The organism is Vibrio hannami, from assembly GCF_029589055.1.
GTDB lineage: Bacteria > Pseudomonadota > Gammaproteobacteria > Enterobacterales > Vibrionaceae > Vibrio > Vibrio hannami.
This window is the reverse complement of record NZ_JARQZP010000007.1, coordinates 345,481-403,151: the sequence shown is the minus strand read 5'-3', so window position 1 is coordinate 403,151 and position 57,671 is coordinate 345,481. Positions and strand designations below refer to the sequence as shown.

Annotated in this window: 52 protein-coding genes, 1 tRNA gene and 2 pseudogenes (2 of these 55 only partly in view); 18 read left to right on the top strand and 37 right to left on the bottom strand. The window is 44.2% G+C overall.

Features of this window, described 5'->3' with window-relative positions; translation table 11 throughout:
* The 10 genes in view from P7F88_RS16285 to P7F88_RS16240 are tightly spaced (at most 25 nt apart) and all read right to left on the bottom strand, a layout consistent with a single transcriptional unit that may run on beyond the window.
* On the bottom strand, positions 1-354 hold the 5' portion of the coding sequence (locus P7F88_RS16285) for an acyl-CoA thioesterase (RefSeq protein WP_277826391.1). The gene continues 93 nt to the left of window position 1, outside the view; the window shows 354 of its 447 coding nt (coding positions 1-354); the start codon lies at positions 352-354; its stop codon lies beyond the left edge, outside the window.
* 15 nt (positions 355-369) lie between these two features.
* Complete coding sequence (locus tag P7F88_RS16280) at positions 370-1,914, bottom strand: HAL/PAL/TAL family ammonia-lyase (RefSeq protein ID WP_277826390.1); 1,545 nt, start codon at positions 1,912-1,914, stop codon at positions 370-372.
* Positions 1,892-3,607, bottom strand: coding sequence for a glycosyltransferase family 2 protein (locus P7F88_RS16275; protein ID WP_277826388.1), 1,716 nt, complete (start codon positions 3,605-3,607; stop codon positions 1,892-1,894). The genes P7F88_RS16280 and P7F88_RS16275 overlap by 23 nt, the downstream gene beginning before the upstream one ends.
* The gene (locus tag P7F88_RS16270) at positions 3,604-3,957 is read right to left on the bottom strand and encodes an ApeI family dehydratase (protein WP_277826387.1); all 354 of its coding nucleotides are present in this window, start codon (positions 3,955-3,957) and stop codon (positions 3,604-3,606) included. The genes P7F88_RS16275 and P7F88_RS16270 overlap by 4 nt, the downstream gene beginning before the upstream one ends.
* Before the next feature lie 17 nt (positions 3,958-3,974).
* Positions 3,975-5,363 (bottom strand): AMP-binding protein, encoded by a 1,389-nt coding sequence (locus tag P7F88_RS16265; protein ID WP_277826386.1) that lies wholly within the window; start codon positions 5,361-5,363, stop codon positions 3,975-3,977.
* Complete coding sequence (locus tag P7F88_RS16260; protein WP_277826385.1) at positions 5,360-5,929, bottom strand: COG4648 family protein; 570 nt, start codon at positions 5,927-5,929, stop codon at positions 5,360-5,362. Before P7F88_RS16260 ends, P7F88_RS16265 begins: the two co-directional genes overlap by 4 nt.
* On the bottom strand, positions 5,929-6,186 hold the full coding sequence (locus P7F88_RS16255; RefSeq protein WP_277826384.1) for an acyl carrier protein: 258 nt from the start codon (positions 6,184-6,186) through the stop codon (positions 5,929-5,931). Before P7F88_RS16255 ends, P7F88_RS16260 begins: the two co-directional genes overlap by 1 nt.
* Positions 6,187-6,202: 16 nt before the next feature.
* Positions 6,203-6,460: a phosphopantetheine-binding protein gene (locus P7F88_RS16250; protein WP_277826383.1), complete on the bottom strand. Its 258-nt coding sequence runs from the start codon at positions 6,458-6,460 to the stop codon at positions 6,203-6,205.
* Position 6,461: 1 nt separating this feature from the next.
* A complete protein-coding gene (locus P7F88_RS16245) occupies positions 6,462-7,247 on the bottom strand; it encodes a lysophospholipid acyltransferase family protein (protein ID WP_277826382.1) in 786 nt (261 codons plus the stop codon).
* Positions 7,248-7,272: 25 nt separating this feature from the next.
* The gene (locus tag P7F88_RS16240) at positions 7,273-8,031 is read right to left on the bottom strand and encodes a beta-ketoacyl synthase chain length factor (RefSeq protein ID WP_277826381.1); all 759 of its coding nucleotides are present in this window, start codon (positions 8,029-8,031) and stop codon (positions 7,273-7,275) included.
* 80 nt (positions 8,032-8,111) lie between these two features.
* Between P7F88_RS16240 and P7F88_RS16235 the strand changes: the two genes are divergently transcribed.
* The 3 genes from P7F88_RS16235 to P7F88_RS16225 all read left to right on the top strand — a co-directional run bounded on the left by P7F88_RS16235 (position 8,112) and on the right by P7F88_RS16225 (position 10,560).
* The gene (locus P7F88_RS16235) at positions 8,112-8,501 is read left to right on the top strand and encodes a hypothetical protein (protein WP_277826380.1); all 390 of its coding nucleotides are present in this window, start codon (positions 8,112-8,114) and stop codon (positions 8,499-8,501) included.
* Positions 8,502-8,550: 49 nt separating this feature from the next.
* The gene (locus P7F88_RS16230) at positions 8,551-9,618 is read left to right on the top strand and encodes a class I SAM-dependent methyltransferase (protein ID WP_277826379.1); all 1,068 of its coding nucleotides are present in this window, start codon (positions 8,551-8,553) and stop codon (positions 9,616-9,618) included.
* A 144-nt stretch (positions 9,619-9,762) separates the two neighbouring features.
* On the top strand, positions 9,763-10,560 hold the full coding sequence (locus P7F88_RS16225) for an alpha/beta hydrolase (protein ID WP_277826378.1): 798 nt from the start codon (positions 9,763-9,765) through the stop codon (positions 10,558-10,560).
* A 100-nt stretch (positions 10,561-10,660) separates the two neighbouring features.
* Here P7F88_RS16225 and P7F88_RS16220 read toward each other — a convergent pair whose 3' ends face one another.
* The 5 genes from P7F88_RS16220 to P7F88_RS16200 all read right to left on the bottom strand — a co-directional run bounded on the left by P7F88_RS16220 (position 10,661) and on the right by P7F88_RS16200 (position 16,156).
* Positions 10,661-12,022, bottom strand: a complete 1,362-nt coding sequence (locus tag P7F88_RS16220) for a TRAP transporter large permease (protein ID WP_277826377.1) — start codon at positions 12,020-12,022, stop codon at positions 10,661-10,663.
* Positions 12,023-12,025: 3 nt separating this feature from the next.
* Positions 12,026-12,652, bottom strand: coding sequence for a TRAP transporter small permease (locus tag P7F88_RS16215; RefSeq protein WP_277826376.1), 627 nt, complete (start codon positions 12,650-12,652; stop codon positions 12,026-12,028).
* Between the two features lie 89 nt (positions 12,653-12,741).
* Complete coding sequence (locus P7F88_RS16210; protein WP_277826375.1) at positions 12,742-13,737, bottom strand: TRAP transporter substrate-binding protein; 996 nt, start codon at positions 13,735-13,737, stop codon at positions 12,742-12,744.
* A gap of 228 nt (positions 13,738-13,965) precedes the next feature.
* Positions 13,966-14,400, bottom strand: coding sequence for a hypothetical protein (locus tag P7F88_RS16205; RefSeq protein WP_277826374.1), 435 nt, complete (start codon positions 14,398-14,400; stop codon positions 13,966-13,968).
* A gap of 142 nt (positions 14,401-14,542) precedes the next feature.
* Entirely contained in the window at positions 14,543-16,156 is a 1,614-nt protein-coding gene (locus P7F88_RS16200; protein WP_277826373.1) for a methyl-accepting chemotaxis protein, read from the bottom strand.
* 235 nt (positions 16,157-16,391) lie between these two features.
* Here P7F88_RS16200 and P7F88_RS16195 point away from each other — a divergent pair, with 235 nt between their 5' ends.
* The gene (locus tag P7F88_RS16195; RefSeq protein ID WP_277829203.1) at positions 16,392-17,792 is read left to right on the top strand and encodes a protein adenylyltransferase SelO; all 1,401 of its coding nucleotides are present in this window, start codon (positions 16,392-16,394) and stop codon (positions 17,790-17,792) included.
* A gap of 19 nt (positions 17,793-17,811) precedes the next feature.
* Here P7F88_RS16195 and P7F88_RS16190 read toward each other — a convergent pair whose 3' ends face one another.
* Positions 17,812-20,370, bottom strand: coding sequence for a DUF294 nucleotidyltransferase-like domain-containing protein (locus tag P7F88_RS16190; protein ID WP_277826372.1), 2,559 nt, complete (start codon positions 20,368-20,370; stop codon positions 17,812-17,814).
* A 390-nt stretch (positions 20,371-20,760) separates the two neighbouring features.
* Between P7F88_RS16190 and P7F88_RS16185 the strand changes: the two genes are divergently transcribed.
* Entirely contained in the window at positions 20,761-22,218 is a 1,458-nt protein-coding gene (locus P7F88_RS16185) for a DUF3360 family protein (RefSeq protein ID WP_422128089.1), read from the top strand.
* A gap of 66 nt (positions 22,219-22,284) precedes the next feature.
* Here the strand turns inward: P7F88_RS16185 and P7F88_RS16180 are convergent, their stop codons facing one another.
* The 4 genes from P7F88_RS16180 to P7F88_RS16165 all read right to left on the bottom strand — a co-directional run bounded on the left by P7F88_RS16180 (position 22,285) and on the right by P7F88_RS16165 (position 25,252).
* Positions 22,285-23,766: a DASS family sodium-coupled anion symporter gene (locus P7F88_RS16180; protein WP_277826371.1), complete on the bottom strand. Its 1,482-nt coding sequence runs from the start codon at positions 23,764-23,766 to the stop codon at positions 22,285-22,287.
* Between the two features lie 316 nt (positions 23,767-24,082).
* Positions 24,083-24,430 carry a RidA family protein gene (locus P7F88_RS16175; protein ID WP_277826370.1) on the bottom strand — a complete coding sequence of 116 codons (348 nt, stop codon included), beginning with the start codon at positions 24,428-24,430 and terminating at the stop codon, positions 24,083-24,085.
* A gap of 156 nt (positions 24,431-24,586) precedes the next feature.
* Positions 24,587-24,663: transfer RNA gene (locus P7F88_RS16170), tRNA-Arg, on the bottom strand.
* Between the two features lie 142 nt (positions 24,664-24,805).
* Positions 24,806-25,252: a hypothetical protein gene (locus tag P7F88_RS16165; protein WP_277826369.1), complete on the bottom strand. Its 447-nt coding sequence runs from the start codon at positions 25,250-25,252 to the stop codon at positions 24,806-24,808.
* Between the two features lie 242 nt (positions 25,253-25,494).
* Here P7F88_RS16165 and folD point away from each other — a divergent pair, with 242 nt between their 5' ends.
* Both folD and P7F88_RS16155 read left to right on the top strand, forming a co-directional pair.
* Entirely contained in the window at positions 25,495-26,355 is an 861-nt protein-coding gene (folD, locus tag P7F88_RS16160) for a bifunctional methylenetetrahydrofolate dehydrogenase/methenyltetrahydrofolate cyclohydrolase FolD (protein WP_277826368.1), read from the top strand.
* A 167-nt stretch (positions 26,356-26,522) separates the two neighbouring features.
* A complete protein-coding gene (locus P7F88_RS16155; RefSeq protein WP_277826367.1) occupies positions 26,523-26,963 on the top strand; it encodes a LysM peptidoglycan-binding domain-containing protein in 441 nt (146 codons plus the stop codon).
* A 74-nt stretch (positions 26,964-27,037) separates the two neighbouring features.
* On the opposite strand, the gene P7F88_RS16150 is transcribed toward P7F88_RS16155, so the two are convergent.
* Both P7F88_RS16150 and P7F88_RS16145 read right to left on the bottom strand, forming a co-directional pair.
* Positions 27,038-28,012, bottom strand: a complete 975-nt coding sequence (locus tag P7F88_RS16150; protein ID WP_277826365.1) for a lytic murein transglycosylase — start codon at positions 28,010-28,012, stop codon at positions 27,038-27,040.
* A 65-nt stretch (positions 28,013-28,077) separates the two neighbouring features.
* Positions 28,078-28,356 carry a YcgL domain-containing protein gene (locus P7F88_RS16145; protein WP_277826363.1) on the bottom strand — a complete coding sequence of 93 codons (279 nt, stop codon included), beginning with the start codon at positions 28,354-28,356 and terminating at the stop codon, positions 28,078-28,080.
* A gap of 188 nt (positions 28,357-28,544) precedes the next feature.
* On the opposite strand from P7F88_RS16145, the gene minC reads away from it, so the two are divergent.
* The 6 genes and pseudogenes from minC (at position 28,545) to P7F88_RS16115 (ending at position 33,362) form a co-directional block, all read left to right on the top strand.
* Positions 28,545-29,207, top strand: a complete 663-nt coding sequence (minC, locus tag P7F88_RS16140) for a septum site-determining protein MinC (protein WP_277826361.1) — start codon at positions 28,545-28,547, stop codon at positions 29,205-29,207.
* A 12-nt stretch (positions 29,208-29,219) separates the two neighbouring features.
* Positions 29,220-30,032, top strand: a complete 813-nt coding sequence (gene minD / locus P7F88_RS16135) for a septum site-determining protein MinD (RefSeq protein ID WP_277826359.1) — start codon at positions 29,220-29,222, stop codon at positions 30,030-30,032.
* A 1-nt stretch (position 30,033) separates the two neighbouring features.
* Positions 30,034-30,295, top strand: a pseudogene (gene minE, locus P7F88_RS16130) (cell division topological specificity factor MinE).
* A 219-nt stretch (positions 30,296-30,514) separates the two neighbouring features.
* Positions 30,515-31,387, top strand: coding sequence for a uroporphyrinogen-III C-methyltransferase (gene cobA / locus P7F88_RS16125; protein WP_422128558.1), 873 nt, complete (start codon positions 30,515-30,517; stop codon positions 31,385-31,387).
* Between the two features lie 50 nt (positions 31,388-31,437).
* Positions 31,438-32,559: a methyl-accepting chemotaxis protein gene (locus tag P7F88_RS16120; protein WP_277826355.1), complete on the top strand. Its 1,122-nt coding sequence runs from the start codon at positions 31,438-31,440 to the stop codon at positions 32,557-32,559.
* A gap of 2 nt (positions 32,560-32,561) precedes the next feature.
* Positions 32,562-33,362, top strand: coding sequence for a nitrate- and nitrite sensing domain-containing protein (locus P7F88_RS16115; protein ID WP_277826353.1), 801 nt, complete (start codon positions 32,562-32,564; stop codon positions 33,360-33,362).
* 20 nt (positions 33,363-33,382) lie between these two features.
* On the opposite strand, the gene P7F88_RS16110 is transcribed toward P7F88_RS16115, so the two are convergent.
* The 8 genes from P7F88_RS16110 to P7F88_RS16075 all read right to left on the bottom strand — a co-directional run bounded on the left by P7F88_RS16110 (position 33,383) and on the right by P7F88_RS16075 (position 44,110).
* Positions 33,383-34,456: a CmpA/NrtA family ABC transporter substrate-binding protein gene (locus tag P7F88_RS16110; RefSeq protein ID WP_277826351.1), complete on the bottom strand. Its 1,074-nt coding sequence runs from the start codon at positions 34,454-34,456 to the stop codon at positions 33,383-33,385.
* Positions 34,453-35,046 carry an ANTAR domain-containing response regulator gene (locus P7F88_RS16105; RefSeq protein WP_277826349.1) on the bottom strand — a complete coding sequence of 198 codons (594 nt, stop codon included), beginning with the start codon at positions 35,044-35,046 and terminating at the stop codon, positions 34,453-34,455. Before P7F88_RS16105 ends, P7F88_RS16110 begins: the two co-directional genes overlap by 4 nt.
* Positions 35,047-35,143: 97 nt before the next feature.
* Entirely contained in the window at positions 35,144-37,846 is a 2,703-nt protein-coding gene (locus P7F88_RS16100; protein WP_277826347.1) for a nitrate reductase, read from the bottom strand.
* Between the two features lie 15 nt (positions 37,847-37,861).
* On the bottom strand, positions 37,862-38,206 hold the full coding sequence (gene nirD / locus P7F88_RS16095) for a nitrite reductase small subunit NirD (protein ID WP_277826345.1): 345 nt from the start codon (positions 38,204-38,206) through the stop codon (positions 37,862-37,864).
* Between the two features lie 12 nt (positions 38,207-38,218).
* Positions 38,219-40,756 (bottom strand): nitrite reductase large subunit NirB, encoded by a 2,538-nt coding sequence (gene nirB, locus P7F88_RS16090; RefSeq protein WP_277826343.1) that lies wholly within the window; start codon positions 40,754-40,756, stop codon positions 38,219-38,221.
* A 149-nt stretch (positions 40,757-40,905) separates the two neighbouring features.
* Positions 40,906-41,745 (bottom strand): ABC transporter ATP-binding protein, encoded by an 840-nt coding sequence (locus P7F88_RS16085; RefSeq protein WP_277826341.1) that lies wholly within the window; start codon positions 41,743-41,745, stop codon positions 40,906-40,908.
* Between the two features lie 16 nt (positions 41,746-41,761).
* Positions 41,762-42,697, bottom strand: coding sequence for an ABC transporter permease (locus P7F88_RS16080; RefSeq protein WP_277829201.1), 936 nt, complete (start codon positions 42,695-42,697; stop codon positions 41,762-41,764).
* A 111-nt stretch (positions 42,698-42,808) separates the two neighbouring features.
* A complete protein-coding gene (locus P7F88_RS16075; RefSeq protein ID WP_277829200.1) occupies positions 42,809-44,110 on the bottom strand; it encodes a CmpA/NrtA family ABC transporter substrate-binding protein in 1,302 nt (433 codons plus the stop codon).
* Positions 44,111-44,585: 475 nt separating this feature from the next.
* Between P7F88_RS16075 and P7F88_RS16070 the strand changes: the two genes are divergently transcribed.
* Positions 44,586-46,187 (top strand): cation:proton antiporter family protein, encoded by a 1,602-nt coding sequence (locus P7F88_RS16070; protein WP_277826339.1) that lies wholly within the window; start codon positions 44,586-44,588, stop codon positions 46,185-46,187.
* A gap of 103 nt (positions 46,188-46,290) precedes the next feature.
* Here the strand turns inward: P7F88_RS16070 and rnd are convergent, their stop codons facing one another.
* The 7 genes and pseudogenes from rnd to P7F88_RS16035 form a co-directional block, all read right to left on the bottom strand.
* Positions 46,291-47,406 (bottom strand): ribonuclease D, encoded by a 1,116-nt coding sequence (rnd, locus tag P7F88_RS16065; RefSeq protein WP_277826337.1) that lies wholly within the window; start codon positions 47,404-47,406, stop codon positions 46,291-46,293.
* A gap of 95 nt (positions 47,407-47,501) precedes the next feature.
* Complete coding sequence (gene fadD, locus P7F88_RS16060) at positions 47,502-49,205, bottom strand: long-chain-fatty-acid--CoA ligase FadD (protein ID WP_277826335.1); 1,704 nt, start codon at positions 49,203-49,205, stop codon at positions 47,502-47,504.
* Between the two features lie 89 nt (positions 49,206-49,294).
* On the bottom strand, positions 49,295-50,170 hold the full coding sequence (locus P7F88_RS16055) for an alpha/beta fold hydrolase (protein WP_277826333.1): 876 nt from the start codon (positions 50,168-50,170) through the stop codon (positions 49,295-49,297).
* A 17-nt stretch (positions 50,171-50,187) separates the two neighbouring features.
* Positions 50,188-50,742 carry a Slp family lipoprotein gene (locus P7F88_RS16050; protein WP_277826331.1) on the bottom strand — a complete coding sequence of 185 codons (555 nt, stop codon included), beginning with the start codon at positions 50,740-50,742 and terminating at the stop codon, positions 50,188-50,190.
* 18 nt (positions 50,743-50,760) lie between these two features.
* Positions 50,761-51,057 carry a chromosome partitioning protein ParA gene (locus tag P7F88_RS16045; RefSeq protein WP_277826329.1) on the bottom strand — a complete coding sequence of 99 codons (297 nt, stop codon included), beginning with the start codon at positions 51,055-51,057 and terminating at the stop codon, positions 50,761-50,763.
* A 35-nt stretch (positions 51,058-51,092) separates the two neighbouring features.
* Positions 51,093-51,793 (bottom strand): annotated as a pseudogene (gene tsaB, locus P7F88_RS16040) (tRNA (adenosine(37)-N6)-threonylcarbamoyltransferase complex dimerization subunit type 1 TsaB).
* An 83-nt stretch (positions 51,794-51,876) separates the two neighbouring features.
* Positions 51,877-53,793: a DNA repair helicase YoaA gene (locus P7F88_RS16035; RefSeq protein ID WP_277826327.1), complete on the bottom strand. Its 1,917-nt coding sequence runs from the start codon at positions 53,791-53,793 to the stop codon at positions 51,877-51,879.
* A gap of 268 nt (positions 53,794-54,061) precedes the next feature.
* On the opposite strand from P7F88_RS16035, the gene P7F88_RS16030 reads away from it, so the two are divergent.
* From P7F88_RS16030 to P7F88_RS16015, 4 genes are all read left to right on the top strand, one after another.
* The gene (locus P7F88_RS16030) at positions 54,062-55,729 is read left to right on the top strand and encodes an ABC transporter substrate-binding protein (RefSeq protein WP_277826325.1); all 1,668 of its coding nucleotides are present in this window, start codon (positions 54,062-54,064) and stop codon (positions 55,727-55,729) included.
* A gap of 29 nt (positions 55,730-55,758) precedes the next feature.
* Positions 55,759-56,460, top strand: coding sequence for a murein tripeptide amidase MpaA (gene mpaA / locus P7F88_RS16025; RefSeq protein ID WP_277829199.1), 702 nt, complete (start codon positions 55,759-55,761; stop codon positions 56,458-56,460).
* A 10-nt stretch (positions 56,461-56,470) separates the two neighbouring features.
* Positions 56,471-57,340 (top strand): serine hydrolase, encoded by an 870-nt coding sequence (locus tag P7F88_RS16020; RefSeq protein WP_277826323.1) that lies wholly within the window; start codon positions 56,471-56,473, stop codon positions 57,338-57,340.
* Between the two features lie 64 nt (positions 57,341-57,404).
* Positions 57,405-57,671 carry the 5' portion of a cytosolic protein gene (locus P7F88_RS16015; RefSeq protein ID WP_277826321.1) on the top strand. 105 nt of this gene lie beyond the right edge of the window, so 267 of the gene's 372 nt are visible here — the first part of the coding sequence; it begins with the start codon at positions 57,405-57,407; its stop codon lies beyond the right edge, outside the window.

Here is a 57,671-nt window from a genome sequence, read left to right as displayed (position 1 = left end):
AACGGCAACCTGAGTAGTATGAGCTTTAGTCATTCTCGCTCCATTACCGTTATCGAATATCTGAAAATCAACCCGAAGCCTGTTTTCCCACTCCACCAGTTTTGCAGTCACGCGAATCTCATGATGAAACGGTATCGGCTTTATGTACTTCACTCTGGTATCAATAACCGGCCACGCATAGCCGGAGCTATTCATTTCACGATAGCCGTAATTGATTTTATCCAGCAGAATACGTCGTGCTTCTTCAAAGAAACGAAAATAGTTGCCGTGGTAAACCACTCCCATAGGGTCAGCGTCCTGAAAAGAGGGCTTAAGCACCACTTCCGTTTCTAGTTCAAATCGATGACTACTCATTATTTGTTCCCGACCTTAGTAGAGTTTCCAGTACTGTTTCTGGATCAGTTCAACGATATGGCGAAGGTCACCTTCCAGCGGTCTGTCTTCTTCAACAAACTGGAACTCTTTCTGCAGTTCTTGCTGCATTCGCTTAAGATCACCACTCATATGCTCTTCGTTCAATTGTTCTTGTCTCTTACGTAGCTCTATTGCCTGACAAGCCGCAAGTAAAGATGCTGCTGCAACCTGTTCTGTCAGCTCCAAGACTCGTATGCAATCTCTTGAAGCGATAGTCCCCATGCTTACCTTATCCTGATTATGGCACTCAGTAGAGCGTGAAAAGACACTCGCTGGCATGGTGTTTTTCAAAGCCTCTGCCGTCCATGCAGAAATACCAATCTGAACCGCTTTAAAACCGTGATTGATTGGTTTGCGCTCCCCTTGAGCCCCGGTGAGGTTAAACGGCAATCCATTGTTGAACTTATAGTCCATCAATTGTGCCATCTGGCGATCCAGTAGATCCGCGATATTCGCCACAGCCGTTTTGAGCGTGTCCATTGCCATTGCGATATGACCACCATAGAAGTGTCCGCCATGAAGTACTCGCTCATTATCTCCATCGATAATCGGGTTGTCATTTGCGCTGTTCAGTTCGTTCTCTATAAGCTGTCGCAGCCATGGCAGGCTATCCTGAAGCACACCAATGACATGAGGGGCGCAGCGAAGAGAATATCTGTCCTGAAGCCTGTCACTGTTTCGAGGTGGTCGTTCTGCTTCAAGATCGCTTCTTAGCCAGGAAGCAATCTGTTGCTGACCCGGATGAGGCTTCACTGCAAACAGAGCCTCATCAAAATGGAAGTCATTACCTTGCATCCCTACAGAAACCATTGCGGTAATTTTTGTCGCTACCTGAGCAAGATACTCTGCACGCTTATAGGCCAGGCAAGCTAAAGCCGTCATTACCGAGGTGCCGTTCATCAACGCCAACCCTTCTTTAGGCTTCAGTTTTATCGGTGAGATACCTAGCTCTTTGAAAACACTTTCTGTCGGGTGAATTTCCCCTTTGTACAGAACATCACGCTCACCAATAAGCGCGGCAGCCAGATAAGATAGAGGTGTCAAATCACCACTCGCACCCACTGAGCCTTCCTGAGGAATTCTTGGAGAGATATCGTTATTTATTAGTGTAACGAGCTGATTAAGCAGTTCATGGGAAACGCCTGATACTCCCTGTGACAACGAACACAATCTGGTAGCCAGTACAGCCCTTGCCTGCTCATGTGTCAGAATATCACCCAGCCCACAGCCGTGAAAGCGGGTAAGATGAAGAGGAAGTTCATCGACTAACTCCGGTGGGATCGCAACAGTACATGAATCACCATATCCGGTAGTGACACCATATATTACGCCCTCTTCTTTCAATAACTTCTCAAGAAAGGCGACACCACGGTCAATTTTAGTGGTAAATGCCTCTGAGTCATTCAGGTGTGCCTGAGCGCCCTGAGAAATGGCGACGACATCTTCTATGCTTAGTCGTTCTGCGCCAAACTGAATACTATTCTTTGTTGTGCTTGTCATTGTTATTGTTACTTAATTTCCAAAAATTAAAAAAGTTATACCACTGCAACGGAGCTTCTAATACATAGTGCTGTAAACGCATCGCGTATTGCTGAACATAGCCTTGAAGAGCGGATTCGCGATTCCCTCTGGGTAACTCTAGTTTGTCCGCAAACTTTTCAAAATAGACGTTGAAGTGCGGCTGTGGTCTGGATTCATCCCTTAAACCAAAGATCAAGAATACGGGTGCTTTTAATGCTGATGCCAGCAAGAAAGGGCCCTGAGGAAACGGCGCTGGTTCTCCCAGAAAATCCGCCCAGACAACCCTCTGTTCCTGCGTGGTTGAGGTTCTGTCCCCAACAATCACTATCCATTCGCCCAGCTCGAGTTTTTGCTGTAGCAGAATCGCGGTATCCGGTCCGATAGTCTGTACCTGAATTAAGTTAATATCAGAGTCAGGGTTTACTGCTTTCATTACCGTATTAAAGTGCTCTGCATGCTCGGTAAATACCAGCGCGTTAATTTTAAGATTCGTGTGCTTTCGACTTAACGCTCTGCATAACTCCAGATTTCCGTGATGCGAACCAAGCAGGATGATGCCTTGCATTTGGGTAATAACATCATCAAAAATATGTTCACCGGACAAGGTAAGGTGCTGATACTGTATATCCCCTTTCCATGCAGCCAGTTTATCAAGCATGGATTTGCCAAAAGAGACAAAGTGGTTATACGCCGACAGCTCTCCCGGCAAGGTCAAACCCTGATTTTCACCATAGCGCTTCACTTTAGATAGATAGTCCTGAGAATGCGTTCGAGACTCTTTGCCTGTCATGTAGTAGTAAGACATCACTAGCTTCAACACCAGGTTGAACACCGTTCTTCCCAACACAGAATATAGAAACAGTAGTGTCTTAATGCCTAATACACTGCCCTTCTCTGCCATGGTAGACCAGTGTTTCTGTTCGGTTTTTTGAGTCTTATGTGTCGATAACTTTCGCCATAGTAGCTTCGGTATTCTAGGAAGCATGCCAAAGAAGAGTTTGGTATGCATTTTACTGATCGTGAGGTTATCTTTTAGCACATCAAAATGGGAAAGGCCGTCTTCAGGATAAATCACCCTGATATCGACAAAATCAATGTCGACCCCTTCCCAGTACATGCGCACCATAATTTCAGTATCGAAATCCATCCTTGTTCCGATATTGCACTTATCCAGTGTCTCTATGGTTTTTTCAATCGGATATGAGCGGGACCCGCACATGCTGTCTTTGATGCTTAATGACAGAGTTTCAATCCATACCCATACATGTGTTATGTAGCGCCCATACAGTCGGGAGCTGGGTACAGAGTCATCGTAAAGTGGTTTCCCTGAAATGAGTTTATCTGGTTCTGATTGTGATTTTTCAACCAGTTTCGGAAGAGATTCTAAATCATGCTGTCCGTCAGCATCTATTTGAATACCGTGGGTAAACCCTTGAGAACCGGCATATCGAATGCCTTCGATAACCGCGCCACCTTTGCCCTGGTTCTCCGGTAGAGAGAGAAGCGTCATATCCTCAGAGTCTAACTGACGCAGAATTCTTTTGGTTTCATCATCACTACCATCATCCACCAGAATAATAGGCATTCCAAAAGGCTTGAGTAGCTCAAGTACTTTAGGAACCATCGGGCCATGGTTATAGCAAGGAATGATAATGCAGGGGTTAAAACTCATTGGCTGTCACCAAGTTTTATCTTGCCAGATGCATGCACCAGCTCCTGGTTAAAATACTTAAATTGCAGCTTTGAGTGTTCTTTATCCCAGTTAAGCTCCAGGCTAACCAGGCTATCGGGTAAAATGGGTTGCTGAAATTTAATCACTTCCATCCCGGCAAATTCTTGATGAACACCTAATACTTGCTTCGCAAAATACATCACCCAGTCAATTTGAGTCACACCGGGAAGCAAAGCAAATGAAGGAAAGTGTCCAGTAAAATCTAAAATATCGCGATCAACCTTTAGCTCTAATATTGCTTTGGTATTTTCACAGTGTTGAGAAATAACTGTTGGTTTTCGCTTTGCCATCGTCATTGTATCCATTGTTATTGATGGTTAAACAGTGCGCTTAATTCTGTATTAAGGCGCTTGCCCTGGCTATTTACCGGAATAGATTCTACAAATCGGAAACGCTTTGGTATAGCGACAGGCTCAAGCCATGCTCTGAGGTGGTTACGCAACTCAATACCAAATTTGCCCTTGCCCAAAGTAGCCAAACGTTCCTGCCCAGCAGGAGTTAAAACGATAACCGCCGCTATTATAACGCGCTCTTCGGTAGTGATGGTTACAGCCGCAACCTCTTCAACGTCATCAAGGGAGTGAAGTCGTCTTTCAATTTCGTCAATTGAGACTCTTTTCTCTTCTATCTTAATAACTCTGTCGACTCTTCCATGCAATATAAATTGATGATTATCCAAAAGGGTGCACTTATCGGTCGTCTGATACCATTCATTCTGATCAATATGCGGAGCCAAAAGCGCGATACAACCATTGTTGTCAAGACGAGCAGATACCTCTGGGAACAGCTTCCAACAAGCAGACTCGGACTTCTGTTGTCGATAGCCTATCCCACCAGTTTCTGTGCTGCCAAAGACCTCGAAAGGTAAACTTCCCAGCAGCATTTCACATTGAGAGGCTGCTAATTGACTTAAGGGCCCCCCCGAAGAAAACACCGCTCTATATCCTTGTTCTGGCTTCTGCCCCATCAGGGAAGATAGTCTCTTCAATAGCGCAGGGCTGCTAATTAATACTGCATCGTCAGCAGAGCAATTAACGACCTGTTCTGGATACTCAAGGTTATTCCTGTCAAACGAACGTTTTGTCACCAGCGGGTAGAGCAGACGAAAAAGTAAGCCGTAAATATGTTGATGGGAAACCGTACTATATACACGGGTATCAGTAATAGTGTCTCCCCATACCTGATGCTGCTGACGCAGCTCTTCTTCAAAGTGGTATAACGTTTTTCTTATTGCCTTTGGAGTGCCGCTAGAGCCCGATGTGAATAGCGTAATATTTGTTTGTTGCGCATTCAGCTCTTGCAATACCTCTTCTTCACCAGAAAGATATGACGCATCTTCAAGATCTAAACTTACCTTGAAATCATTAGAAGCTATAGCCGAGTCATGAATAATCGCATCGAACTGCGAAGATAGTTCCAGTAGGGCTGCGGGCTGATAATTGCCTGGGAGGATAATTTCTTTATTACTATGCGACAAAGCAAAAAACGCCACCGCGAACAGGTAGCTATCTTTTGCACACAGAGCCCATTTTGCTTCAGGAGCGCGCTCAAGCACACAAGCCAAAGAAGCTACTTGCTTTCGGAACACACTCCAAGACACATCACCTCGTTCAGAAAAGGCAACTGTATACTCTTCTGCGCTATTATCCGTTAATAGGTTGGAGAATGGATGAAATTCCGCTGATATTTGATTCATACTTTACTGCTGTTATTATTTTGCATCCGAATTCTAACCAGATATTCGATGCCAAAGAGTGTTCCCATCGCAATATAGCTTATTAAGCCATTATAAAGTGTCCATACCTCAATACTAAGAAAGCATGTCGTAAGCGCAATCAGACCATTTATGACAAAAAAGAAGCACCAAACTTTGGTAACATTTCGGGTATATATAACCCCACTTTCTGGCAGTTTAGGATCCTGTATCCTGGCAAGTCTCTCTATGATGCTTTGCTTCTGCTTTAAGCTAGAGAAAAACATTAAGAACATGCAGATGTTGACGACAACCGGATAGAAAGTCAGCCAACCCGCCTGATTAAAAACAAAACTGAGCGCCAGTAAAAAAATACCAACACTGCCTGTAATCAAGGCTAAATGCTTTAGTTCAGAGAGCTTAGATTTTTTTCCGGCAAAGATGCGAACGACAAACAGGGCTATCAGGAAAAGGGCTACTGACTGGAGACCAAACTTTTCTATTCCAAAATAAACTGCGAAAGGGTAAGCCAATAAAAGGATTGCTGACAAAGCAGCCAGCAATCTCATTAGTTAGCCTTCAATAGATCGTATACCGAATCGACGACATCCTGAACAGTACGGACGGCTTTGAACTCGTCAGGTTTGATTTTTTTACCTGTAACATTCTGAAGGTGAACGACCAAATCAACAGCATCAATGCTGTCTAGATCAAGATCCTGATATAGGTGTGCGGAAGGCACTATGTCATCAGCATCTATTTCAAACAGTTCTACCAATGCGTCCTGAACCTGCTTCAACACACTTTCTTTTGTAATATCCGACATAATACTAAACCAATAATTAACGTGTTTGAGACGAGATAAAAGTAGCCAGGCTTGATACCGATGCAAAGTGCTCTCTGGTTTTACTGTCATCAGAGTCTATAACCACATCGTATTTTTTCTTTATAGCCAAACCTAGTTCCAATGCATCGATAGAGTCCAGACCCAGGCCATCACCAAAAAGTGGTGCATCTGTTTCAATATCATCAGCACTCATATCTTCCAGGTTTAAAGCTTCGATGATCAGATTTTTTATTTCGTTATGTAATACTTCCACACTAACCTACTTTTTCCATACTGTGTTTTTCGTTAACTTCATGACATAAAATGTCTTCGAGGTGAGTATTTAACTTCCTCGCTGCAGCAGTAAGGTTGTTGCTGCCTTGAATAAATGGTTCAACCTCAATTCTACCTTTTACTTCAACGTGAAAGAAGGGTTTCTTCGAGGGGACCTGATACCATTTTGATTCTTTGGTCAAAAATGCGGGTTGAACCGTAATATTAATCACACGTATATCGGTGTTTGTTCGCACTGCTATCTGGGCTGCGCCCCTTTGGAGCTTAGATTTTACCCCTGGAGTGGTTCTTGTTCCTTCAGGGAAAATAAGCAACACATTTCCATCTCCAAGCCTGCTGGAACACGTCGCGATAAGATCATCAGGGTCTTTGTTCGGGATATACCCAGCAGATTGAACAATTTTCTTTATAAACGGGTTATCCCACAATGCCGCCTTAACCAGACAGTCACACTGTTTCAACTGAGAAGCGATCAATACGTAATCAATTAAACTGGGGTGATTGGCAACTATCAGACAACCCTTGTCTTCCTTAAGAATCTCAGCTCCGGTTATTTTGTAATCGATGGCACGAGTTGCCTTCATTATTTTGCAAAATAAATTAAAGCAGAACCGAATTAACCGCTGAACCTTGAGTTCACTATGCTTTTTATTAGGGGTTACCAACCGGATTACGGGGATAAAAATAAAACTGAGTACTAATCCGCCTAAACCAAACAGGAAAAAGCAAAACCCTGTACTAAATATTCGCCAATATTTAAATAACATCTGACTACATCCTACAGCCTGGATATCAAACTAAGCCTTTCCATTCCCATTGATAGCTACCAGACTCAATTTGCCACTCTTTCTTACCCTGCAAAATGCGCTTCAGTACACTGACTGACTGCGGTAATGTTTCAGGCATTTCTGTAGCTGCGCGATTAGCCGTTAAACCAAAACTTTTTGAAGTATCAGAATCAGAGCCAGCAGCTGATAACAAGAAGCCCAGAGCATACCCACTAAACTGTTTGGTCTCATATTCATTGTATATTTCTGGGAGTGGTTCATCAAAATCAATAACTAACACTCGCTTGTCAGGATATTCTGAAATATAGGCATAAGCTTCGATAAGTGCCTGATGGAATGTATCTTCCCCTGCGGCAATCGAAGTAACGGGAATTGCTTGTTTTGTCGCAATGGTCGTTAAGCCTGCTGCCGTATTATGCACCGATTGAGAAAAAGCCATTGGCGAGGCTTCATCACCGGACAGAATCGCTTTCAATAATTCAACGGTTCTTGGTAACTCACCGTGTCGACTTGAAAAAATCAAATAGTCCACGTCGTAGTCTGAAAGCAAGTGTATCGCAACCTGAGTGGCCAGTTTACTTAATGAGCTCATTCTCCTGCGCATCATAGGCGGAATTAAATTAACCGGAATAGTACTTTCGCTGTTAATTTCATTTGAATCAGCCCATCGACACCACGCATCTTTCTTAGTCAACCCTTCAGATAATGCGAACCATTGCTCGATAGCAAAATTGAATTTGAAGTTTAGATTCTTTTTAGACATAACCTGTTGATTTTTTTCTAGCCGCCTGAATACTACTCACGATTTATTAACCAACGTCAATAACAATGAGGCTTATTTATATGAAGTTTATAAAAATTATCACTTTATTCTTAGCTTTCGTACTTGCAGGCTGTAATAAAGTGCAACCTATCATGAACATTGAAGATACTCCAGTAGCATATGAGTTAACTCAGCAAGAAGTTAAGCAAGCAATAGTAAGAGCTGCAGAATCTCGTAAGTGGATTGTTAAAGATGTAAGCAGCAATGAACTAAAAGCTGAAGTCTTTGTTCGTACTCACCATGCCGTTATCAAAATCCCTTACAACTCTACCCACTACTCTTTGATTTATGCGGATTCTTCAAACCTTCTTCATGAAGGCGACAATATCCACCGTAACTACAACAAATGGATCACGCTTCTGAATGAAAGCATCAGAAGAGAACTTGGTATTATCAGCAACTCGAAGTAACTCATTTTTATACATATACATTTATCACCAGACGTAGTTAGGTTTACCAGTGACACAATATAAACAAGATCCATTTAATGCCTTTGAGGCAAAAACTGAAGCGCAGAAGCTCTCATTTGCTCCAGTTGTTTTCCATACAGCACGCACACTGAGAGACTTGAACATACTCGAGGCTCTTGATAAAGCTGGGAGTAACGGGCTGAGCGCAGAAGAAATATCAGAGCAAACCGATGTCTCAGTATACGGCGTGAAAGTGTTACTTGATATGGCACTTAGCGCTCATATTGTTCTCTGGAAAAAACCTAATTACGTCTTAGCAAACCTTGGTCATTTCTTGCTCCATGATGGAATGACCAACGCCAATTTAGATTTCACTGCCGATGTCTGCTACGCGGCTATGATGCACCTGACAGAAGCAATTAAAGAAGGCACTCCGGCGGGACTAAAAGAGCTGGGAGACTGGGAAACCATTTATCAGGGACTATCCCAATTACCTGAAAAGGCAAAACAAAGCTGGTTTGCTTTTGACCACTTCTACTCAGACCGTTCATTCCCTGTATTACTTGAAACTGTGTTCAAAGAAAAGCCTGGTTCGCTGGTCGATATTGGCGGAAACACAGGGAAATGGGCAATTCAATGCTGTAACTATGACAAGGATGTAAAAGTCACCATTGTTGACCTGCCTCAGCAGCTAGAGATGGCAAAAAAGAATGCTGAAGAGAATGGATTCTCAGACCGAATTTCAGGTTACCCGGCGAATATGCTGGATAAATCTCAAACCCTTCCTGAGGGTGCTGATGTTTGGTGGATGAGCCAGTTTCTGGATTGTTTTTCTCCAATGGAGATTCTAAATATACTCAAGAAAGTCCGTCAGACCATGAAACAAGATGCGACAGTGTATATTCTGGAGCTATTCTGGGATGCACAGAAATATGAAGCGGCATCTTATAGCCTGAACGCAACATCTCTGTATTTCACCTGCCTAGCAAATGGTAATAGCCGTTTTTACCGTAGTGAAGACTTCCTGGAGATCGTTCGTGAGGCAGGGTTTGCAGTAGAAAAGCATACTGACAATATTGGCCTAGGACATACCCTGCTAACGCTAAAAGCAAATTAACTCCCTCCCAAAAGCATACACCTCCAATACCAACCAATTACGCTGGTTGGTATTGACCTTATATCTCTCCACCAATTAAAAACTGCTAAGCTTAATACATGAAGCACCGGATGCGAGTTGCTCATGAGACACTTCTGTATCTTGATGATTACTTTAGTTATTAGTATGGGGTGTGCAAACAGCGTTTTTTACTCATCTCCAGACAAAAAAACTTATGGAGAAGGATTACAATGGCTACAGTCTGACTCAGGAAACCAATTAGCATTTAGGTGGTATAAACCTGAAAATGCCAGCAAGGGCATTATTGTGCATTTTCACGGTAATAGCTCTGATCTCGACTCTGCGAGTGAAAAAGTGAGTTGGTTGAAAAACTATGGTTATGATGTCTTTGTTTTCGATTACTCTGGCTTTGGCTACTCAGCGGGAAAGGCCAAAGACTATATTCTTCATCAGGATGCGCTATCTGTTCTAGGTTACGTCGATAATGTTAGGAAACAGCAGCAAAAGCCTGTTTATGTTATTTCAACTTCAACTGGTGCAAATGTATTCTTGAGGGCCTGGATAGAACATCCATTACCTGTAGATGGAGTACTGCTTGACTCTGCGTATAGCAGCTATATCGATATCGCGTCCTACACTCTAAAGCAATCCTCTACCGGCTTCCTGTATGCCTGGCTTTCACCACTGTTTATTCGAGACAAGTACTCGATATCATCAATAGATACACCCTTGCCGTCTTCCCATTTTCTGATCGCTCACTGCATAGAGGACAGAGTGGTATCGGTAAATTACAGTCGCGATATTTTTAACGCAGTTTCAGGAAACAAACAGTTACTGTTATTGAGTGGTTGTCGCCATGCCCAAGCCTTCACCAACAAACACCCTGAATATCAAGATAAGTTAATTCATTGGCTAAAAAACATCGAGTTTAGAAAGTATTAGGTAGCGATAAAAAAGTCTCCTGAACATCAAATCATGATCAGGAGACAAGATTGCACTTGGCAAGTTAAGGGGCAACTTATCTCTAGGGGAGGTGAGAAAGTTACTTCGTTATTATCTCAGGTCCCATGAGGGTTGTTGGCATCCAGGTAGATACCCAAGGAACATAAGTTACGATTAACAGGAACAGGAACATAACCGCTACCCAAGGAAGTGCCGCTTTCACTACATTTATCATCGACATCTTCGCAACACCTGCCGTTACAAACAGGTTGAGCCCCACTGGCGGCGTGATCATTCCTATCTCCATGTTCACGACCATGATGATACCCAGGTGAATCGGATCAATACCCAGAGCAATCGCAATTGGGAATACTAATGGTGCAACGATAATCAGCAGACCTGAAGGCTCCATAAACTGACCACCGATAAGCAGCAGAACGTTCACAACAATCAGGAAGGTGATAGGCCCAAGCCCTGCGGATAGCATCGACTCTGTAATCATCTGCGGAATGCGCTCTTCAGTAAGCACATGCTTAAGAATCAGCGCGTTCGCAATGATAAACAGCAGCATAATCGTCAGCTTGCCCGCTTCAAATAGCGTTGCATGAGTGTCTTTATGCACAAAGGTTTGCACCGCTTTTACTATCCACGGTTTGGTATTATTTTTGTCCGCAAATGGCCCCATATCTTTATAGACAAAGTTTGCGATAAAGAAAGAGTACACTGCTGCAACTGCGGCGGCTTCGGTAGGGGTGAAAATACCGCCATAGATACCACCCAGAATTATCACCACAAGCAATAATCCCCAGCTCGCATCTTTTGCGGCTGCAATAGCTTCCGGCCAACCCACAAATGGCTGTTTTGGCAGATTCTTAATACGTGCTGCGATGTATATAGCAATCATCAACATCAGGCCAGCTAGCAAACCTGGTATTACACCACCAAGGAACATACGGCCAACCGAAACGTCTGTAGCTGCTGCATATACCACCATTACGATAGAAGGTGGAATCAAAATACCCAGAGTACCCGCATTACAGATAACACCGGCAGCGAACTCTTTGGAGTAGCCGTTTTTCACCATGCCTGCAATAACAATACTACCGATTGCCACAACCGTAGCCGGTGATGAACCAGAAAGTGCTGCGAACATCATACAGGCAACAACCGATGCCATCGCCAGACCACCACGGAACCAGCCGACCATTGCTATTGCAAAGCGGATAATACGCTTAGCTACACCGCCGGTAGACATAAAGCTGGACGCAAGAATAAAGAATGGAATCGCCAACAGCGTATAGTGACCAGCAAACGCATTAAATAGCGTTTGTGCTACCGAAGCTAATGAAGCATCAGAGTGCAGTAGCAAGAAAAAGATACTCGACAAACCAAGGGACACCGCAATTGGCACCCCAATCAGCATAAAGCCAATCACCATCAGAAAGAGAAATAAAATCGCCATCTGTTAGTCCTCCTTCTGCATTTCTTGTTTAAAGGCTTCTAGATCTTCTTCAGCCTCATGGCTGGCAATCAAGCGATCCAGTTTTCCGGTAACTATTTGATACGCCGCCTGGGCAAATCTAAATGTCAGCATAGCCATACCAATTGGCAGAGCTGCATACGGAATAAAACGAGGTAGCTTCTCGTATCGCTCGCCTTCATTTAGCCAATCAGATAGGAACTGCAGCATCTCCGGCATAGGAATATCATCGGTTTCATACCACGCTCTTTCCGTAACGAACGGATACCAGTAGTTCCAGGAACCGATAAGCAGCAGTATGGAAAATATAAGACAAAGGGTAACTGCTATGATGGCGTAGATTTTCTGAAGTCCTGCAGGAGCCATGTTGATCACAACATCCACACCAATATGAAAGTGACGTTTAACGCCATAAGAAGCCCCGACCAATATCATCCAGGCAAACATAAATACAGTAAGCTCCAGGGCCCAAAGAATGTTGTCGTTTAGTACATAACGAAAAACAACATTGGTAAAAGTAAGAAGTGTCATTAATCCTAAGAAGCCAGCAATTAAGGTTTCTTCGATCAAATCAGTCACTCTACCGACTTTTGAAAAAAATGACTGTTCCATATAAAGACTCGTAAAGTAGGAATTAAGGTAACGATTATTATGTTTTTCTTACTCCCCTCCGGATATGAAGGGGAGTGTTTCTGAAAGGGTTACTTGTTCGATGCAAGAGCTGCATCAATTAGATCTGAACCGATATCTTTCTCAAACTTTTTCCACACAGGCTGAAGAGCTGCAACCCATGCCTGGCGCTGTTCTGGCGTAAGAGAACGTACAACACCACCAGCCTCTATAATGTTTTGCTTGTTACCCTCGTTTACTTTTGCAGACTCGGAGTTACGTGTTTCAGTAACTTCCATTACGATCTTCGCCAGCTGATCACGCACATCTGGTGCCAGTCCATCCCAGAACTTGTTCGACGTAACCACAAGGTAATCAAGAATGCCGTGATTGGTTTCAGTTACCCCATCCTGGACTTCGAAGAACTTCTTACCATAGATATTTGACCAGGTATTTTCCTGACCATCGATAACCTTAGTTTGCAGGCCACCATATACCTCTTTAAAAGACATTTTCTGAGGGTTTGCACCTAGTTGTTCAAACTGTGCAACCAGTACGTCTGATGCTTGTACACGGAACTTCAGACCTTCTGCATCTGTAGGTAATAGCAGAGGCTTGTTCGCTGACATCTGCTTCATACCGTTATGCCAAAATGCCAAACCTTTCAGACCACGACGTTTCATCGCGTTCTTCAGTTTTTCACCAGACTCAGAGTTTTGGAAACGGTCAACTGCTTCAACATCTTCAAACAGGAATGGAAGGTCAAAAATGCGGTATTTCTTAGTGATTTTTTCGAACTTAGACAGAGACGGAGCCCCCATCTGCACATCACCATTTAAAAGGGCTTCCAGTACCTTGTCATCATCATAAAGCGTTGAGTTTGGGAACACCTGCATGCAGGCTTTACCATTCATCTCTTCGTTAACACGTTTCTCTAGCAGGGATGCCGCAATACCTTTTGGGTGTTTATCGGCATTGGTTACATGGCTGAACTTGATGACAACTTCACCAGGATCACAGTTCGCAGCGGCATTAAAACTCGTTAGAGCAAGAGCGGATACAGATAGTAGAGCAAGTGGCTTGAACATTTTTATTCTCCTTTAGATATTCACAGCCCCATCTATGGGTGCTGTATGAACTCTATAGAGCAATAGATATGCCAAAACGCCACAATACATTAACAAACCAGCAACCTAAAGGGCTGTAGGCTGTTTTACTTAATAATAGCTGAAAGGATGTACATCATAATGGGTGGGAAATGACACATTGAATCAAGTTAAATGCGTCATTTGTTACACATAGGTAACATTTTATTTCTATCTAGATGATAGCTCTTCAGAATAATCAATAGTAACCAGAGCTTCTGGATCAAACAGATCTTCTATCTCTTCTTTTGAAGGCATATAAACACCTACAACCAGGTTCATCGCAACGCAATAGTAATGAGCTATCTCTCTCCAATTGCTATGGTTTTTGAGTTGATGCTTGAATCCTTCATACAGGAAATCACGATATTTCGTTAATTTTGTACGAGAACCATTATCTTCGAGCAACATACGTTCTACTAAAACAAGAGAAGCTATTATATCTCGCGGTTTGGAAGGCAATTTTTTTGAAAGCTCATCAATAATAGAAAAAAACTCCGGGTATGAGCTCACTGTATCCATCGCTGCACGCTTGTCCATACCAAGCATTTCCAACGTGACACTTACACCTGCCATACAACGCTTCTTTCTATAAAAAGCCAACATATAATTTCCCCGAAATAATAATGAGTTCAAATATTAAACCGGTTAGACAGATGTAAGTGTTAGGTTATTGTCAGTTTAACAACAGTAGTCACATTTAATTATTAAACTAAAACTCATTCACCCCTTTCCTAACGCTTCGCCTTTACTTCCCGTTCGAGTTCCCTAAATCAAAATCACTCAACTGTGCCTGTAGGTGTAAGGCATTCTCATTCATCTTTGTGACCTTCACCTGAAGCATTTCCGCTTCATTTTCTGTTTCTGTCGCATGGTCACTGATGTTCTCGATGTTGCGACTCATTTCATGGGCAACCAGAGCCTGTTCTTCCGCAGCCGTTGCTATTTGCATACTCATATCATTGATATGGTTCATGCTTTCTGCAACCTGAGCAAATATTTCCCGCGAAGAAGCGACCTTCTCAAGAGCCTGTTGAGCTTCTTCGTTATTTGACTCAATCGTTGAGGCAGAGTGCTGAATACCACTGGATAAGTTATCCAGCATAGTTCTAATTTCCTGTGTCGCTTCCTGAGTTCTTGATGCGAGGCCTCTTACTTCATCTGCAACGACAGCAAACCCTCTGCCTGCTTCACCTGCACGCGCTGCTTCTATCGCGGCATTTAGTGCTAAGAGGTTGGTTTGATCAGCGATACCACTAATCACATCGGTAATTTGGCTGATCTGCTCACTATCTGCTGATAACTGGTTAATTTGCTCTGTGGTTTTGGTTAACTCTTCAGAAAACACTTGCATTGATTGCAGTGCATCGGTCACAACGGCATCTCCGTCGGTGACTGTGGATTGCGCACTATTTGTTGTGTCTGAAGATTGTTGCGCATTGCCAGACACTTCCTCTACCGTTGCACTCATCTCTGTCATCGCAGTTGCGACCTGAGTTGTCGTTGATGCCTGGCTTTTCATATGACCTAACATCTCATGACTGCTTGCAGAAAGATGGTCAACAGAAACAATTAAATCCTGGGTAGATTCAATTACTTGCCCAAGAATCGTTTTGCTTCGAGCCTGCAAGAGCTTCACGGCCATTATGGTACGACCCACTTCGTCCTCACGGTCTGAGTTAATGGGCTGGGTGTAGTCTCCTCCGGCCATGTCCCGCATAAAGAAGCGTACTTCATCAATTGGAGCCAACACGTGTGACAGGAACTTCCAGCATGTAAACACCACACTTAGCATTGCAATGACAATCATGCTAACGCTGAACAAGTTTGATTGATTGAGGTTGGAAATCAGTACCAGTAATAGTGAAAGCAGTGAAACAGCGGTAGTGGTTAAAAACGTCGCTTTTAACGATATTCGTTTGTGTAAGGGAGGCTTAGGCAGTTTCAGGGATTCATTCTGACGAAGCTTTGCATACAACTTCTCTGCGTCTGCAACCTGTTGTCTGGTTGGCTCAGAACGTACGGATTGATAGCCTACAACCTGTCCGCCTTTTAATACCGGAGTTACGAATGCACTTACCCAGTAGTGATCCCCATTTTTACAACGGTTCTTTACTATCCCTTTCCAGCCGATACCAGAACGTACTGTGCTCCACAAATCCTCAAACGCGGCTTTAGGCATGTCCGGATGGCGAACAATATTGTGATCAGCGCCTATCAGCTCTTCTTCCGTGAAACCACTGATTTCAAGAAATGCACCATTAACATATTTAATTTTGCCATCTAGATCTGTCACTGAGACTAAATCTTCAGGTGTTCTGAATTTTTGTTCTTTTTGCGTAACTGGCTGATTATTTCTCATGGTGATACTCGGACTCCTACAACAGAAAATCGACCGCAACCCGATCTATTTTAATAACAAATATAATGCATTTACGTTAATGATTGCTTACATTTAACTCAAAACTTTTAACCTTACCCTGTATAAAAAAGTATATCGGCTTGTATACTGTTTTCTTAAATAATTGTTACAAATTGTGAAATAACCTTATATTTTTAATGGAAATTTCACTTATAAGGATGTTGATTTGAAGCTAGTGCACTCATACAGAAAGCTAGGTACCGAATTTTTCCAACAAGTAGACCCAGAGCCTGTTCCTGGCCCAGAGCTATTTTTGTGGAATGATCCACTGGCACAAAGCCTGTCATTGCCTGCCGACTTACAAAATAACGCCTCTGAATACTTTTCTGGAAATCAACGTTTATATAACTCAATACCTATCGCTCAGGCTTATGCTGGTCATCAATTTGGTCATTACAATCCACAACTTGGTGATGGTAGAGCACACCTGCTCGGCGAGCTAGAAATAAGCAGCGGTGGTTTAGTTGATATTCAGTTAAAAGGCTCTGGAAGGACTCGCTTTTCCCGCAGAGGAGATGGTAAGTGTGCGCTGGGCCCAGCCATACGTGAGTATGTGATGAGCGAAGCTCTAAACGCGTTGAAAGTCCCGACTGCCAGAACCTTAGCGGTAGTAAAGACAGGAGAGTCACTGTTGCGAACAGGGCCTGAACCCGGTGCCGTTGTAACCCGTGTAGCCAGCAGCCATATCCGAGTAGGAACGTTTCAGTATCATGCTCAATCGGGCAATATCGATAATCTACGCCGCTTAACTAACTACACCATCGAGCGCCACTTTCCAGAAATTGACACCAACGCCCCCGATTACGTCATAACGTTCATCAGAGCCGTTATCGCAAAACAAGTCACCTTAATTACCGAATGGATGCGTATCGGATTTATCCACGGTGTGATGAATACAGATAATACGGCTATTTCAGGAGAAACAATTGACTACGGGCCCTGTGCAATGGTGGGATCCTATGATCCTAGAACGGTATATAGCTCAATAGACACTCAGGGAAGGTATTGTTTTGGTAATCAACCAGCCATTATGCAGTGGAATATGACTCGTTTTGCCGAAAGCTTGTTGCCACTTATCGCTTCCGATACTTCTTCTTCGGTCAAGGTAGTTGAGCCACTTATTGATGAGATAACAGAACTTTACTATAGCCAGTTCTACCAAATGATGGCCAACAAACTCGGGCTCCGAGAAGTAGATAAAGAAGTCACAGATCAGCTTTTAACTATCATGGAAACAAATAAGCTGGATTACACACAAACCTTTATTGATTTAATGCATTCAGTGAATGAACCCGGCACTATCAACCCGGAACTTGCTGGCTGGCATACCCACTGGTTAACGCGACTAGATAAAATCTCGCTTGAAAGAATGAAGCAAGCTAACCCCTTAGTCATCCCTCGTAACCATCACGTAGAACGGGTTATAGAAGAATGTATTACACTTGATAAACCTGATAGTGCCAACGAACTTCTGTCTGTACTGCGGCATCCATACACAATGTCTGAAAACACCAGGAAATATCAGGATCTACCTGAAGATGGCGACCGTTATTACCAAACATTCTGTGGAACCTAACACCTAGGATCTAGAGCGATCAAAGAAAATCGCGCTGCACTTTCTCGTGGAACAGTGAAATACGGCTCAGAACATTCTTTAGGTTCTTTTGCTCCAGAGGCGTCAGATCATTAATTGGCAGAACATCGTTCACTTTTCGTAAATCTGTGTATTCAACGATCTGGTTCATAAAGCGCAAGTGCCAGATATGGTCAAATATATACACCATCTCCCTGAATGTCTTAGCGTCTATCTCTTCTCTTCTTGCCAGGCACTTCAAACGAGACAAGGTATTAACTTCGCGTATGTCGTGCTTCAAAGCATAGATTCGGCAGAAGATCTCCATTGGTCGCAAGCAATCCTTCAGGTTAATTGATGCCCTGCCCTCATAGTTTTCGGTCTGAATCTCATCAGCTGTATTCAATGGAATTTGGTAGGACAGGCAGTTTTCCGCATAAATAGGTAGAAACTCAGACTGCTTCTGCAATAGTTTCTGAATATGCGACTGTATTCCATATACAAGCGCGGCTTCACCATAGGTTGACCGTATATCAAAGAATACATTTAGCTCTAAAATGGAATCAGGAGACGCTTCATCTATCCAACGATCAAAGTTCTCTTCCCACTCTTTTTGGCTTAAGCACCACTGGTGATTTGAAGCCATAATCAAGCCTTCACAATACTTGTAACCAGCTTGATTTAGCATAGCACAGACTTTTTCAGCCAAATGTAAAAAGTATCGTCGTGTCGATTTTAAATCTGCATCATCAGGTGTTTTAAATACAATGGCGTTGTCCTGATCCGAAAACAATGTCATATCATGACGTGCGTTACTGCCAAATGAGATAAACGAGAATGGCACCGGCGGCTCACCTATATCCTCGATAGTTAGTTCGATAAACCGACAAATTGCTGCATCGTAAGTGCTGCCTATCAAACGGCGTAGGTAATCCGGACGCGTTCCTGTTTCGATCATCTCTCTAATGAGATCAGGAAGCTGATTCAATGATTCAACCACCTGCCCCTGGCTGTCTCCTTGCTCTATTTCTACCACAAGGCTTCCACTGAGTGCCTGGTATCTATTGATTTGATTAATCGGGCCGAAGCTACCACCATATATCTTCCGTACAATCGGACGGAATGAGATAACATGCCCAAGCTTTTCCGAAAGGAAAATTCGGGATGTGCTCAGGATAATGTCTATCTTCTTGCCACCTTTGGTTTGTAGCTGAGCTTCAAACTCTCCAGGCTCACTTTCATGGTTAAATAGCTGCAATAGGTGGTGTAAAACCTCTGTATTTTGAGGGCTATCAGAGAACAGGCTTTTCCATATAGAATGAGACTTCAGTTCGGTATCGGTATAGCCAAGCAATTGATGCAGCCTGCTATTAGAGAAGATAATCTTTCCATCGGCCTCAAGGATATAACCTTCATTCGATGACTCAACCAGAGCACGATAACGATCTTTCGCTTCATGTAACGCCAGTTCGGCACGTTTTTTGCGATTTTCGATAACTTTAGACTGCGAGATAACGTATCCCATCAAGGCTACCAGCCCCAAAGTGATGGCAAAAAACACTCGATAGAGAATACTTTCTAGGCGATCAATACCCTCCTGAACATCCTGAAAATAGACGCCGGTACCTATAATCCACTGCCATTCCTCAACCCCTTCGACGTAAGTCATTTTGGGTGCGGTGATATTCGGATCATCTTTCCACTGCCATTGATATTCTAGGTATCCATGCTGTGATGATTTGACTAATTTAGTGATCTCAGCAAACACCGGAAACCCGGTAGTATTTTCACTGTCGGTATAGTTAGTAAGATCTTGCCCGGTTAAATCGCTACGATAAGGGTGCATTATCATTCTCGGGTACATATCTGTAATAAAGAAATAATCTTTATTTTCCGCACCATATCGCATCGCTTTAATATCCGTCGCGGCCTGCTCCTGAGCATCTTCAAGGCTAAGAACGCCACGTTGTTCGAGAGCGACATAGCTATCAACAATACTGACAGCGGTAGAGGTAAGCTCTTTAAGCATCTGACGTTTCTGTCCCAGCATTGAATCTTCAACTAGAGGAAGAATTACGTATATGATAGCCGTAATAAACAAGAAAATAGCCACCGTAGTCGGAAGAACAATTCGAAGACTAAAGCTATTAAATGTTGGTTGTTTTTCTTGTTGTGAAGAATGAAGACCATTGAAATAGTCTGCTAACTCATTAGCATCAAGAACATCGATATGTTCTTCACCATGAACGGCATCATGATATTTCGCAGTAAACGTGCCATTCTCAAAATCGGCACGCGATGGCAGGTAGCCATCGTAATCATCCCTTATATGGGTTTCGAAAACATCTTTGATTTGCTGACTGGTGTATTTATCACCGAACTCTCTAATGGCTTCCGACAACCCTTCTCTACAATGGCGGAAACGTCGGTGATCATAGGGGTCATAGCCAATATTTTTTGCCATCGTTGAAACGTGTCCAACCCCGTTATAGTCGAAAAAACCATCTATCCACCTGTGTATGTCTTCGGCCCGAATTCCAAAAAGTTGCTCTGTACGATCAGCATGGTCAGATATTTTCATTAAGGAATTCCACCCTCGAATAAACGCCGTAAACACAATAAAAACTATATTGATAAACCAGTCAAAAATGTGCGGTTGGTAACAAGTTTGTACAAAAGAACCGCCCTAAACTAAACTATTTTTGATAAATTAACCTAAATCAATAATTTTCACTAATGCCTTTTCTAAAATTAGTGATATTAAGTGAATAGATTCTAATCAGGAAGGTCATAAACCTTCCTGTTTTCACCAACGAGCATAGCCAACCTTCATTTTCCCTCTTTATTGAATAATAGAGATGTTTGGTAGCGTCTGGGATGTCGTCTCGTACTGGTCGAAGGCCGGTATATCAAACGCAAGTGGAACCTGAATGGATTTGGTGAAACTCGAAATCCTAAAGGAATGACAATAATGTCAAAAAATAAGAAGTTTTACAGAGATATGCGTCGAAAGGCGCAAGAGTTTGAGACTCGAGAAGAGTTTCTAAACCATGATCTAAAGATCATGCGCTTTAATCGCTGGGGTATTCATTTACCTTCGCGTGACTACAGTGTCGAGCTAGAAGACTTAATACCAGCACTAGCGGCGACAATCGGTAAGGTGGTTATGGTGGCGGCGATGGTTGCAGTATTCGCTGCACAGTTTGGCCTGTCGCCAGAGTTTGTGGCAGAAAACGTGCGCTATGAACTACTGATCGCTGGTGCCCTATTTGTAATCCTGTTCTCAGCTATCTTAAATCCTAACTCTAACCTGGCCGGTACCCACGGTCCGATGATCCCCTTGATACCCCTTATTGCTGCGGCCGGCGGACACCCGCTCGCGCTCGGTATTATGGTATGTCTGTTTGGTTTGGCTCTGGCCTACACCAAAGGCGGCTCGAAGCTAATGACGCTAACTGGCGTAGGTGTGCGGGGCGGCCTGCTTATCTACCTGGGTGCGGTGGGTCTGATTGGTCAGATCAACAAGACCGAAGCATGGGCTGCAAGCACCGACCAGGGCTACATATCGTTTGCGGTAATCGGTGTAACCCTAGCGGTATATGCTTACCTGGCTAAGATTAACAAACGCTGGTTGGCTATCCCGCTATGTTCTCTGATTGCAGGTATCATTGCCTATTTGCTAGGTGCTGAGTTCCAGTTCACCACTGAGCCGGGCCTACCACACTTCAGCCCATTCTACTGGTGGGGGGAGGACACAGGCTGGCAGATGGGTTGGCCCAACCTACAGCACTTTATTGCGGTAACACCATTTGCTCTGCTGGCAGTGGCTATGTGGTCACCAGACTACCTTGGTCACCGTGTATTCCAGGAGCTGAACTACCCGAAAGAAGCAAAGGGCGTGCTGATGGACGTGGATGACACTATGATGGTTGCTTCTATCCGCCAGGGTGTGGGTTCATTCTTAGGTGGTGGTAACCTGGCTTCATCATGGGGTACGTACATGATCCCGGCAGCTATCGCGAAACGCCCAATTCCAGGTGGTGCACTACTGACTGGTATCATGTGTATCGCAGCAGCGGTTATTGGTTACCCAATGGACCTTGCAATGTGGGAACCTGTGCTTCGTGTTGCACTTATCGTTGGTGTATTCCTACCACTACTTGAAGCAGGGATGCAGATGATTCACAAGCACAAAGATTCTCTAAGTGCTGGTATCTGTATCTTCGCATGTGCATTTGTAAACCCTGTATTTGGCTGGGCAACAACAATGCTACTAGACAACATGGGCCTAATCGGTGACCACGAGCGCGCTAAAGAGCTATCCGCAAAAGATAAGTATCTGATTCCGGGTGCAGCTTTCGTTATCTGTGTTGGTTCACTAGCACTAGTAGGCCAGCTACCAGGTATTCCTGCGATTCTTGGTAATTAATATCTAAACCGAGATACCACTTTCATATATGGGCACTGATAAATATCAGTGCCCTTTTTGTTAAGGTTACATTAATCCTAAAACACTCCACCAGAGTATTCCAACAGTCATAAACAATACTGCTCCTACGACTGAAATTACTAGCCCATATTTCATCCATTCGCTGTCAGTATGATAGCCATACCCAATTAATAAAGGATTACGGGCATGACTGTAGGTACTCAGGTTACAGCCCAGATTAGTGATACCAGCAACAGCAAGTACCGCAACTAATGGCGATACTCCGAGTGTCATCAAAGCACCAATAATCACAGGACCCAACGCCACAACCTTTGCCGTTCCTGATGCAAAGAAGTAAGCAGTAAACAGGTAAAACGACATCATCGCCACAAGAAACATGGTTGATGATGCCCCTTCCAATCCACCTGAAAGAGCTGCAGATACTATGTCTGCCACCCACCCAGTAAAGCCCAGTGTTTTGAGTTTGCTTGCCATCCCCATAAGTACAGCAAACCAAATTAACGTATCCCATGCGCCTTTCTCTGATTTAATATCATTCCAGCTTAGAACACCCATAACTAATAGCGCAGACAAACCAACAAAAGCGGAAGTCGTTGAGTGTAATCCGAATGTTTTGCCTCCAACCCACATGACTATTAAGCCAACAAACACCCCCACCAACTTCCACTCTGCTAAGGAGATTGCACCCATTTTTCCAAGCTCTTTTCTGGCAAACTCAGGCGCCTCCGGCGTTTTCTTTGTTTCAGGGGATATCACTTTATATAAAACAAATGGGACAACCAACAGGATCACCAGCGCAGGAAGGAGTAAGTAAAACGCCCAATCAGCAAAAGTAAGAGTCACACCCGCCACAGCAGAAGCGATACCCACCAGAGCAAGGTTACCTGCAAATCCTGTTTGGAAACCGATGGCCGATGCATCATTCATCGCACTCACGCTGGATATAAAATACTTGCCTAACCTGGTATCAGACTTATTAATGGTTTTCGCTAATGAGTCTGCGATAGGAGATACAATTGCCGAACGGGCAGTATTACTCGGAGTAGCTGGCGCAATAAGAAAATCAGCTATACCCAGACAATACGCCACCCGAAGAGACGACTGTCCGAACTTACTAAGCAGCAATAGTGCGATACGTCTTCCGAGCCCGGTTTTTGAAAATGCCCGAGCGATCATAAAAGCAACGATGATTAGCCAGATGAGAGAGTTGTCAAAGTGGCTGAGTGAACTAGTTATGGCAACTTTTGCGCTGGCTTCTCCTCCCGGCCTAAGTACAGCGTAGACTGCGAGACCAATAACAGCTACAGCTCCTGTTGGCAGAACATTGGCAACAATTGCTGCTATTGTTCCAATGAAAACGATGGCTGTATGGTAAGCAGTGAGTTCCAATCCTTGTGGAGGTTCTAATTGCCACAAAACCGCAGCGACGATAACAATGAAGCTAGCCGGTATCGTTTTGGCCGCGATAAAGTTATTTTTATCTTTTTCTAACTTGTCTGGTTTTTTGTCTGTAATATTTTGACTCATATTCATCACCATCTAGTGTTAATTTTTTCGGTTAAACAGTTAAAAACCGGATCGCCAGGAATAGTCAGGAGATCACAATCCGCAAAAATCACAGCAAGAGCGTCAAATAAGCCAAAAAACAGACAAAACTTTATCGAAACCAGATAACTAAATTTATTTTTATAACGGCCTTCTTTGTTACTACCTCACAATAAAATAGCCAACCTTTACAATCCATATAATCAAAAACTTAAGTCAACTGATTTCGAGGCACTCCAAAAAACAAGCCCCGGAATCCTGAGATTCCGGGGCTTAAAAAAATGAAAATAAGAGCTGATTACTGAGCAGCAACAACCGACATTTCAACAAGAATAACGTCACGAGCCATGCGCGCTTCTACACAAGCACGAGCTGGTTTTTCGCCATTAGCAACCCATGCATCCCATACCTTGTTCATAGCAGCAAAGTCTTTCATATCACGAATATAGATAGTTACTGACAGAATCTTGTCTCGGTTACTACCAGCCTTTTCAAGCAAAGCATCGATTTTATCCAGACAACGCTGAGTTTGCTCTGTGATATCCCATTCAGCGTCACCAGCCGTTTGTCCACAAAGATAAATTGTACCGTTATGCTTTACGATACGGCTCATACGTTCAGTTGATTCAATTCTTTCGATTGTCATCGTCTTTCCTTTAAAAGTATTTCAAAAGCACCGAGTGGTAAAACGACTTTAGGCTCTAGGCCTATGATCTCCACCAGCCTTAAGTGAGAGTAGATGTAAGTAGACAGGCACATGAAAAAGCCGCAGTAAGAACTAACTTACTGCGGCTCGAAATAATGGCACGCCCTGAAGGATTCGAACCTTCGACCACATCCTTAGAAGGGACGTGCTCTATCCAGCTGAGCTAAGGGCGCACAATAAGAGTTTTAACTTCTTATTAGGTACTGCCTGGCAATTGCCTAACAGTGCTGCGTAATCTACATGTTTAGCCCTATATGTGTCAACGGCTTTATAACGAGATTGTTGTTGTTTGCTTGCATATTAGTCAGTTACACGCTAAAGCGCTGAATATTGCCGAACTTCGAGATCAAACGACAGGTCATTATACCTGTCAGCAACAGGTTCTATAACTTCAAAACATATACTTAATAAATGAAAGTCAGCCTTGGACATAGAATTAGCATTAAACTCTTGCTGAACGAAGGCTAGAGTGTCAGATAACATCGACATAAACGCCCTTTCTTCTGCGGAGTCATCTTCTGCTTCTTCCACCTGACACATCATGCAATAGACTGCTATTACCTGTTCATGTGGCCGTTTTCCCAAACCATCACTCAACAAAAAGTTATTTTTTTCCCAGACTGAATCGACAATCTGAGTCGCATGTATATCTGCAGACATCGTGTCTTCAAGCAAACCGCGCTCAATACAGGACTTAACCTGATGTTCGATAATTTTGGCTGCTCTTGCTTTGTAATAGTTGTCTTTTATTTTTTTAAGCATCTCATTACTCACTAATCCAGCTGACGGTTATGTTTTTTATTATCAAATTACAACACGATACTTTTTAGTACTTTCGTATGACACGATAGAACTGTGCAACAGTACCATATATGTGTCTTCATACATATGCTCATGTTTGCGACGAATAATATCAAAAGCCACGCAAACGTTTGCCTAATGGATATTTGCCTTCTTTTTGCGACAATGCGCGCAGACCTATATGTACAATCGCAAGGGAACCTATGACAGCTCAAAATATTGATGGAAAACTGATTTCACAAACCGTTCGTTCAGAAGTCGCAGCACGTGTAAAAGCCAGAACGGAAGCCGGATTGAGAGCGCCGGGGTTAGCCGTGGTACTTGTGGGTGAAGATCCTGCATCACAAGTTTATGTTGGAAGTAAACGTAAAGCATGTGACGAAGTGGGTTTTGTTTCCAAGTCTTTTGACTTGCCAGCAACCGCGACTGAAGAAGAGCTTTTAACGCTTGTTGAACAATTAAATAACGATGATGAAGTCGATGGTATTCTGGTGCAACTACCTCTTCCTGCCGGTATTGATAGCACAAAAGTACTAGAACGAATTCATCCAGAAAAAGATGTCGACGGCTTCCACCCATACAACGTAGGCCGCCTTGCTCAGCGTATTCCTAAGCTGCGTTCTTGTACTCCTAAAGGTATCATCACGCTGCTGGAGCGCTATAATATAGAGCTTCGCGGTAAACATGCCGTTATTGTTGGAGCTTCAAATATCGTTGGTCGCCCAATGACGCTTGAGCTTCTTCTTTCCGGTTGCACCACTACTACCTGCCACAGATTCACTAAAGACCTTGAATCGTTTGTTCGTCAGGCTGATGTTGTGGTAGTTGCTGTAGGCAAACCGAACTTCATTCCAGGCTCATGGATTAAGAAAGGCGCTATCGTTGTAGATGTCGGCATTAACCGCCTAGAAGATGGAAAGCTGGTTGGTGATGTGGATTATCAGGGAGCAAAAGAGAACGCAAGCTTTATTACTCCTGTGCCAGGAGGCGTTGGTCCTATGACAGTAGCCAGCCTGATTGAAAACACCATGATTGCGTGTGAACAATATCAAACCGCAAAATAGCACTTTATATTCATATGGCTTCTTTATTTTAAGAAGCCATATAACTCATTGTTAGTTCTTGACTTTTTATTTTCCAACTCCATAAAACGCTAACAATTCTCAGATATTTTGCACACATAGCGTTGATAGTCTTACCGCTCTTCTTAAATAGAACAAGGTAGAAAATTGTGAAATCAATTAATAAAAGTCTATTAGTGCTAATGTTGGGTGCATCATCTCTTGTTGTTGGTTGTTCTAACACTGACGAAATTGCTCAAAAAGAACAGCAGCTAACTAACCAGGAACAACAGCTTAACGCTAAGCAAGAGCAACTTGGTGACAAAGCAGTAGAACTGCGCACTAAAGAGCAGCTTCTAAACGAAAAGCAGCAGAACCTTGCTAACAAAGAGCAAGAGCTTAACGAAAAAGCACAAGCTTTAGCCGAAGAAGAAGCAGCTAGAGAAGCAGCAGCGAAGAAGATCACTTACGCGGTAAAAGAAGGCGACACGCTAACTGAAATCGCGAACGCTAACAACACTACTATTGAAGCGTTGGTTTCTCTAAACCCTCAGCTAAATGACAAAGGTATTGACCTTCTTTACGTTGGTGACGTACTAAAACTAAACTAATTTTTTTAGTTAGTTACATATTAAGAAGCCAGAATCGAGAGATTCTGGCTTTTGTCGTTTAACTGAGTTTGTGTTTAGCCAAACTTGATACGGTCTGCGAGGTGGCTTACTGCAATACCGAAGTAGTAAGAGCGGTTCCACTTCATTAATACCTGATAGTTATTGTATACAAGGTATGCTCTTCCGTCTTCGTCATCCGGCATAATCAGCCATGCCTTGATTGGCTCTTTAGGGCTAGGAAGTCTAGAACCATCATGTTTTGTCACCCCCAGTTTAGACCACTCCTCAAGGGTTTTGCCTTTTTCTTCCTGACGGCCAATCAGATCATGAGAAATATTGTGCGGAACCATAACCTGACGTCCCCAGGTATATTTATCATCCCAACCAAACTCACTTAAGTAGTTAGCAGCGGAAGCAAAAACATCCGGCTTTGAATTCCAGATATCTTTTTTGCCATCACCATTTCCATCAGCAGCATAGGCTAGGAAAGAGCTAGGCATAAATTGGCATTGACCCATTGCTCCGGCCCAGGAACCTTTCATTTTATCAACCGCTATATGGCCCTGATCAAGGATAGTCAGTGCCGCCATCGCTTCCTTGCGGAAGAATGCTTCACGGCGACCATCATAGGCCAGAGTAGAAAGCGCATCGATTACGTTGTAACCACCAGTAAGGCTGCCAAAATTGCTCTCTACACCCCAAAGCGCGACGATAAATCGCGGTTGTACGCCATACTCTTTCCCAATTCTGGATAATTCAGCGTAGTGCTTGTCGTATAGCTTTTGAGCTTGTTTCACTTTCCAGTCAGGGACCGCTCGTGGGATATACTCATCCAGGGTGAGCTTCTTCTCTGGCTGATTTCTGTCTGCTTTTACCGCTCTTGGCTTGTATTCAACCCCTTCAAATGCTTGCTGGATTATCTGCTCAGATATTCCTTGTGCCCGGGCTTCCTGCTTCAACCCATCAATGTAAGTACTAAACTCTGGTTTGGCTGCTAGTGCAGATACTGAAACACCTGCACTTAACAACAATGCGATCACTTTTTTCATCGCTAAATCCTTATGGCAACTGACCTGTCTTTTTTATTTTGAAACAACTTCCGAACTACCATTTATTATGAGTTATTTTTCTTGTTTTGCTCTTTGAATTGTTCCAATACGTTTTCTGGTGGTGGAGGTAACTGTAGGAAAAAGCCCTGTTCAGAAATAGACGCTTTCACCTTTTCAATATCTACCTGAGCAAGTTGACGATCCTCAAGTTTTATTAACATGACAAACGTGGGCTTGCCAAATGTTTCAAGTAGCTGATCCGGCACCTGAGAAAAATCATCCCGCTTAGGAATGTATAGGTAAGCACCTTCTTTTTTGCTACTTTTATAAATTGAACAAAACATATTCACCCTTGTTATTACTATCATTTAGCGCAATTCTTAATCAACAAAGAGTAAGTTTTAACCATTTCACTATGATTTACATATTAAACAGCTATTTTTACCATAAGTTCACTTGCTGACTACTCCTTTCAGCTATAACATGCTTTACACTTTTTCGCTATATCTGATTATATGAGGCGGTAAGCTCTATGGCGAACTCCCCGGATTTAAAAGGTAGCAGCTTTACGCTATCGGTTCTTCATCTATCTGACAACCCATTATCAGATACTCTGAGTTATTTAAAAGAAAAAATATCTCAAGCTCCTTCTTTTTTCTCTTCTGCACCTATCGTACTTAACATCACTAAAGTGACTCAAGAGATCGATTTTTCGATGCTTAAAGCCGGAGTAATGGATTCTGGAATGGTGCCTGTTGCGGTTATCGGGTGCAAAGACAGGAGAACCGAAAACCTGGCTAAAGAGTCCGGACTTGCGGTTATGTCAGGCTCTGCTCCTGTGAAGCAGCCTACTCAGAAAATGGTACCAGCCAAGGTAATCAGAACTCCTGTAAGATCCGGTCAACAAGTATATGCAGCCAACAGCGACCTAATCATTCTTAACCATGTTAGCGCAGGAGCAGAAGTGATTGCAGATGGCAGCATTCATATACATGGCACCTTAAGAGGCCGGGCAATAGCCGGAGCAAGCGGACAGAAAGAAGCCAGAATCATCTGTAATGATCTTCAGGCGGAACTGGTATCGATAGCCGGGAACTACTGGCTAAGCGACCAGATAGAGACCAATTACTGGCAGCAAAAGGTTATGCTCTCGATGGAGAGCGATGTACTGAAATTCGAGATACTTAATATTTAGAAAGGAACAAAAATGGCCCGCGTTATTGTTGTTACATCTGGTAAAGGCGGTGTTGGGAAAACAACTTCCAGCGCTGCTATTGCATCAGGACTTGCACTGAAAGGTAAAAAAACCGCCGTTATCGATTTCGATATTGGCTTGCGTAACCTCGACTTGATCATGGGGTGTGAACGCAGAGTTGTTTATGATTTTGTAAATGTGATTAACGGTGAAGCAACCCTTAATCAGGCGTTAATCAAAGACAAACGCACTGACAACCTGTTCATCCTTCCTGCATCACAGACCAGAGATAAAGATGCTCTGACTAAAGATGGCGTAAAGCGTGTCTTAGATGAACTGGATGAAATGGGCTTCGAGTTCATTATCTGTGATTCACCAGCGGGTATCGAACAAGGCGCTTTGATGGCACTTTATTTTGCCGATGAAGCTATCGTAACAACAAACCCTGAGGTGTCATCAGTACGCGACTCTGACCGTATTCTTGGCATTTTGGATTCCAAGTCTGTTCGTGCAGAGCAAGGGCTTGAGCCTGTTAAACAGCACCTTCTGCTTACCCGCTACAACCCTGCTCGTGTAAATCAGGGCGAAATGCTGAGCGTTGAAGATGTAGAAGAAATTCTTCACATCAAACTGTTGGGCGTGATTCCTGAAAGCCAGGCCGTGCTTAATGCATCAAACAAAGGTGTGCCAGTAGTATTTGATGAATCTTCTGACGCAGGTCAGGCATACGACGACACAGTAGAACGTCTGCTAGGTCAGCAAATGGATTTTCGATTCCTGACGGAAGAGAAGAGAGGTATTTTCCAGCGCCTATTCGGAGGATAAGATGTCATTATTAGAGTTTTTCCGCCCTCAGAAAAAAATCCGCTGGGCTTGCAAAAGAGCGTTTGCAAATCATTGTTGCTGAACGCCGTAGCCAAACAGACAGTTCCGTCTCATATCTGCCACAACTTAAGGAAGATATCTTGAAAGTATTGGCTAAGTACGTAGATGTCGACCCAGAAATGGTGAATGTATCTCTGGAGCAGGGAGACGACGATCTTTCTGTACTTGAGCTAAATGTAAAACTGCCTGAAGACGACAAGTAACGAGCACATTTTCTACCAAATATCATCTAATTTTGCCCCATTATGGGGCAAAATTCGTTATCCCCTACCCTAACATCTTGATTTACTGTAATAGTTATTCCGGTTCGAAAATTGCTTGTATCCAGATAAGTAAATTTATATCGATTCTAGGCAGCGACGCCTCTCCTTTAGCCGGGAGGGGCGTTTTTGTTTGAAGCACTTCAAGATCAGGAGTATGAGATGGAACGTTCAGAGATGAAATCGACCAGAATTCAGGATAAAAGCTACAGTATTCACGGTCAGTGTTACCGCGAATACACCCCGGCTAAGTCAAAACCTTCCGTCAACCATAAGGGAAAAGTCAGCTTAGTTGGAGCAGGTCCCGGTGATCCAGAGCTTTTAACCATTAAAGCACTAAGAACCATTGAAGCTGCAGAAGTATTGGTTTACGACCGTCTGGTAAGCAAAGAGATACTGCAATTAGCCAATCCGGATGCAGAGTTCATATACGTAGGTAAACGTTGCGGCCAACCTAGCCTGAGTCAGGAAAATATTAACCAGATTCTGGTGGACAACGCACTTCACGGTAAAAACACCGTTCGCCTTAAAGGCGGCGACCCATTTATTTTTGGGCGTGGTGGTGAAGAGGCCATGAAGCTAGTACACGAACAAATTCCTTATGAGGTCATTCCTGGAATTACCGCTGCTATCGGTTGTGCTTCTTCTTCCTTGATTCCCCTTACACACCGAAAGGTTTCTCGTAGCGTCACCTTTATTACTGGGCATGTCGTTTCAGGGGCACTACCTGCCTGGGCGGGACTGGTTGAAGCAGGTCAAACGTTAGTTTTTTATATGGGTCTAGAAAAATCTCAGGAAATTCAAACGGGCCTGTTATCAGCCGGTTTATCCGGTGACACACCTTTGGCGGTCATCGGTAAAGGATGCAGTCCGGAGCAAGAAGTTTACACAAGCCAATTATCTGAGCTGACCAAATTGGCAGAGTCATTAAAAGGTCTAAGCCCTGCATTACTCATTCTGGGTGAAGTAGTTAATCTTCGTAAAGAGCTATTGGCAACAGCGCATGAACAATACGTTCAGCACATCGAAGGATAAGCTAGATTCCAGTTCAGAATTAAAAATATAACAGCAATAACAGGGACATTATGCATAAATATCTTCGTTCATTTGGCGTAACCCGGGCAAGCCAGTATATTTTTGGAACTATAAGCCTGTCCATACTTTTTGCGTGTTTTGGATATCTGCAGGCAGGCTTTCTAACTCTACTACTATCCTCCATATTTGTGTGGCGGGTATTAGTTGCGATAAACAAAGACATAACTCTGTTATCACATATGTCAGCTTCCTATCAGTCTGCAGAGGCTCAGGAGCTTGATACTACACAAGCTGGGCCACTTTACCCATTATTCCCAGCTATAGACAATGTAATACGGCTGCTCAGAAGAGAGTTACACAAAGAAAAAGCCGTTAACCAGGAGATGAGTTATTCAGCGCAAGAACTAGCCCGTAACGCGTTGGAGGTTGCATCAAACAGCGAAAATCAGGCTACAGCAACAACTTCTTCCGCATCCGCTGCTACGGAAATTTCACTAAGTATCCGTGAGGTAACCTCTCATATTGAACACTCACTAAAAATCATGGAAGAAAGCAACGGACTGTGTCAAAAAACTAAAGAAGCCTTGATGTACGGACAAAATCAGGTCGACGAAGTCGATAAACACGTTCGACAGTCTGCTACTAATATCCTGGAGTTGGATAAAAAACTCGACTCTGTTACGTCAATATCAAACTTTATTACCGATTTAGCCGCTCAGACCAATTTACTTGCTTTAAATGCCGCTATAGAAGCAGCGAGAGCGGGTGAACAAGGGCGGGGATTTAGTGTTGTTGCTGACGAAGTCAGAATGCTTGCACAAAGAAGCCATGAGTCCGCATCAGCAATAACAAGCCAGATCTCTGAGGTAACACAACGAATGGAGAACGTAGCGGCTCAGGTAAATAATGTTGTGGAAATCACGCAAGAATGCCGAAACAGCGTTCATACCGCATATGATTCTCTAGAGCTGGTTGTTTCATCAATGGATGACGTGACCGGTCAGGTCAGTGGTATTGCTGTTGTTTCAGAGCAACAAGCCGTAGCCGCACACGAGATATCGGTAAATATGGAACAGGTAGCAGCAACCGCAGACAAAAATTCCCACATGGCTAAACAAAATGCCAATGTCTCCGAGTATTTAAAGAAACTGACTGACCATGGAGGAAACTAGAAATGGACTACATCCAATTAGCCATATTTGGAACTTGTATCATTATCGCCATCTGCCTACTGCTGGTTGTGGTACATGTCAGAACTAATCGTTTATACAAATCTCAGCTATCTGAAGGATTAACTCAGCTTCAAAAGCTTAAGAAATTGCTAACGCTTCTTCAACAACATAGAGGACTAGTTAACGGATACTTGTGTGGTGATAAAAGCTTATACAGCCAAATTCAGGTATTGCAAAAAGAGATATCCTCAGTAAGCAACACGCTATTTGCCAACGAAAAGTGGAGCAAAGGTGTTGCTGAATGGAAATCGATAGAAAAAGATTTTAAGTCATTATCTGTCAATTATGAAAAGCTCGAGCCAAGCCAAAGCTTCCAAAAGCATTGTGCAGTAATAACCCACTTACTTGATCTAATTGATGATTGTGGCGAGCACTACTCCTTATATGATCTCAAAGACACTGAGAACCGTTCAGTCCGTTATCTATGGAGGGAGCTTCTGGTTACCATCGAATATATTGGTCAAGCCAGAGCTATAGGTACAGGGGTTGCCGCTTCCGGTGAGTGTAACAGCGTAGACAGAATCAAACTAAATTACTTACAACAAGTCATTGGAGCTATACGCCAGGAAGATAGAAGCCGTTGCCCTGTATCGCCGCTGATTGATCTGATCCAAAACGAAATCGTTGTTGAGAAACCGAAATTAAGTGCAGCGACATATTTTAAAGAAGCAACACACGCTATGGAAAATGCACTGAAAATCTTTGATGACGCTCTGGTAAATATTGATAAGCAATATTCTTAATTAAGAACGAAAGCCTTAAATCAGAGCGCAAGAAAATCTTCGTAAATATCACTCCGGTAAACACTGGAAATCAGTTCATGCGAAACGTCCTGACGTGACAGGTGTTGCGCTTCAATCATGTATTGCAAAATCCTTTCACCCTGAGCATATTCAGGCGCATTGCCATCAGACTTATCGATAGCGCTAAACTGATTGTAAGAAGGGATCCTTCTGGGTTGCTCTCCCGCGCGGGTTAAACAGCTGCCTAGCAGTGAAGGGGCAATCACATCTAGGTTTGTATTCAGATAGTTTTCTTTAACCAGAATTCTGGCCGCTTCAAAACGGTTCGGCACATGTTCAAGCCAATCACAACTTTCCTGCAGCGCTGCAATAAGTGCCATCATCGTTTGCGGATTTTTCTGATACCAATCCAGCGAAACACCAAGAACTTTTTCGGGCGAATCAGACCAAATATCTGATGACGTTAAAACAGTAGTACCTACATCCTGACGTACCGCTTCTGCATTCCACGGCCCGCCGACACAGAATGCATCAATGTAGTCATTGGCAAGGGCATCCACCATTCCAGAAGGCGGCAATATCGAAATATCAACCTCAGACAACTCGATTCCCGACATATGCAACCAACTCATAAGCTGGTAGTAATGGCAGCTATTAGGATGTACCGCGGCAAAGCGCAGTTTCCGCCCCTCTGCGTTGCGACGAGAAATCAACTCTTTCAACAGGCTGGATGAAAGTGGAAGGCTCAATTTATTTAAGTTGTGACAATCAAGAATTTCATCATAGAGTTGGTGAGAAATAGTGATCGCGTTGCCATTTCGGCTAAGCACGAACGGGGCGATAACATGGTGACGAGGCCCTCTTACACCCAAGGTACTGGCAAAAGGCATGGGAGCCAGCATCTGTGCTCCATCTAGTAACCCTGCGTGTAACTTATCACGTAACGTTGCCCAGGAGTTTTGTCTGTCCAGAGTAACCTGCAGCCCGTACTTTTCAAATAGACCGAGTTCATAAGCCATGACAATTGGCGCACAATCAGTGAGCGGCATAAAGCCTATATTTAATTCTGTCGTTTCGGGTGATATTTGCTTCATAAACCTTTTTCCAACATCGCGGCGACGGATAGTATGTTTTTCGCCACATCTTCTATTTTTTGTGAGTTATCCATCGCCATTTTCCGAATGGATTGGTAAGCCTGTTTCTCTGACAGATTTTTTGTTTCCATCAGCCAGATCTTGGCTTGCTCTACAGTTTTCTGGGAAGAAAGGCGCTGTTTGGTTTCCTGCAGCTCATCTTTTAAGTGCTGGTACTCAGTGAAACGTGCAACAGCGGTATCAAGAATGGTTTTAACCCTTTTAGGGTTAGAGTCTCCAACCACATAGGCGCTCACACCACATTTCACCATGTTGCGGATTGTGTCTGAGTCCTCCTGCTCCGAGAACATAACAACAGGTTTAGGATTAGACTGAGATATGATCTGTAAGCTATCCAGTATGTCCCTGTTCGGAAACTCTATGTTCATGATGATAAGATCTGGTTCTACCCGAACTACTTCATGTAACAATGATATCCCTGTATGTGTGACATGCTCTATTGAGTATTCAGAGCTATCCAGTGCCTGACGCAATGCCTGCACTTTTTCCTCATCATTCTCAATGAGCATTACTTTAATCCTGGTGCTCATACTACCCATCACCTATCCATGGTGGTTTAACAAATATCACTATGGATTATAGCTAGAGGTTATCCAAACAACCAGTATTAATAGAGAGTTCAATGTGTTAACTAGGCTCACTGATACTCGTTATCAGCCTGCTCTTTACTAGCTGGCCTATCTCAGAGCGACATGAACCACACCTGGTACCACATTTTAATTGCTCCCCTACTGCCTCTACAGAGCTTGCTCCATTCTCTACTGCCTCATTAATTTGCTTCTCCCCAACGTTAAAGCAGTTACATACAATTTTTCCCTTCTTAAACTCTTCTCCCGGCTCGGCATTAAGAAGTGACTGAATCTGACCATAATCCAGTTGCTCTTTACGAAACATCTCATCGATCCAGTTACTGTCTATTTCCATGGGTTTCGAACCCGCAAATGCGGTAACCACGACTCGACCTTCGACCAGGCACTGAATATTCGTTACTCGGCTCTGCTTATCATGGAAGCATATCCATTCGCCTTCTATTCCTGATACTTTTTGACACCAGGTCAGTAGATCCTCGCGAGACTCACTCAAAGCAATTTGCCAGCTAACACAGTACTGCATTGGATTTTTCAGCCAGAAAGGTACCTGGCTTTTAAGATCTGTATTAACACTGGAATAAAAGCGAACATGTTGACCAAACATAGCGGGAGCAAGTTGTACTGCTGCCTGTTTACTTTCAGGCTGTGCTGAAACCGGGTCAACGACTGGCTGATAAATCGCGCTAACGTTTGCTGCCGATGCAAACTGCTTGTTCCAGTGAATGGGAGCAAAGGTCTCCCCACGACGAACATCATTACTTATCTTTACAGGGAAGATAGCTTCACCACCGATAGAGCTGACCTTCATAAGATCATCACTTTCAACACCAAGTTTTCTGGCATCCTGAGGGTTCACCATAATAAATGGATGCTGGGTGTGATTACATAAACGAGCAGATTTCCCCGTGCGTGTCATCGTATGCCAATGGTCACGGGTTCTTCCGCTATTCATAATGAAAGGGAATTCTTCCGATGTCACCTGCAATGGTAATTTTGGCTGAATGGCAATAAAGTTAGCCCGACCGCTCGCGGTACTAAAGCGATTATTATTAAACACGACTTTTGTACCATATGGATTCTGCTTATTAACAGGCCATTGAACTGGCTTTAGTAGGTCGTATTCTCTTCTTGTCATACCTGCCAGACCAGATATATCAAGTTGCCGTTCACCGTCGTTTTCAAAACCGGTTAACTCGGCCCATTCAGAAAATATTTCTGAAGGGTGTTCAAATGCAAAACCTTCGTAACCCATTGCATGTGCGACTTCACAGATGATTTGCCAGTCGTGTTTCGCTTCCCCTTGGGGAGGAACAATACCGCGCTGACGTGAAATGCGTCTTTCTGCATTGGTGACTGTACCGTTCTTTTCGAACCAACCGGTTGCCGGTAGCTTAATATCGGCAAATTGAAGTGTATCCGTTTCAGCAACACAATCAGAAACCACAACCAGTTCACACCCTTCTAACGCCTGCTGAATGCTTTTGCGGTTTGGCAAACTCACCATAGGGTTGGTTGCCATAATCCATACCGCTTTGATCTTGCCCGATTGGATATCATCAAACATTTCCACCGCAGCTTTACCTGCGCCGGTAACCATTGTAGGGGACTGCCAGAAGCGCTGAAGTTTGTCTTGATGTTCTGGGTTGTCGACCTCCATATGCGCAGCTAGCTGGTTTGCCAGACCTCCTACTTCCCTACCACCCATGGCATTGGGTTGTCCGGTCATAGAAAAAGGTCCCGCCCCGGGTTTAAGCAGTTTTCCCGTCGCTAAATGGCAGTTGATGATGGCATTACACTTATCGGTACCTGAGCTCGACTGGTTTATACCCATCGAATAGAAGCTGATTGCCTTTTTGGTGTTGCAGAACCACTGATAAAGGCGGAGAACATCTTCAGCAGGAAGGTCGCAAAATTCAGCAACTCGCTCGACAGGCCACTCACTCGCTTCTTGTAAAGCGCGCTCAAAGCCGGAAGTATGTAGCTCAATAAAATCTTTATCGCAATATCCCTGCTCGGCAATGTAATTGAGTAGACCGTTATACAATCCTGCATCACTGCCAGGACGGAGATTAAGAACCAGGTCACCAAGTTCTGTGGTCGCTGTTTTTCGCGGATCAACCACCACTACTTTTAACGACGGATTGATCTGTTTTGCACGTTCAATACGTTGGTAAAGAATCGGGTGCGTCCAGGCCGAGTTAGTACCAACAATGATAATCAGCTCACTCTGTTCCAAATCATCGTAGCTACAAGGCACAACATCTTCACCAAATGCCCGCTTGTAACCCGCTACTGCTGAAGACATACAAAGCCGAGAGTTAGTATCTATGTTCGCTGTACCTACGTAGCCCTTGAGTAGCTTATTCGCTACATAGTAATCTTCCGTCAGTAATTGCCCTGACAGATAGAAAGCAACGGAATCAGGCCCATGCTCTTCTATTATCGCTTTAAAACGCTGAGCAACGGTATTCGTCGCCTCTCCCCATGATACTTGCTGACCATCAATAAACGGATGCAGCAGTCGCCCTTCCAGGCCTGTGGTATCAAGCAAGTTGCTGCCTTTGACACATAACTTGCCAAAGTTCGCCGGGTGGTCCGCTGTTCCGCTAACGGACTCGGGCTCACCCGCTTTAAACTTAACGTCAACGCCACACCCGACACCACAGTAGGCGCAGGTGGTCTGCTTTAATTTGCTCAAAGAGAGAATGTTTTCCGAGTTTTTGGTGCGTGCAGTTGTCATGGGGGACTCTCTTCTTTATGCGGTTAACTGAAGTTGAACCTGACGTCCCTCGATTCGCGCGGGATATACCGTCAGTGCAGCAGCCTCTTCAAAACAGCGGCCATCAATCAATGAGAAGTGCTGCTTGTACAAAGGTGACGCTACAATAGGTTCATCATCTATCGAACCCACAATCCCCCGAGAAATGACATTCGCCTTACCAACCGGATCATAGTTACTTACGGCATAAAGTTGTTCCGGCTCTGAACTAAGATGAAAAATGGCGATCTGTTTACCTTCAACCAGCGCGCAGACGCCCGAGTTCTCCACAAGATCATCAATATCACATACGTTGTGCCACATATCGCTACTGTTTCCCATAAATAAGCCCTCCTACTTCACTTCAACGGCCAATGATTCGATACGCTCTTCCTCACGAATAGGACGTATCTGATCACGTTCTCGCACAAACTCGATATTTGTATCTACTTCATCGGTATTGATGAAAGAACGGAAGCGCTTGATAACTTGTGGTTCGCTAAGCGTTGTTTTCCACTCACACTGGAAGGTTTCAACAATATGTTCCATCTGCTTGTCCAGCTCCGCACAAATCCCTAGATGATCATCAATGACCACTTTTTTCAGGTAATCTAGACCACCTTCAAGGTTGTCCATCCATACGGAAGTACGCTCAAGTTTGTCTGCTGTTTTGATGTAGAACATCAGTACTCGGTCGACATACTTAATCAATGTTTCATCATCAAGGTCGGTCGCAAATAGGTCAGCATGACGCGGTTTCATACCACCGTTACCACAAACGTAAAGGTTCCAGCCTTTATCCGTCGCAATAACACCAATATCTTTGCCTTGAGCTTCAGCACATTCGCGAGTACAACCAGAGACACCCAATTTAAATTTATGAGGTGCACGAAGCCCTTTGTAACGATTCTCCATCGTAATCGCCATCGTTACGGAGTCTTGAACACCGTATCGACACCACATGCTACCGACACAAGATTTAGCCGTTCGCAGTGACTTACCGTAAGCCTGACCCGTTTCAAATCCGACCTGAATTAGCTCGTCCCAAATGGCAGGTAACTGTTCTTTTCGTGCACCGAACAGTGCGATACGCTGACCACCGGTCAACTTGGTATACAAGTCATATTTCTTAGCAACCTGTGCTAGCACCAGCAACTTGTCAGGTGTTATTTCACCACCCTGTATACGTGGAATTACAGAGTAACTGCCATCCTTCTGCATATTGGCAAGATAAGTATCATTGGTATCCTGAAGCGGAAGATTTTTCTTGTTAAGAACATAATCATTCCAAACAGACGCCAGTATTGAACCTGCCGCAGGTTTACAGATATCACAGCCAAGCCCTTTACCATGTTTCTTGAGAAGCTCATCAAAAGTTCGGATGCCTTCTACCTGAACAATGTTGTATAGCTCTGCGCGGCTATAGGCAAAGTGCTCGCATATGTCCTTTTTTACTTCTATCCCCCGGCTTTCCAGCTCTTTATCAAACACGTTTTTCAACAAAGAAGCACAGCCGCCACAACCTGTTGTGGCTTTGGTAATAGATTTAATATCTGCCAGTGTTTCAGCACCGGAATCGATCGCCTGGATAATGTTCCCTTTGGTCACATTCAGACATGAACAGATAGTCGCGCTATCAGGAAGTGCGTCTGCACCCAATGTCGGTTTCTCGCCAGCGGAAGGAAGAATAAGTGCGTCTGGTGATTCAGGAAGTTCAATGCCGTTTAGCATATATTGCAGCAGGCTGTCGTATTCACTGGTATCTCCAACCAGAACCGCACCTAATAACTTGCTCTTATCGGCACTAACAACGATCTTCTTGTAGATATTCTCAGGCTGATTGTCGTAGGTGTAAGTCAATGCATCCGGTGTACGACATAGTGCATCACCAATAGAGCCAACATCGATTCCCATAAGCTTAAGCTTGGTACTCATATCAGCACCCTGGAAAGATTTCTCTTCTCCCATCAGGTGCGCAGCGGCCACTTTCGCCATACTGTAACCTGGAGCCACCAGGCCATAAATAAAGTTATTCCACAGTGCACACTCACCAATCGCATAGATATCCGGATCTGAAGTCTGGCACTGATCATTAACTACTATTCCACCACGTTCGCCAACTTCGAGGTCAAACTCTCTTGCCAGGTTGTCATAAGGGCGGATACCTGCGGAGAATAGAACCATATCGGTTTCCAGTACTTCCCCATCGGTAAACTTGAGTCGATAACGACTAGTTTCACCTGCTTCAATAACTTCAGTGGCTTTTGAACAATGAACATGTACTCCGATTCCTTCTATTTTGGATTTAAGTACACGACCGCCGCCATCATCCAGTTGCACGCCCATTAGACGAGGGGCAAACTCAACAACGTGGGTTTCAAGGCCTAACTGCTTAAGCGCATTCGCCGCTTCTAAGCCCAGAAGTCCACCACCAATAACCACACCGACCTTGCTTACCTCAGCAGTGGCTTTGATATCGTGAAGGTCTTCAATCGTACGATAAACCAGACAGTGTTCCTGATCTTTTCCAGGTATAGGTGGAACGAAAGCATAAGAGCCTGTTGCTAAGACCAGTTTGTCGTAGGAGTAGACCTCTCCCGACTCTGTAGTTACTGCCTTATTCTCTCTATCGATGTGGGTAACTTTAGCGCCCGTTTTATAATTCACCTGCCAGGCGTCATAAGTTTCTTCATCTGTCATAGCCAGATCGTCTGCAGTTTTACCAGCAAAGAACTCTGATAAATGCACCCGGTCATAAGCGAGACGCGGTTCACCTGAAAGAACGGTGATCTCAATCGCTTCTGGTGATTCACGTAGCGTCGAAAGTTGCTCGACAAAGTGATGGCCTACCATGCCATTACCTACTATCACTACCTGGATTTTTGTATCCATGTCTATCTCCTATACCCTGCCATTGCTCACTGGCTGGAAAACTCTACAGCTCTAATTTCGGCGGGCGTTCTAAATTCCGTTTTTCTCTACCTTGCGGTGAGGTTTTAAAGTGCTCTGTTTAAAAGTGCCATATTTAAAGTGATGTGCTTTTATGCACGTTTGCGTTGAGTTTCACTCTTCTTCTTTCGATCTGTTGGCAGAGTTTCTACCTTACGTTGCTTCTCATATAGGAAGGTGAGGACTTCTGAACGCAGATGGTTGTACGCTGGCTCTTCAGCCAGAGTAATGCGGTTCCTTGGACGCTCCAGGTCAACTTTCAGTATTTCACCGACAGTTGCAGATGGGCCATTCGTCATCATGACAATTCGGTCTGAAAGCAGCACAGCTTCATCCACATCGTGGGTAATCATGATGACCGTATTGTTCAGTTCTTCCTGAATTTCCATCAGTGAGTCCTGCATGTGAGCCCTTGTTAACGCATCCAGGGCACCGAATGGTTCATCCATCAGCAAAACCTCGGGCTGCATAGCCAGAGCACGTGCAATACCTACACGCTGCTTCATACCGCCTGATATCTCATCAGGGCGTTTATGCATTGCGTGATCCATGTGCACAAGGTGAAGGTTGTATTCAATCCACTCCTTCATCTCCTGTGGGTTCATTTTGTTCTTAAATACTTGCTTAACGGCTAGCTCAACGTTCTGGTACGCCGTAAGCCACGGCAGCAACGAGTGGTTCTGGAACACGACCGCACGCTCTGGTCCTGGTGCGGACACCTCTTTGCCGTTAAGAATAACGCCACCCGTTGTTGCCTGATAAAGGCCGGCTACGACGTTAAGTACTGTTGACTTACCACAACCAGAGTGACCAATCAGCGAGATAAACTCACCTTTGTTGATTTTCAAGTCGACATCTTTCAGAGCAGTAAATGGCCCTTTGGGAGTCGGAAATACCATATCGATATGGCTAATATCTAAAAACGGATTCATCTTTTTTATCTCCCTCTTAACGCACTTCTGCCGCTTTATCCCAACTCAGCAAACGCTGTAGTTGCATCATGCTACGGTCCAGTAAGAAACCAATCAGACCAATCACCAGTACTGCTGTCATAATTCGGCTTAGTGATTGTGAGCTACCATTCTGGAACTCATCCCAGACAAACTTTCCAAGTCCAGGGTTCTGAGCCAGCATTTCTGCCGCGATTAATACCATCCAGGCAATACCAAGAGATAAACGCATACCTGTGAAAATGGCTGGCACTGAAGCAGGAAGTACAATCTTACGAACGTGAGTTAAAGAGTTCAGGCGAAGAACCCGACTAACGTTAACCCAGTCTTTTTCGATAGAAGTTACGCCAACCGCTGTATTGATGACCATTGGCCACAAGCAGCAAAGGGTTACAGTAATGACTGAGTTTACAAATGACTTAGCCACAATCGGGTCCGGCGATACGTATAATGCACTCACTACCATAGTTACCAGTGGTAACCAGGCAAGTGGAGAAACTGGTTTAAATATCTGAATAATAGGGTTAACCGCTGTATTCAGTGCTTTACTCAAGCCCACTGCAATGCCTAGCGGGATTGCAATAACAGCAGCCAGTAAAAAGCCTGTCATCACTGTAATTAAGCTGGTAACAATCTGATCCAGGAAGGTTTCTTTACCAGTATAAGCTCGAATTTTAGGTTGATAAGTTGGATCCGCTGCAACTCGCTTCGCGTTGCGCGCTTCCTGTCTTTCGTAAAAAGCAGCCTCTTTGGTACGCTCAGCAGTATGCTCCTGATACAAACTAACTACCTGTTCGCTCACTTCTTGAGGTCCAGGAAACTTACCAAGCGATGTATTTATACTATTTGCTGTCACGGCCCAGATAACTAGAAAACAGCAGATTCCAGCGACAGGTAGTGCAAGACTTTTCAGTGAACTCACCAAAACCTCCATCGCCTTTACTCCAACACTGGCCTGATCTTGTGGGTTAAGTATTTCGTTTTTTGTCGACATAGCCTTCTCCAGTCGCCGGCTCTACAGCCGGCTTCAGGTTATCTATTAGGGTTAAAGAGTCTGACCAGATTTCAGGCCAATGCTAAACTTGTTGATATATTCATTTGGCTTAGTGCCGTCGTACACAATGCCATCGATGAAGTGAGTCTGTGGGTCGCGGAATCCATCTTCACTAGAAAAGTTCGGGAACTCAGAAGCACTAATGATGTTTTCATCGATAAGAGACTGCGCTGCTTTTGCATAGATGTCAGGACGGTATACTTTAGCGGCTGTTTCTTTGTACCATTCGTCAGACTTGTCTTCGCTGATCTGTCCCCAACGACGCATCTGAGTCAAGTACCAGATAGCATCTGAGTAGTAGGGGTAAGTTGCGTTGTAGCGGAAGAATACGTTGAAATCTGGCACTTCACGCTTATCACCTTTCTCATACTCGAACGTACCTGTCATACTGTTTGCAATAACGTCGTAGTCCGCACCAACATAGTTAGACTGGGATAAGATCTTCACTGCTTCAGGACGGTTAGCGTTGTTGTTCTCATCAAGCCACTTTGCTGCTCGAATAAGTGCGCGGGTTAAACGAATTGTGGTGTTTGGATATTTTTCCGCAAACTCAGCTGTAATACCGAAAACCTTCTCCGGGTTGTCTTTCCAAATTTCGTAATCGGTTACGACAGGAACACCGATACCTTTAAATACAGCCTGCTGGTTCCAAGGTTCGCCTACACAGTAACCGTAGATAGTACCTGCTTCCAGAGTTGCCGGCATTTGTGGCGGAGGAGTAACTGAAAGTAGTGCATCAGCGTCAATCTGACCTGATGTATCGCCTTTATGCGGTGCGTAGTAACCTGGGTTTATACCACCAGCAGCAAGCCAGTAACGTAGTTCATAGTTGTGAGTAGATACAGGGAATACCATACCCATGTTGAATGGTTTACCTTCTGAATTGTACTTATCAACAACTGGCTTAAGTGCATCTGCCTTGATTGGGTGAACAGGGCGGCCATCATCCATCTTAGGGATATTAGGCTTCATCTGTTCCCAGATTTCATTTGATACAGTGATACCATTACCGTTAAGGTCCATTGAGAACGGCGTGATGATGTCTGCTTTCGTGCCGTATCCAATAGTTGCAGCGATAGGCTGACCGGCTAGCATATGTGCACCGTCTAATCGCCCGTCAATCACACCATCAAGAAGTACTTTCCAGTTAGCCTGTGCTTCGATAGTTACGTACAGCCCTTCCTCTTCGAAGTAACCTTTCTCATATGCGATGGCAATCGGAGCCATATCGGTGAGTTTAATAAAACCGAATTTAAGTTCTTCTTTTTCAGGCCAACCCAGCTCTTCTGCCATCGTACTGGCAGAAGAGAACAGACAGAGCCCTGCAACGGCTGTCTTTACAATCCTTTTTACATGAGCATTTAACATATTCCATTTCTCCAAATAAAAAACCCACATGCATGAGTGGCAAAAAATGCCAAATGCATGTGGGCTACGGTGCCTTAATCAACTCAAATACTACGTCGGTGCAGTGACTGTTGATGTATATGTATTTTTATCCCTACTCCGCCATTAGAGCCGGGGGTAATTCGCTAATGCGATAAAACGCTACGAATAAATAGCAACCTCTGTGCCAATTCTTCAAATTCATTTAAAACAAAGAGTTATCAATTTCTTCTAAATTTAACGAATCACTACTTCACCAAAAAAGTGCAACTCTTCACTAAAATGAACACAAAATCTCTTCTATCCTTATTAAAAAATAATAAAAGCAGCTTACTGCCATCGTCAGACATACCACTTTCACACTAGGTAATTTCAGACAAACATGGATCCGCAGCTACTTTCAATTCACTACAGCGACCCTATCTGGATCACAATCGCCCTTATTTGTGGTCTCGTTGTAAAAAACCTGGGTTTGCCTCCATTAGTGGGTTTCCTGATCGCGGGGTTTATCCTGAATGCGCTCGGAGCCCAGGGAGGTGGATTTCTTGGTGTTTTAGCCGATCTTGGTATTACCCTTCTACTGTTTTCCATCGGACTAAAACTTAAGCTGAAATCTTTGATTAAACCAGAGGTGTGGGCTGTTGCTACGTTACATATGGCCGTTGTTACCGCACTTCTAGCCTGGTTAGTTTTGCTCCTTTCATATACAGCACTCCCTCTCATCACAGATCTAAACATAGAAACCGCACTGATGATCGGGTTTGCAATGTCTTTTTCTAGTACCGTTTTCGCGGTGAAAGTGCTTGATGAAAGAGGAATGGGCAGCGCTCTGCATGGGCGGGTATCCATTGGAGTACTGGTAGTGCAGGATATTGCTGCGGTTATATTTATCGCAGTATCTATGGGAAAAATGCCCTCTTTATGGACATTGGCGCTTGTAACCCTGATTCCTTTGAGATTTGTATTTTTTAAGATACTCGACAAGGTTGGTCATGGTGAGCTTTTGGTACTTTTTGGCATCACTATGGCGCTTGTTGGCGCCGACGTGTTTGAACTTGTGGGAATCAAAGAAGATGTTGGAGCACTGGTGTTCGGAATGATGCTTGCCAGGCACCCTAAATCCAACGAGCTAGCAAAAGAGTTACTGAGGTTTAAGGACCTATTTCTGGTCGGTTTTTTCCTTAGCGTTGGTATGACCGCTATGCCCGGGTTGGCTGAAATTCTGATAGCACTGCTATTTATACTCTTTCTTCCTGTTAAAGTAGCCATCTATTTTGGCCTGTTCAGTTTATTCTGCCTACGAAGCAGCTCCGCCTGGCGTTCATCCTTAACGCTTGCGAATTACAGTGAGTTTGGATTAATCGTTGGAGCAATTGCCGTATCATCCGGGTGGCTACCAAACGAGTGGCTAGGCGTTTTGGCGGTAGCTTTGTCTTTCTCTTTTTTGATTTCATCACCAGTGATCAGTGTTCGGGACCGATTATATGCACGGTGGAGGCCGAAACTACGCAGGTTAGAACGAAAGAGCCGTGTTGAAGGTGAAGAAAACCTGGATCTCAAACATATCAAGGCCATTGTATTTGGCATGGGTAGAATGGGGGTTGCAGCCTATGATGCCCTTGAGAGGAACTACTCCGGAACTATTGTTGGTGTGGATCTCGATCAGGAAAAGGCAACCAGATTAACTCGCATGGGACGAGATGTGCTTCCTGGTGACGTAACAAATCCGGATTTTTGGATCAGAGCACCAGAATTGCATCACGGCCTTGAGTGGGTATTACTAACCTTGCCAGTTCATGAAGCAAACGTAAACTCGGTACTACGCCTGAAAGAGATGGGTTATTCAGGGCGCATCGCTGTCACAGCCAAGTACCAGGATGAAGAGGAAGAGCTAAAGGCTCTGGGTGTAGACCATACCTTTAATATCTACACAGTAGCTGGCCTTGGATTTGCCAGTGAGTTGAAAAATTTTGTTGAGAAATGATAGTTGTGTTGGGAATTAACCGATGCCTTCAGCCGAGGTATGCGTTACCACGCTGAGCGTGGTAACGAGGTGAAACAAGGTGAAAATAGCCTGGTTGGGTGAGTTACATCAAAGCATCCAGCTTTTCGCAAAGCAGCTCTTTTCGCCAGCCTGTCGCTACGTCTGGTAATTTAGCAGGGTTACGCTCATGTCGCCAAACCCAGCTGATATATTGATTCAGTTGCTTTTTCGACGCTAAGAACTCAGTCGCCAGGCCAGAAGTGTGGGATACCTTCTTCACTTCATCTTTCAGGTCTTTAAACTTCTGCTTATAGCCTGGCTTGTCCATCAAGCGCTCAATTCTTTCTGGCCACTCTTCTGACGGTGTGTGTTCCGCCAGCTTAACCATAGAAACAATCTTCTCACCGTGACGTCTTATGGCGCGAGGATCCATACCCTCTTCTTCCATCTTTCTTCGGCTCTTAATCGCAAACCGGGCGATAGTCCAAAGATCCTGTTCTTTAAGAACAAAGTTTAATGCTAGGTCTCTTTTCAGAGCTTCTTTAATACGCCAGGCTGCCAAAGGTTTTAGAATCGCAAGTTGCTCTGGCTTAAGCTGCCAGGCACCTTTAATATCCAGGTAAGCTTTTTCCGGTTCCAGAACAGCTTCACGCTTTTCTATCAACAGTTCGGATTCTTGTAACGCCGCTCCCCACCAGCCAGACTCTGACACTTTTTCTTCCAGTTGCTCAAATAGCGGCTTCAGGTAGAAAACATCGGCAGCAGCATAGTCCAATTGCTTTTCAGTAAGTGGTCTTGCTAACCAGTCTGTACGTGACTCGCTCTTGTCCAGTTCCACATCGAGATACTCGCTGACCATTGCAGCAAAACCTGTAGAAAGGCCATGACCAAGAAAGGCCGCCATGATTTGGGTATCGATCATAGGGAAAGGCATACAGCCAAAACTGTTTTTAAACACCTCTAAATCTTCACCACAAGCGTGCAGTACTTTAAGTACCGAACTGTCAGTCAACAAAGATTTCAGTGAAGAGAGATCGTCAATACAAAGAGGGTCAATAAGAGAGAGTCTCTCTCCGTCAAAAAGCTGGATAAGACCAAGTTGTGGGTAATATGTTCTGGTGCGGACAAACTCCGTATCCAACATGACCTGATCGCACTGACGTGCCAATTCACATGCTTCTTCCAGTGCGGAAGTGTTATCAATAATTGTAAAATTCATGTGGTTCCATTAGAAATAAAAAAGCCGGCACCCTTAGTACCGAGTGCCGGCTAGTATATCAATTAACAGGATATTTTGTGCGTATATTTGCTTAATTAGCTGGCAACAGACGCTTCCTGTTCTTCGCGCTTAGCTTGCGCCTCTTCTCGAAGTGCTCGTCGAAGGATCTTACCCACATTAGTTTTAGGCAACTCATCGCGGAACTCAACCAGTTTAGGGACTTTGTAACCAGTCAGGTACTTACGGCAATGATCTATCAACTCATGTGCTTCAAGGCTAGGGTCGCGTTTCACTACACAAATCTTCACCACTTCACCCGACACTTCATGAGGTTCGCCGATAGCAGCCACTTCCAGAACTTTTCCGTGTAGTGCTACCACATCTTCGATCTCGTTTGGATATACATTGAACCCAGATACCAGAATCATATCTTTCTTACGATCGACGATGTGAATAAAGCCATCTTCGTCGAATTTAACGATATCACCGGTAGAAACCCAGCCATCTTCGTCGATAACGCTACGAGTTGCTTCTGCTCGTTGCCAGTAACCCTGCATTACCTGAGGGCCGCGAACCTGCAGCTCACCAGTTTGATCGTTAGCAATAGGATTCCCTTCATCATCGACCATTCTCACTTCGGTTGATGATACTGGCAGGCCAATAGAGCCGTTGTACTCTTCCAGGTTGTACGGGTTAACAGAAACCAGAGGTGAACACTCCGTAAGCCCATAACCTTCCAGCAATGGCACACCCGTAATCTTCTTCCAGCTCTCTGCTACACCGCGCTGAACAGCCATACCGCCGCCGATCGTCAGCTTAAGGTTACTAAAGTTCAGCTCGTGAAAATCTTCGTTGTTAGCCAAAGCATTAAATAATGTATTTACACCAGTAATCGCAGTGAATGGGTACTTCTGCAGTTCTTTGATGAAACCAGGAATATCCCTTGGGTTGGTAATAAGAAGGTTTCGGCCACCAACTTCGATAAACAGTAAGCAGTTAACCGTTAGTGCAAATACATGGTAAAGAGGCAGCGCAGTAACCACCAGCTCTCGCCCTTCTTTTAACACCGGCCCATATGCAGCCTTAGCTTGCAGTACGTTGGCAACCATATTGCGGTGCGTAAGGATTGCGCCTTTTGCAACGCCTGTTGTACCACCAGTATATTGAAGAAACGCGATATCTTCGCCAGATAAAAATGGCTTGATATATTGCAGGCGTCGGCCTTTTCTCAATGCCTGACGGAATGAGATTGCGCCCGGAAGGTTATACTTCGGAATCATCCCTTTCACGTACTTCACCACAAAGTCCACAACCGTGCCTTTGGCTCTAGGTAGCATCTGACCCAGACTGGTAAGTACTACGTGTTTGATTGGCGTATTGTCGACAATCTGCTCAAGCGTGTTTGCGAAGTTAGACACGATGACAATGGCTTTGGCATCAGCATCAATCAGCTGATGCTCAAGCTCTCGTGGTGTATAGAGTGGGTTTACATTGACCGCAATAAGCCCGGCACGAAGAATACCAAACAGTGCAACCGGATACTGAAGCAGGTTCGGCATCATAATCGCAACACGATCGCCTTTTTTAAGCTTCAGCTCATTTTGCAAGTAAGCGGCAAAGGCTCGACTACGTTCCTCTAGCTTACGGAACGTCATGGTTGCACCCATGTTCATAAACGCTGGCTGATCGGCATAGTTGTGTACAGCGTTTTCAAACATCTCAATAAGAGATGGATACATATCAGGGTTGATTGTTTCAGGCACGTCACTTGGGTAACGGGAAAGCCAGGGTTTATCCACGCAAAACTCCTCTCGTTGGCTATTTATTCTAATTTGCGCTTATTACAGCATAGCCAGACCGCTTGAGCACGAAAGTATCAAACAGTTGTTTAAATTTTGTTAACTAAATCCACAATCAGCTCAGATGTTAACTCAGGCTGTTGAAGATGGCAGTGATGGGTTCCTGTAATAGTATGGATAGAGACATTTTGTCCCATGTTAGATTCTGCAAACTGAGCAAGTCTTTCAAAGCCGGAACTTCCAAGAATGACACTATGAGGGCATTCAATGGCAGACAATACTGCCTGAGCATGTTCTGGTGACATTCGATACAAAGAGTCACACTTCAGCTTTGGATCGTGCTTCCAGTACCAACGTCCTTCTCGCTGCTCTGACCCACGCTCTATAATGGGTCTGATTTCAGAGTCAGTTAGTCGATTCAGATCGGCGCGCAACGCCACAATATCTTCGATGCAAGAGAAACCTCGGTCTGGCTTCAACTTAACACGATCACGGCTAATGACCCCTTTTCTGATTCGTTTTACCGCGTTTTGCGGATCTTCGCTCAATGGGCCATAACCTTCTATCTGAACAAGTCCATCCACTTTTTCAGGAAAGGCTGCACTATAGCAACTCGCAATCAATGCACCAAGCGAATGACCAACAATCACTAACCTGTTCGGTGATAAATTAGTCACTAACTGATTTAAATCATCAATATAGTCATGAAAGGGATAAAAATTGTCGGCTCTTCGATGAGATGACTGGCCATGACCTGGTAAATCAACCGAAACAAGATGAGCTGATGGTAGTTTTTCTCTGAGGTTTTCCATGACTGAAATAAAGCTAGCACTGTTATCCAGCCAGCCGTGAAGAAAAACGACCGTTAAATCGGCCGTTTCTTTTACTCCTGACTCTAAAGCAGCGAGTCGTATAAATTCGAGTTGGTATCTATTTTCCTTAAACACCGGCTTTTCCTTAAACACAGTTTCTTCCATAAATACTATTTAACTTCCTGTACAATCCTTCCCTTTGAGACACTCATTCTCATCGACCGACAGTGGAGTTGATCAATACACGGCGATAAGTAACTCCCATGATCCTGAACGATAACGCTCTCTTCTATTCTCCATAGATGAGACCCTGATGCGTTAAGAACACGAAACTTATAGTCGTACTCACCTACTTGACCCTGTTCCTCACCAGCACTGTTACCCAATACGGTGATTAAACGCCCCTCGGAATAAGTCATTGGTTCGAGATAGCCATCAAAATAGGCAACAAAACGCCCTTCCGGATTCGCCTTCAGGTTCGGCTTACCCGCACTGCTGATTGGCATATTAGCGATTTCGATCCGCGTTTTATCTTTCAGATTTGTTACGTTGGCTATCATGCCGCCAAGCCTGATTTCCGACTCCATATCCGCATCTTGTGCCAACCATTGACCATAGTCAGTAATCAGGTTTTCGTTGGTAGAAGCAAGTTGGTCGGGCAGTGATGAACAGGCAGATAACAGAGTGGCAAGAAAGAGTGCAGTGATGATACGTAAACTGGCCATAATGAAAAAACCTTAAATTCAGATGTATATATCGACCCCGACAAGTTGAGCAAGTTCCTCTCTCTTTGCACGATTCAGAACTTGCATATACTCTTCCAGAGCTTTACGTGAGCCACCTTCAGGCAGATCATACTGAATCCGTGCTTTCTCGATATCTGACTCGTGCATGGTACGGATTGACTGGGATACGGCGTTAGCAACTTTGCTAGTCTGAACAACGCCATCCTGAGTACTCTCTTTTTTAACCTCATTACGCTTTTTCGACTTCTGAGGCTTATTGATTGCCGTTGCCGGCAATCCCTGAATAGTAACCATTTAGTACCTATCTGTTTACTCCAGTTGAGTAAGCTCTACTCCCTTCCCGGAAGTTTTTTCCAGGCTACTTTATCACGCAGATAAACCGGACTGGACTCTTCTACCGGGTGGTTTCCCCTTTTTCCAGCTTAAACTTTGCCAGAACCACCATGTCTTGTGCATCTGGGTAAAGTACTTCTGAAGATTCCGTGTTTAGCTTAAGAGCAGACAAGGCTTCAGCATAAGCATCCCAGCCTGTACCCGCTGATGCCCATGTATAATCATCGGCTTCAACCCGCTCTGCTAACACTTCCGGTGGAATAACCTTCTCAGCTTCGACATTCGCCCATTCGCCATTTTCCTGACGCTTATAACGGCCCCAGTATACTTCGCTCATTCGGGCATCAATGGCGCATACAGCCCTTTCTGCACCTTGCTTACGGTACGCTGCCTGAGCCATTGCTTCTAGTGTCGATATACCAATCATCGGAAGTTCTGCACCGAATGCTAAACCTTGTGCAATACCAATGCCAATTCGAACACCAGTAAAGCTGCCCGGTCCCTGACCAAATGCCAGTGCATCCAGATCGGTTAACTTAAGACCTGCTTCTTTAAGCAACTCATCTACCATTGGCAGAACTTTTTTAGTGTGATCTCGTGGAGCGAGTTCGCTGCGAGAGTAGATTTTGTCATTAACAAGCAGTGCAACAGAGCAGTTCTCTGTTGAGGTATCAAGTGCAAGAATTTTTGCGCTCATTTACGCCTCGGTTTATCTATCTAATCTATGTTAATACGAATCGTGAGTACGAATCGCCTTACAATCTGTTGTTAGAACAGTTGTTATTCGGACAACTGCTCCAGAAACTCAGAAACCTGCGTTAAATCGCGGGTTCTTGGAATAGGTGGAAGGCTCTGTAAAAAAATGCCTCCATAGTCACGCGTGACCAGTCGGTTATCGCAGATGATCAACGCGCCTTTATCTTTTTTGTCTCGAATCAACCTGCCTACCCCCTGTTTAAGGGTAATTACCGCATCCGGAAGCTGTACCTGTGCAAATGGCTCTCCGCCACCTAACCTGCAATCTTCGATGCGCGCTTTAAGCAATGGGTCATCGGGAGCCGTAAAAGGCAATTTGTCGATAATAACACAGCTCAACGCGTCGCCCCTAACATCGATTCCTTCCCAGAAAGCACCTGTTGCGACAAGCAACGCATTCCCTAGCTCCATAAACTCAGCTAGCAATTTCTGCTTACTGGTTTCTCCCTGCATCAAAACCGGTATCTCCAGGCTTTCTCTGAACCCATCCGCCAGATCTCGCATCATGGCGTGAGAGGTACAAAGAAAAAAGCAGCGACCACGGTTTTTCTCAATAACAGGCCCTAACATCCTAACCAGTTTGTCAGCTAAACCCGGGCTATTGGGTTCCGGCAAATAACGTGGAACACAAAGCTTTGCCTGAGACTGATAATCAAAAGGACTTGGCAATGAAAATTGCTGAGCTGGTTCTAAACCCAACCGCTGAGTAAAGTGGCTGAAATCATCCGATACCGCCAGTGTTGCCGAGGTAAATATCCAGCTGCCCTGCTTTATCTCCAGCTGTTCCTTAAACTTATCGGCTACCGAAAGTGGTGTGATATGCAGGCTAAAGTGGCGCGGTGAAATATCGTACCAATAAGAGTATCCGGTAATGGAAACATCACATACCCTTTCAATTCGGGACTTAATAGTATTCGCGCGCTCGAAAGCAGCATCAAGCAGCTGACTACGCCCTAATGCTATTTTCAGCACATCAATTGCCAAATCCAAAGCATCGGTGACTCTGGTCACTTCCCTAGCAATGGGCTCCGATTTTATCGCTTCACGCCAGTTGCCTCGAAAACCGGGTTCACCAAGAACAATCCGCATATCCATAGCCGACTGAGATAATCGATCCGCTACTTTCTGCAGTTGTTTCATGTCACGCGCTTCAGTTCGATAACCTATCTCTATGTCTTTTGCCAGTTCCTGAATCTGACGACTCGACACTGACTGACCGAAATACTGACTGGCGATATCCGGTAACTGATGGGCTTCATCAAAGATAAATACATCAGCCTCAGGGATAAGCTCACCAAAACCTGTCTCTTTTATCGCAAGATCGGCCAGAAACAGGTGGTGGTTAACGACCACAATATCGGCATCCAGAGCTTTTTTACGAGCTTTAAGAACAAAGCAATCCTGATAGCTTGGGCACTCTTTGCCTAAACAGCTATCGTTGGTAGAGGTAATTGTGGGAATAATCGGGCTATCTTCTGCGATTTCATCACATTCACCCAAATCACCAGTACTCGTTTCAGAAGACCAACCTCGTACCTTTACCAACTGAGTCAGCAAGGTGGGATCAGCTTCGTTACTGTGGCTCTCTACCATCTGTCGACTCAATCTGTCTAAACAGAGATAGTTGGAGCGCCCCTTCAGCAAGGATACTTGCCCATAATATCCGAGCGCTTGAACCATCAGTGGCAGATCCCGGTGATAAAGCTGCTCCTGAAGGTTTTTTGAACCTGTGCTGATAATCACTTTCTTTCCGCTCATCAACGCCGGAACAAGATACGCGAAGGTTTTACCTGTACCCGTTCCCGCCTCAACAACGAGTTGCCCTTGACTGGCAATCACCTTTTCTACTGCAACCGCCATATCCAGCTGCGCCTGACGAGGCTGAAAACCTGGTATCGCTTTACCAAGCGCACCATCAGCTGAGAAAGTCTTATTGATCATGAGTTCACTGAAAGGAAAAAAGATTAGGGAATTATATACTCAAGTGACCTCAAGATGCATTTTCAGCGAGAATTTATTCGCTAGTAAAATAAACATCCGTTACCTGTTATAGCAGAAAGGTCACCTATCTTACTAATTTTATTGAAGATGTAGATTTATAGCTGCTTACGATGTAACCTAACTATCGAGTTACATTTTTAATGGATTAACACTAGGATTTACTTGATAAATCACACGACAGATTGGCTAAAATATAAGGTTCACAAGGATGTTTAAAAACAATAATTTAAAAAACAATAGCTTCAAAAGCCATATTTTCAAAAACAATACACTTCAGAAATCTCTTCTTGCTAGTCTGGTACTCGCTAGCCTATCGGCCACTGCCGCAACTATCCCAGACAGCGTAAAGCTTGCTGATGAACAACATATTGTTCGTGGTAATGACGCCGAAGTGGCGACCTTAGATCCGGCTAACGCAGAAGGCTTGCCAGAGATGCATGTCATTCGAGATATGTTCGAAGGCTTAGTGATTCAAGACAAAGACGGCAACGTGATCCCTGGTGTTGCGACCTCCTGGGAAACGTCAGACAACAAGACGTTCGTCTTCAAACTCAGAAAAGATGCAAAGTGGTCTAACGGAGAGCCTGTCACTGCACACGACTTTGTTTATAGCCTGAAGCGCGCGATCAACCCTAGCTTTGCATCCGCGAACGGCTGGTATCTAAAGCTAACTAAAATTAAGAACATCGATGCAATTATCGATGGAGAAAAACCTGTCGATTCTATAGGTATAAGAGCGCTCGATGATTACACTCTTGAATACAAACTAGAAAGCAAAGTCCCTTACTTTGTCGCGATGACAGGCCACACCTCTATGATGCCGTTACCACAATCGGTAGTAGAAAAATACGGCAGTAAGTGGGTATCGCCAGACAACATCGTTTCAAACGGCGCGTTCACCCTTGATGAGTGGGTAATCAACGAGCGTATTGAGCTAAAGAAAAATAGCCAATACTGGGATTCGAAGGACACCGTTCTAAACGCGGTTACTTACATCCCTTTCGAAAACCAAACAGCAGCGATGATGCGTTATACCTCGGGTGAAGTTGACATCACATCAGATGTACCAACTCAATTAGCGCCTAAGCTAAAAAAAGAACAAGCCGATGCGTATAAAGTTGTTCCGCTTTTATGTACCTACTATTACGCATTTAATACCACCAAAGCACCGTTTAATGACGAGCGCGTACGTAAAGCAGCATCGTACACTATGATGCGTGACATCATCACCGATGGTATTACTCAGGTAGGCAATATTCCCGCTTACACCTTTACTCACAAGTACATTGCGGGCTTTAAAGCTACGCAACCTAACTACGCGAGTTGGACACAAGCACAGCGTGATGAAAAAGCTCGGGAGCTATTGGCAGAAGCTGGTTATGGCCCAGAAAATCCACTGAAGATGAAACTTCTATACAACACCAGTGAAAACAACAAATCGATAGCAGTAGGTATTGCTTCAATGTTTAGCAAGAACCTGGGTGCCAAAGTGGAGCTAGAAAACCAGGAGTGGAAGTCGTATCTGGTTGCGCGCAAAGCAGGTGAGTTTGACGTAATCCGTACTTCCTGGTGTGGTGACTACAACGAAGCCTCAACATTCCTCACTTTGTTAACGTCGGACAGTGACGGCAACTATGCATTCTACAAGAGCGACAGTTACGACAAAGCGATTGAAAACGCGCTGAGTGCAACATCAGAGTCGGAAAGATATAAGTACTACGACGAATCAGAAGCTATCCTAAGTAAAGACATGCCTATCGCTCCGATTTACTACTACATGCAAGCTCGCCTGGTTCGTCCAAATGTAGGTGGTTTCCCAACCAACAACGTTGAAGGACGCATCTACTCGAAAGACTTGTACCGTATCGCAGACTAACGTCGGTTGAGAAGATAACCTAGATGGATATGAAATCATTGCGTAAGCGCTCTGAACGCGCTTCTTTCGAAATCAGTCCAGTCAAATATGGTCAATCCGCATTAGGTGCTCCACTACTCTATTTTCCCGCCCAAACGGGTGAGGAAAATAGGGGTCTTATCATCGCCGGCACACACGGCGATGAAACGGCCTCGATGGTGGCACTATCTTGTGCGATTCGCTCTATTCAAGCTGGGACGTTAAAACACGATGTTGTTATTTCAGTAAACCCTGACGGCAACCAACTTGGGACTCGAGCTAATGCTAACCGAGTCGACTTAAACCGCGCTTTTCCAACCAAGAACTGGAACGCAGCTGGTGAAGTCTACCGATGGAGTACCAATAGCGAAGTCAGAGATGTGAAAGTCAGCACAGGCAATAGTTCATCAAGAGAACCTGAAGTGGCTCACTTAATCGAACTGATAAACCAACGAGAACCTCAGTTTATAGTCAGCTTTCACGACCCGTTAGCCTGCGTTGATGATCCTGATAAAACCGAACTCGCTCGTTGGCTTTCTGATACATTCAACTTACCACTGGTAGAAGATGTGGGCTACGACACGCCCGGCTCGTTCGGCTCCTGGTGTAAAGAGCAAGTTATCCCATGTGTGACTGTCGAGTTCCCACCAATCTCCAATGATGAAGCCATCGAAGACTATCTACTACCGATGGTTGAATTGCTACAAAAGTAATAGGTAATTAGTGACCAATTTAGTTCAAAACAATACCGTATTTCCGCAAGAGAACACCGACTTTGATATTTATAAGACAGATTCCAAAGCTGGCAATATCGGGCTCTACCTGGCCAAGGCTCAATCTTCAGACCAGCCGATTGTATCTATCAATGGTAATTCCAGTTTCTATCCTGCCAGCGTCTGTAAGCTATTCTATTTAGCCTGCTTCTATGACAAGGTGCAAAAACAAGAACTGGAAGCCGATGATGAAGACTGGCGTGCTATCAATAACATGGTTACTCAGTCCTCAAATGATGCGACCGGCTATATTCTTAACCGCCTTTGTGGCACGGAAACCGGAGCAAAGTTAGACGATTCCAGACTCATGCCGTGGCTAGAGAAGCGAAAGGCCATCCAGAGATGGTTAGCAGCAAACTACCCACATATTCCTCAGGAACAATATCACCTCTATCACTCTACTTTCGATGAAAGCCCTTACGGTAGAGAGAAACAAGCAAGAGAAAGACTTGGCGGAAATCTGGTTTCACCCTTTGCGTGTGCTCAAATGATGGCGAGTATATTCGAAGAGAAAACATTTCAGCTTCAATTTCAAACACAAATGAAGCAGCTACTTTCTAAGAATAATGGAGAAAACCGATTCGCTGCTGACGGAGTAGATCAGGTTTCTAACTTTATTGGAGGTGGATTGCCTGACAATGCCAAGTACTGGAGTAAAGCCGGTTGGACATCAACAGTTAAGCATGAAACCGCTTATGTCACTCTAAACGAGCAAGCCTCGTATGTGATTTCGATATTCACACGAGGTGAAACGCTAGCACAGGACAAACAGCTGTTTTCAGATTTAGCCAGGCGCTTAATAGCGTCTATTAACAACTAAATCTCTACTACGTTCTCCCCTTGATAGTGATAGAATCCCCGCATCAGAATTACCGAGAATATCTATGTTTATCCATCATGTTAACGACATCGACTGGCTGGTGATTACCGCTTTTGAAGAACTGAAAACTCTATTTATCGAAGAAGCTGGTACGATCCCGTCTTGCTTCTCTACCACCAGCGAATTGAGCCTGATTGATCAAGCCAGGCGCGCTTATGGATATTTACCTGCATTCAACGGCGTAATCACCGATACTGGCACCTTTCAAAGCCAGGATAACGAAGAAGATTTGAATCCACAGCTCGCCTGCATAGTTGAGGGTCGTGGTCGG

Coding starts and splice junctions, on each gene's coding strand:
- P7F88_RS16150 (WP_277826365.1), bottom strand. CDS start 28,012: ATGAAAAAAGTGATCGCATTGTTGTTAAGTGCAGGTGTTTCAGTATCT.
- P7F88_RS16100 (WP_277826347.1), bottom strand. CDS start 37,846: ATGACAACTGCACGCACCAAAAACTCGGAAAACATTCTCTCTTTGAGC.
- P7F88_RS16085 (WP_277826341.1), bottom strand. CDS start 41,745: ATGAATCCGTTTTTAGATATTAGCCATATCGATATGGTATTTCCGACT.
- P7F88_RS16030 (WP_277826325.1), top strand. CDS start 54,062: ATGTTTAAAAACAATAATTTAAAAAACAATAGCTTCAAAAGCCATATT.
- P7F88_RS16205 (WP_277826374.1), bottom strand. CDS start 14,400: ATGTTGGCTTTTTATAGAAAGAAGCGTTGTATGGCAGGTGTAAGTGTC.
- P7F88_RS16105 (WP_277826349.1), bottom strand. CDS start 35,046: ATGAGCACCAGGATTAAAGTAATGCTCATTGAGAATGATGAGGAAAAA.
- P7F88_RS16270 (WP_277826387.1), bottom strand. CDS start 3,957: ATGGCAAAGCGAAAACCAACAGTTATTTCTCAACACTGTGAAAATACC.
- P7F88_RS16265 (WP_277826386.1), bottom strand. CDS start 5,363: ATGAATCAAATATCAGCGGAATTTCATCCATTCTCCAACCTATTAACG.
- P7F88_RS16175 (WP_277826370.1), bottom strand. CDS start 24,430: ATGACAATCGAAAGAATTGAATCAACTGAACGTATGAGCCGTATCGTA.
- P7F88_RS16225 (WP_277826378.1), top strand. CDS start 9,763: ATGATTACTTTAGTTATTAGTATGGGGTGTGCAAACAGCGTTTTTTAC.
- cobA (WP_422128558.1), top strand. CDS start 30,515: ATGGAACGTTCAGAGATGAAATCGACCAGAATTCAGGATAAAAGCTAC.
- P7F88_RS16075 (WP_277829200.1), bottom strand. CDS start 44,110: ATGGCAGAAGAGCTGGGTTGGCCTGAAAAAGAAGAACTTAAATTCGGT.
- P7F88_RS16255 (WP_277826384.1), bottom strand. CDS start 6,186: ATGTCGGATATTACAAAAGAAAGTGTGTTGAAGCAGGTTCAGGACGCA.
- P7F88_RS16185 (WP_422128089.1), top strand. CDS start 20,761: ATGTCAAAAAATAAGAAGTTTTACAGAGATATGCGTCGAAAGGCGCAA.
- minC (WP_277826361.1), top strand. CDS start 28,545: ATGGCGAACTCCCCGGATTTAAAAGGTAGCAGCTTTACGCTATCGGTT.
- P7F88_RS16070 (WP_277826339.1), top strand. CDS start 44,586: ATGGATCCGCAGCTACTTTCAATTCACTACAGCGACCCTATCTGGATC.
- P7F88_RS16260 (WP_277826385.1), bottom strand. CDS start 5,929: ATGAGATTGCTGGCTGCTTTGTCAGCAATCCTTTTATTGGCTTACCCT.
- P7F88_RS16035 (WP_277826327.1), bottom strand. CDS start 53,793: ATGATCAATAAGACTTTCTCAGCTGATGGTGCGCTTGGTAAAGCGATA.
- P7F88_RS16235 (WP_277826380.1), top strand. CDS start 8,112: ATGAAGTTTATAAAAATTATCACTTTATTCTTAGCTTTCGTACTTGCA.
- P7F88_RS16165 (WP_277826369.1), bottom strand. CDS start 25,252: ATGCTTAAAAAAATAAAAGACAACTATTACAAAGCAAGAGCAGCCAAA.
- P7F88_RS16080 (WP_277829201.1), bottom strand. CDS start 42,697: ATGGAGGTTTTGGTGAGTTCACTGAAAAGTCTTGCACTACCTGTCGCT.
- folD (WP_277826368.1), top strand. CDS start 25,495: ATGACAGCTCAAAATATTGATGGAAAACTGATTTCACAAACCGTTCGT.
- P7F88_RS16110 (WP_277826351.1), bottom strand. CDS start 34,456: ATGAAGCAAATATCACCCGAAACGACAGAATTAAATATAGGCTTTATG.
- mpaA (WP_277829199.1), top strand. CDS start 55,759: ATGAAATCATTGCGTAAGCGCTCTGAACGCGCTTCTTTCGAAATCAGT.
- P7F88_RS16275 (WP_277826388.1), bottom strand. CDS start 3,607: ATGAGTTTTAACCCCTGCATTATCATTCCTTGCTATAACCATGGCCCG.
- P7F88_RS16045 (WP_277826329.1), bottom strand. CDS start 51,057: ATGGTTACTATTCAGGGATTGCCGGCAACGGCAATCAATAAGCCTCAG.
- P7F88_RS16220 (WP_277826377.1), bottom strand. CDS start 12,022: ATGGCGATTTTATTTCTCTTTCTGATGGTGATTGGCTTTATGCTGATT.
- rnd (WP_277826337.1), bottom strand. CDS start 47,406: ATGAATTTTACAATTATTGATAACACTTCCGCACTGGAAGAAGCATGT.
- nirD (WP_277826345.1), bottom strand. CDS start 38,206: ATGGGAAACAGTAGCGATATGTGGCACAACGTATGTGATATTGATGAT.
- P7F88_RS16215 (WP_277826376.1), bottom strand. CDS start 12,652: ATGGAACAGTCATTTTTTTCAAAAGTCGGTAGAGTGACTGATTTGATC.
- nirB (WP_277826343.1), bottom strand. CDS start 40,756: ATGGATACAAAAATCCAGGTAGTGATAGTAGGTAATGGCATGGTAGGC.
- P7F88_RS16115 (WP_277826353.1), top strand. CDS start 32,562: ATGGACTACATCCAATTAGCCATATTTGGAACTTGTATCATTATCGCC.
- P7F88_RS16210 (WP_277826375.1), bottom strand. CDS start 13,737: ATGTTCAAGCCACTTGCTCTACTATCTGTATCCGCTCTTGCTCTAACG.
- P7F88_RS16145 (WP_277826363.1), bottom strand. CDS start 28,356: ATGTTTTGTTCAATTTATAAAAGTAGCAAAAAAGAAGGTGCTTACCTA.
- P7F88_RS16120 (WP_277826355.1), top strand. CDS start 31,438: ATGCATAAATATCTTCGTTCATTTGGCGTAACCCGGGCAAGCCAGTAT.
- P7F88_RS16180 (WP_277826371.1), bottom strand. CDS start 23,766: ATGAGTCAAAATATTACAGACAAAAAACCAGACAAGTTAGAAAAAGAT.
- P7F88_RS16280 (WP_277826390.1), bottom strand. CDS start 1,914: ATGACAAGCACAACAAAGAATAGTATTCAGTTTGGCGCAGAACGACTA.
- P7F88_RS16190 (WP_277826372.1), bottom strand. CDS start 20,370: ATGAAAATATCTGACCATGCTGATCGTACAGAGCAACTTTTTGGAATT.
- P7F88_RS16200 (WP_277826373.1), bottom strand. CDS start 16,156: ATGAGAAATAATCAGCCAGTTACGCAAAAAGAACAAAAATTCAGAACA.
- minD (WP_277826359.1), top strand. CDS start 29,220: ATGGCCCGCGTTATTGTTGTTACATCTGGTAAAGGCGGTGTTGGGAAA.
- P7F88_RS16240 (WP_277826381.1), bottom strand. CDS start 8,031: ATGTCTAAAAAGAATCTAAACTTCAAATTCAATTTTGCTATCGAGCAA.
- P7F88_RS16245 (WP_277826382.1), bottom strand. CDS start 7,247: ATGTTATTTAAATATTGGCGAATATTTAGTACAGGGTTTTGCTTTTTC.
- P7F88_RS16050 (WP_277826331.1), bottom strand. CDS start 50,742: ATGGCCAGTTTACGTATCATCACTGCACTCTTTCTTGCCACTCTGTTA.